Genomic DNA, 57671 nt, shown 5'->3' on the forward strand with positions numbered 1-57671 from the left:
GGGCCCCCATGAACCGGAACTGCTTTGCCTGCGGTGACAGCTCGCGCACAAATGCCTGCTCGATTTCGGCATCTTCCGGACGAATGGGCCGGATGGTCAGCGGCGTGCCGTCATCCAGATGATACTCGCGTATCAATTGTTTTGGATAGGGCTCGATCACCAGATGTTCATAGGGGCCTTCCCCAGCGGGCGGCCGTTTGACAGCAATCCGAACATCAACCGCCAGAACGCCCTCCGGCCCCGCAAAAAGCGGATTGATGTCCAGCTCCTGCACCTCAGGCAACTCGGTCACCAACTCCGACACCCGGCGCAGCACATCGATGACCGCGGCGCGATCAACCTCGGCGCGGTCGCGCACAGCCTCCAGCAAGCGCGATACCCGGGTCCGGTCAATCAACCGGTTTGCCAGCACTTCGTTCAGTGGCGGCAGCGTGACCGAACTGTCACGCAAAACCTCGACCATCGTGCCCCCGGCCCCGAACATGATGCTTGGGCCGAATACCGGATCCCGGCTGGCACCGATCAGCAATTCGCGCGCATCCTCGATCCGGGCCATCTGTTCAACCGTGACGCCCAGCAGCGTTGCATCGGGACGCGCGGCGGCAGCGGCGGCCATGATCTCACGATAGGCCAGTTTAACATCCGCTGCGGTCATGATGTTGGTACGCACGCCATGGACGTCGGACTTATGCGATATCTGTGGCGAGCTGATCTTCATCGCCACCGGAAATCCCACCGTTTCGGCGGCGATCAACGCCGACGCCGCGCTATCTGCCGTCAATGTCGTCGTCGTCGGGATGTGAAAACTGCGCATTAGCGCTTTGGCCTCGACATCCGACAGCATTGATCTGCCATCCGACAGCGTGCCCTGAATGATCATCCGCGCGCCCTCCAGATCGGGGGGATCCATATCGGACAAGGGTCCCGGTATTTCCAGCGCCAACTGGCGGTTCGTATGGTGCCGCGCAAGATAGGAAAACGCCTCGACCGCCCGCTCCGGCGTGGTGAAATCGGGGATGCCATTTTTGCTCAGCAATTCGCGCCCCTCCTGTACCGAGGCTGCACCCATCCAGCAGGCCAGGATCGGCTTTTTCGGCCTTTTGCCAACTGCGTCGATGACCGCCTGAGCGGCGGCAGTGGCATCTGTCATCGCTTGCGGGGTCAGCATCACCAAGAGGCCATCAAACGCATTATCCGCCATTCCCGCCTTGACGGCTGCGCCGAACTGATCCGCCGTCGCATCGCCCAGAATGTCGATCGGATTGCCATGCGACCAATGCGGTGACACGGTCTCGTCCAACACGTTCAGGGTCTTTTCCTTGGGATGTGGCAGATCAATCTGGTAATCCCCCGCCCTGTCAGCGGCCAGCACCCCGGCACCGCCGCCATTGGTGATGATGCCAAGCCTGTCGCCACCTGCCCGCCGCCGCGCCGCAAGCACCTCAGCCGCCGCGAAAAGCTGGCCAAACGTGTCGACGCGCACCGCCCCGACCCGGCCAAGTGCTGCATCAAAGACAGCGTCCGAGCCGATCAGGGCACCGGTATGCGTCGTCGCAGCCTTGGAACTCTGTGTATGGCGCCCGGATTTGAGCACGATAACGGGCTTGACCCGCGCCGCGCCGCGCAGGGCACTCAGGAACGACCGGGCATGGCGCACGCCCTCGACGTAAAGCAAAATGGCGTCCGTATCTGGATCAGCCGCCAGATATTGCACCACATCGCCAAACCCGATATCCGCCGAATTCCCTAGTGACACCAACGCCGAGAATCCCAGGTGGTTGGGCCCGGCCCAATCCGAAATCGCCGAACATAACGCCCCGGATTGCGAGACCAGCGCCAATCGCCCCCTGGGTGTGGCTGACTTCAGGAAGGTTGCGTTCATCCCGATCGTCGGGCGCACCAACCCGACACAGTTGGGCCCCAGCAACCGAACGCCATTGCGCCGCGCCGTATCAAGCAATTCAGCTTCCAGCGCCTTGCCGCTGTCCCCAACCTCGCCAAATCCCGCTGACAACACGATGGCATGCCTGGTCCCCGCCTTGGCACAATCGCGAATGATCCCCGGCACTGCGGGTGCGGGTGTTGCAATCACCGCCAGATCAATATGGTCATCAACATCAAGATGGCTCGCGTGGCAGGCAACGCCTCCGATGTCTTTGTATTTCGGGTTGATGGGGACGACTGGCCCGGAAAACCCGGCCGCCAGCAGGTTGGCATAGAGTTTGGCGCCGACACTGTTCCCCGAGGCGCTTGCCCCGAAAACAGCAACAGAGGTCGGATCAAAAAGCGGTGTCAGCGGGTTAGGCCTCATCGAACAGTCTCCGTTTGGAAAAGCAAAGGGGATAGAACCCTACGGATTTGCCCCTCCTATGCGCCTGCGAACATCCGGGTGCATTGATCGAGATCAGGCCAGAGGCCGCGCCGCCAAAATGTTACGTACCCATCGTGGATACTGCGCAAAACGGCAGTAAATCGCCGGACCATCCTGCGAACCGGCCCTTGGTTTCGATCCCGATCACATCAGCTGCGGTGCAGACGGGCATGACCCACGGGGGTGGCCAAAGACGGCCAGGCAGACATGGCATCCGGCCAAAGTTTCCACCCGGCTTGCGCGAAATCAAATTCGCCTTGCACGCGTTGCGATATGGTTGCGCGACGGAGGACGATCCATGCCAGAAACGGTGTTCAGAACCGAAGGCGTCACAAAGATCTACGCAACAGGTGAACAGAAAGTGCACGCTCTGGCGGGTGTCGATCTTGAACTGTTCGCCGGGGAATTGGTGGTATTGCTGGGCCCGTCCGGCAGCGGCAAATCAACCTTGCTGAACATCCTTGGCGGGTTGGATCATGCCACCGACGGGCGGGTCTGGTTTCGCGACCTGGAACTGACCAGGCTGGGCGACCGCGGCCTGACCAAATACCGACGCGACCATGTCGGCTTTGTCTTTCAGTTCTACAATCTGGTGCCCAGCCTGACCGCACGGGAAAACGTGCAGCTGGTCACCGATGTGGCGGTCAATCCGATGCGCCCCGAAGAGGCGCTGGATCAGGTCGGCCTTGCCAACCGCATGGATCATTTCCCGGCAGAAATGTCCGGTGGCGAGCAGCAGCGCGTTGCAATCGCCCGCGCCATCGCCAAACGGCCCGAGGTGCTGCTTTGCGATGAACCCACCGGCGCATTGGACAGCAAGACCGGCGTGCAGGTGCTTGAGGCGCTTCAGGACATAAACCAGCGCTTGGGCACGACGACCGCCGTGATCACCCACAACGCCTCGATCCGCAAAATGGCGCGGCGGGTGATCTATTTTCAGGACGGGCGCATTGCAAAGATCGAGATGAACGACCACCAGATCGCCCCCTCCGAGATTTCGTGGTGAACCTAGATGCGCGCACTGGACAGGAAACTTCTGCGGGATTTCAGACGGCTCTGGGCACAGGCCCTGGCGATTGCGCTGGTGCTGGCCTGCGGCGTCGCGATCCTGCTGACGACCTACGGCATGTATGGCGCGCTCGAAGATACGCGGACCGCCTATTATCAGCGCAACCGCTTCGCCGATGTCTTCGCCGATGCCAACCGCGCACCCCAATCCTTGTTGCAGGACATTCTGGCGATTGACGGCGTGCGGGCGGCACAGACCCGCGTGGTCGAACATGTAATTCTGGACATCCCCGGACGCGTCGAAACCGTCACCGGGCGCATCCTGTCGCTGCCCGATGACGGCATTGCCCAACTGAACCTGCCACTCTTGCGCCAGGGTCGGATGCCCGACTCCACCCGCCCCGACGAGGTTGCGGTCAATGAACCCTTCGCCACGGCCAACAACCTGCGCCCCGGCGATACGTTTTCCGCCAATCTGGATGGCCGGAAACGAGAACTCACGCTCACGGGCACGCTTCTGTCACCGGAATTCATCTATACGATCGGCCCCGGCGCGCTGATGCCCGACAACAAAAGCTTTGGCATTCTGTGGATGCCGCAAGAGGCCGTTGCCGCCGCCTTCGACATGGAAGGTGCATTCAACAACGTCACGCTCAAACTTGATCCGACCGCCAACGAGGAAGAAGTTATCGACCGGCTGGATGATCTGCTGGATGTCTATGGCGGGCTGGGGGCCTATGGTCGCGACATTCAGACCTCGAACAGCTTCATCGACGCCGAGATCGAACAGCAACGCACCGGCAGCATGATATTGCCACCGATCTTCTACGGCGTTTCGGCCTTCCTGCTCAGCATGGTGATCGGCAGGATCATCGCGCTGGAACGCAGCGAGATCGGGCTTTTGAAAGCCGTCGGCTATTCGGATATCGAAATCTGCCTGCACTACCTTTTGCTAGCCTCGCTGATCGCGGTCGTGGGTATCTTGATCGGCTGGGGTGTCGGCACATGGTTGTCACGGGCAGTCGCACGGATGTACGCGCAGTTTTTCGACTTTCCTTATCTGGTCTACCGCGTCTCCTATGACGCCTACGCAATCTCCGGTCTTCTGGCGATCCTCAGCGCCGCCATCGGTGCCAGCAAAAGCGCGCTGGGCGCGGCGCGCATCGCCCCCGCCGTTGCCATGTCGCCCCCGGCCCCGCCGCGGTTCAACCGCAGCCTTCTGGACAAGGCCCTGACCGCCCTGCACCTCTCGCAACCGACGATGATGATCCTGCGCAGCCTCGTGCGCTGGCCGGTCCGGTCGGCCCTGACAACACTTGGCCTGTCGCTGGCCGCCGCGGTGCTTGTGGCGTCCAGCTTCTTTTCGGACGCGCTTGATGTGTTGATGGACACGACGTTCCAGCAGGCCAACCGGCAGGACGCCATCCTGATCTTTTCGCCCGACATCCCCGAAACCGCGCTTGCTTCGGTCGCCAACCTGCCCGGTGTCCTCAGGGCCGAGGGGCAGCAGATGCATGCCGCTGTCCTGCGCCACGGCCATCTGGAAAAGGACGTGGCAATCGAGGCCCGCCGCCCCGGCGCCGATCTGTCGCGGATCGTTGACGGCACTGGCCAGATCGCCGACGCCCCCGCCGACGGCATCCTTCTGTCCGAGAGGCTGGCGATGCAACTGGCGGCACAACCCGGTGACGTGATCCAGGTCGAACTCAAGGGCGGGCGCAATGAAACCCACGACATTGCGGTGTCAGGCATCGTGACCCAGTATTTCGGGCTTGGTGCCTACATGGATCTGGAAAGCCTGAACCGTCTGCTGCGGCAGGCACCCCGGATTTCGACCGCCAATCTGCTGATCGACGAAACTCAGTTGCCCGCCCTGCACCGGGTGCTGAAGGAAACGCCGGAACTCAGCGGCCTGTCGATGCTTAATCAGGCACTGGACTCGTTCCGCCAGACCATTCGCAAGAACATCACTATCATGACGACGATCTATCTGGTCATCGCCGTGCTGGTCACATTCGGCGTGGCCTATAACGGCGCCCGCATCCAGCTGTCCGAACGCGCACGCGAACTGGCAAGCCTGCGCATCCTCGGCTTCACCCGCGCCGAGGTGTCCTTCATCCTGATGGGCGAAACCATGTTGCTGGCGGTGCTGGCCCAGCCGCTGGGCTGGCTTCTGGGCGCGGGCATCGCATCGGCCCTGTCAAAGGGCTCGTCCAGCGATCTTTATGCGATCCCGCTGATACTGGAATCCTCGGGTTTTGCCCGCGCCAGCCTTGTCGTGCTGGGCGCGGCGCTGATCTCGTCACTGATCGTCCGGCGGCGGCTGGACCGGCTGGATCTCATTCAGGTTATGAAAACACGGGAGTGATCGAATGGCCCTGAAATCCCGAAATATCGTTCTGACCAGCTTTGGCCTGCTTGTCGCCGGAGCGTTGGGATATACCGCGTTCCGCACCGATCCGGTGCCGGTGGATCTGCACACCATCACCCGTGGCCCGATGCAGGTCACAATCAACGCCGACGGCAAAACCCGCATCCGCGAGGTCTACGAGGTGGCGGCGCCGATCTCGGGCACGGCATTGCGGTCCCCGGTGCGGGTGGGTGATCCGGTGATCGCCGATGAAACCGTGGTGGCGGTGCTTGAACCGGCCTCGTCCAACCTGCTCGACGCGCGCACCCGCATTCAGGCCGAGGCCGCCGTGCGCGAGGCCGAGGCCGCATTGCATCAGGCCCGCAGCCGGATGCGCGAGGCCCGCGATGACCTGACCCTTGCGGACCGGGAATATGAACGTGCGCGCGTGCTGGTCGACCGCGGTGTCGCCTCGGTCACGCGGCTTGAGAATGCCGAGCAGCAGCTTGGCACCAAACGCGCCGCACAGGACGCCGCCATTTCCGGGCTCGAGATGGCCAAAAGCGCGCTGGACCGGGCCCGGGCCGCCCTGTTCGAACCGGTGAACGCGGACAGCGATGATTACGAGGCGTGCTGCCTGCAACTTACCGCGCCGACCGATGGCCGCGTGCTGGAAATCGACATGATCAGCGAACGCCCGGTCACAGCGGGCACGCGCCTGCTTTCGGTCGGTCAGGCCGATGACCTTGAGATTGTCGCCGATCTTCTCTCGGTCGATGCGGTCAAGCTGGAGCTTGGCGACCGCGCGAGTGTTGAACGCTGGGGGCGGGCAACGCCACTTGATGCGCGCATTTCCAAAATCGAACCCTCCGCCTACACCAAGGTCTCGGCCCTTGGCATCGAGGAACAGCGCGTCGACGTGGTGTTCGATTTCCTAACCCCCGCCCAGGACCGGCAGGAACTGGGCGATTACTTCTCGGTCTTCCTGCGGATCGTCGAATGGGAAGCAGATGATGTGCTGATGGTCCCCGTCAGCGCCATATTCCGGATCGGCAATGAGTGGGCCGTTTTCCGGGTGGACGCCAATCAGGCACATCTTCAACCGGTCACGATCGGGCGCAGAAACGCGTCAGTCGCGCAGGTGCTGACCGGGCTTGAAGAAGGCGACCGGGTGATCACCCACCCCTCGGATGACACCGAAGACGGCGTAACAATTGCCGAACGTAATCAACCCTGATGCAGACACAGGCACGCCCCTCACCTGCCCCCGCCACCCAAGGCGCAATTTGGCAGCGCCCAGCGATTGGGCTAGACAGGATTTGACATTCAAAAGGTTTCGCCCCGATGATCCACCTGCGCAAAGCCGTCTACAAAAAGCTGGACCCGGACGAAAAGAACGACCGGCTCAGCCGGTGGATTGATCTTGTTCTGATCGCACTGATTGCCATCAACGTTCTGGCCGTCATCTTTGAGACCGTCGCCAGTATCGAGGCGCGGTATCGCACCCCGCTCTGGGTGATCGAGGTGATCTCGGTCGCCGTCTTCAGCGTCGAATACCTGGCGCGGGTCTGGGTCAGCGTCGAAGACCCAAAGTTTCGCGACCGGCCCAACCCCCGGCTCAGCTACATGCTGTCGCCGATGGCGCTGGTTGATCTGCTGGCAATCCTGCCCTTCTATCTGGGATTTTTCCTGCATATGGATCTGCGTTTCCTGCGCGTGCTCCGACTGCTCAGAATCCTCAAACTGACCCGCTATTCCGCCGCCATGTCGATGCTTCTGGATGTCTTTCGCGAAGAATCCAGCGCGTTTTTCGCGGGCTTCTTCATCCTGATCGTGATGCTGGTGCTGGCGGCCTCGGGCGCTTATCTGGCCGAACATCAGGTGCAGCCCGACAAGTTCGGATCCATTCCGCACGCGATGTGGTGGGCGGTCGCCACGCTGACCACCGTGGGCTACGGCGATGTCACGCCGATCACACCGGCGGGTCAGCTTTTCGGCTCATTGGTGGCGGTGGTCGGCATCGGCATGGCCGCCCTGCCCGCCGGTATCCTTGCCAGTGGCATGGCCGACCGGCTGCGCCGCACCCGCGAAGAACTGGCAGCCAAGTTCCGCACCGCGCTCGAAGACGGGGTGATCGACGCCGAAGAAGAGCAGGAGCTTGAGGAGGTTCGTCGTGACCTGGGCCTCAGCAAACGCGTCGCAACCGAAATCCGTGATCAGCTTCTGCGCGACCGCGAGGCTGCCGACGGCGGGTTCTGCCCCCATTGCGGCAAGGCAATCCACCATTAGCCACGCCGCCTGCACTTCGCGATTGTCCCCACGCCCTTCGCCGCGCTATGCAGAGCGCATAACAGCGAGGAGTACATGGACATGACCGATCTGCCCGGAATCGTGGTGACAGGCGCGTCGGGCCGGATGGGCCAGATGCTGATCCGCACCATCACCGAAAGCCCCCGCGTCCGGTTGCACGGCGCGCTGGAACGGTCCGGCCATGACTGGGTGGGCCGGGATGTGGGCGCCGCGATGGGCGGGGCCGATCTGGGCATCACCGTCACAGATGATCCGCTGGAAACCTTCGCCACCGCGCAGGCGGTGGTGGATTTCACCTCGCCCGCCGCCACGGTGGATTTCGCCACGGTCACCGCGCAGGCCCGCTGCGTGCACGTGATCGGCACCACCGGGCTTAGCGATGCAGATATCGCCCGGCTTGACGCCGCCGCGCGCCATGCTGTGATCGTGCGCGCTGGCAACATGAGCCTTGGGGTCAACCTGCTGACCCAGTTGACGAAAAAAGTGGCCGCCGCGCTGGATGAGGATTTCGATATCGAGGTGATCGAGGCGCATCACAACCAGAAGGTCGATGCCCCCTCGGGCACCGCCCTGATGCTGGGCCAGGCTGCCGCCGACGGGCGCGGCGTAATGCTGGACGCGGTGTCGGACCGGGGGCGCGACGGCATCACCGGCAAACGCGAACGTGGCCATATCGGCTTTACCGCCATTCGTGGCGGCGACATCGTGGGCGAACACGACGTTCTGTTCGCCGCACCGGGGGAACGCATCGTACTGCGCCACGTTGCGACCGACCGTGGCATCTTTGCCCGCGGCGCGCTCAAGGCCGCCCTCTGGGGCATCGGTCGCAAACCGGGCGCCTATGACATGCTGGACGTGCTGGGCCTCAGCGAAAACTGATCCATTCGCCCCTCAAAGACGTAACTTTCCTGAACCATTCGGGAGAGAAGAGATGCGCATTGCATTGATTGCAACCCTTTCGGCACTTCTCGCCACGCCGGCGCTTGCCGACGGGTTTTCCAAGATTTCCGACCGATCGGAATTCCTGTCGCTGGTGCAGGGCCACGACCTCAAGCGGTTCGGGATCAAGCTGGTTGTCACCCCAGACGGAAACATCACAGGCCGAGCCTTTGGCCGTGATGTCACCGGTGCGTGGAACTGGGACGCGGGCTATTTCTGCCGCGAACTTTCCTGGGGCGCAAAAAGTGTCGCGCGCAATTGTCAGGTGGTGAAAGTGCAGGAGGACACGGTGCGTTTCATCGCCGACAAGGGCACGGGGGATCACGCCGATTTCGCCCTGCGCTGACATAGCGGCGGCAGCTACCCTGAAACGTCAAGTCCCGTCCGCCCGGCGCTCACTCGTCCCCGGCGCAGCGCCAGACAAAGTGCTGCGAAGGCAAAGCCGCCCGCCACGCCGAAGCTGAGGCGCAGACCGTCGAAAATCGCCCCTACCGGCGCCGCCGCCATGTCCGTCACACCCACTGCCAGGGCAAAGATCGTGCCCATCAGCGATGCGCCGGTGATCAGACCCACGCTTCGCGACAGGTTCAGCAGGCCCGAGGCCACCCCGCGCTGATCATCGCGGGCCTCGTTCATCACCATCGTATTATTCGCCGCCAGGAACAGCTGAAAGCCGGGTGTCAGTACCACCAATGCGGCGACATACCCAGCCACACCCCAAATCCCCGGCAACAGCGCCAGCGCCAGCGCACCGACGCAGGTCTGCGCCAATCCCGCCAACAGCATCGCCCTTGCGCCGAAACGATCCGTCAGGCGGCCCGCAGGCACCCCGCTCAGCGCCGCGACGGCGGGACCGGTCGCCAACACAAGGCCCACCAGCACCTCGGACAGGCCAAGCCCCAGTGACAAAACGAAAGGCCCGACCACCAGCGTGGCCATCATCACCGTCGACACCAGCATGTTCATGATCAGGCTGGCACGCAGGGCCGCGTCGCGCAGCAGGGCGGGTGGCACCAGCGGCGCCGACACCCGCGCCTCGACCCGCAGAAAGACCACCGCGCCGAGAATCGCCAGAAACAGAAGCATCAGCTTGACCTGCCCGAACCCGCCGGTCATCGCAAGCGCATAGGCCAGCAACGTCAGGCCCAGCAGCAGGCTGCCCCACGGGTCAAACCCCGCCGCGCGACCTCGGGGTTCCTGCACCGGCAGGCATTTCAGGGACAGCAGGAATATCAGGCCGCCCATCGGCACCAGCACCAGAAACACGTCCCGCCAGTCGCCCCAGGCTATCAGCGCACCGCCCATGGACGGCCCCAATGCGGTGCCGATCGCCGACATTGTCCCCAGCAGTCCCATGGCGCGGCCGGTCTGCTCTTTGGGTAAGATGTCGCGCACCAGCGATACCGTCAGCGCCATCAGAAAGGCCGCGCCGACGCCCTGCACCACCCGCGCGGCGATCAGCGCCTGCAACCCGGGCGCCAGACCGCAGCCCAGCGATGCCAGGGTAAAGATCGCAAGTCCAATGAGCAGCCCGCGCCGGTGCCCGATCACGTCGCCCAACCGCCCGGCGGCGACGACGGCCACCGTGAGGGCCAGCAGATAGCCCAGCACCACCCATTGCACCTGCTCCATCGGTACGGCGAAGGTCAGCGCCAGGCTGGGCAGCGCGACATTGGCAATGCTGATGCCAAGCGCGCCCAGCAACATCGACAGGGCAAGGCTGGCAATCGCGCCCGGTCGCAGGGCAGGTCTGGTGGGGGTTGATAGGGTGTGCATGGCAGGTCTCCTCTTGCGCAATCTCAGCGGAAACCGCACAGTGCCACTTAAAGTCAACTTGAGGTCAAGCATGAAAATTCTGGATATCGGAGAAGTCACGGCACAAACCGGTCTCACGCCCTCGACCCTGCGCTATTACGAGGAGATCGGCCTGATCTCCTCGATCTCGCGACACGGGTTGCGGCGGCAATTCGGCCCTGAAACCCTGCTGCAACTGGCGCTTGTCGCGATGGGCAAGGCCGCCGGTTTCTCTCTGTCCGAAATCGCGGGCATGTTCGGCCGGGACGGCACGCCCGATCTGCCCCGCGCCGCGCTGCACGCCCGGGCCGACGCGCTGGACCAGCAGATCCGCCAGCTGACCACCTTGCGCAAGGCGCTCCGCCATGTTGCGGAATGCCCGGCCCCGTCGCATCTTGATTGCCCAAAGTTCCAGCGCCTGCTGCGCCGCGCCCTGCGGGCCTGAGGTTTCGCAACCCGGCGCAAGATGACACAGCGCGCCGCAACATGGCGGCGCCCCCCTTCCCCCCCTTGATCTGATCCGCTACTCCTGCGGCGACACCTCCGGACACAAGGCCCCTTCATGCAACCCATCCGCCTGATTTCCAGCGTGCTGACCGTCGGGGTCTGGACCCTGCTCAGCCGCGTGCTGGGGTTTGTGCGCGATGTGATCATCGCCAACCTGCTGGGGCCCGGCGTGCTGATGGATGCCTATGTCGCCGCCTTCCGCCTGCCCAACATGTTCCGCCGGTTCTTTGCCGAAGGCGCATTCAACGCCGCCTTCGTGCCGATGTTTTCCAAACGGCTCGAGGCCGATGAGGACCCGATCGGGTTTGCCCGGCTGGCACTGTCCGGGCTTTGTGCAATCCTGCTGGTACTGACCGCGCTGGCGATGATCTTCATGCCCGCGCTGGTCTGGGCCACGGCCGAAGGCTTCTATGGTGATGAACGTTTCGGCATCACCGTCGAATATGGCCGCATCACCTTTCCCTATATCTTCTTCATCTCGCTGGCGGCGCTGTTTTCGGGCGTGCTGAACGCCGCCAACCGCTTTGCCGCCGCCGCCGCCGCGCCGGTGCTGCTGAACGTGATGCTGGTCACCGCGATGAGCTTGGCGTGGTACAGGGGCGGGGCCGTCGCCGACGCGCTGATCTGGACCATCCCCTTCGCGGGTCTCGCGCAACTGGCGCTGGTCTGGATCGCCGCTGACCGGGCCGGGCTGCGCATTCGTCCCACCCGCCCCCGCTGGACGCCCGAAATGGCACAGCTGGTGCGCATCGCCATCCCCGCCGCGCTGGCGGGCGGCGTGATGCAGGTCAACCTGCTGGTCGGGCAATTGGTGGCGTCGAATTACGACAAGGCGGTCAGCTGGCTTTATGCCGCCGACCGGCTGTACCAGCTACCGCTGGGCGTGGTCGGCATCGCCGTGGGCATCGTGCTGCTGCCGGACCTGTCGCGCCGGCTGAAAGTCGATGATCACTCCGGCGCGCGCGAGGCCCTGTCGCGGGCGGGCGAAATCTCACTCGTGCTGACGATCCCCTCGGCGGTGGCACTGATGGTGATCCCGCTACCGCTGGTCTCGACCCTGTTCGAACGCGGCGCCTTTGGCACCGACGACACCGCCGCCACCGCGCTGGCCGTGGCGATCTATGGTCTGGGCCTCCCGGCTTTCGTGCTGCAGAAAATCCTGCAACCGCTGTTCTTTGCCCGCGAGGATACCAAAAGCCCGTTCCGCTATGCGCTGGTGGCGATGGTCATCAACGCCGCCGTGGCCATCGGCCTGGCCTATGCCATCGGCTGGATCGCCGCCGCGATTGCCACCACCGTGGCGGGCTGGGTCATGGTCTGGCTGCTTTTGCGCGGCGCGCGGCGCTTTGGCGATGTGGCCCGGTTCGATGCCCGGTTCAAACAACGGCTCTGGCGCATTATCCTGGCGTCTTTCCTGATGGGCTGCGTGCTCTGGGCGCTGTGGATGCTGCTGGGGCCGCTCTTTGGTGTGCCGGGCCTGCGCTGGATCGCACTCCTGCTGCTGATCGTGCTGGGCAGCCTCAGCTATTTCGGCTTTGGTCAGCTGATCGGCGCCTTCCGCCTGTCGGAACTGCGCGCCGCCATCAGACGCTAGGCGGCATCACCGCCGCGACAACCGTCAGATGCTTTCGCCACCATCCACGACCAGTGCATGCCCGGTCATGAAGCTGGACATGTCAGAGGCCAGAAACAGGATCGACCCGGCGATCTCGTCCGTGGTGCCCCAGCGCCCCATCGGAATGCTGCCCGCGATATAGCGTTCCAGCCCGGCGCGCCCGCCCATCTGGCTTTCGAACCCGGCGTTGAACGGCGTGTCGACAAAGCCCGGACACAGCGTATTGAAACGAATGTTATCCCCGGCATAATCCGCCGCCATCTGTCGGGTCATCGCGATCACCGCATGTTTGGTCGTGGCATAGGCAATCATTTCGCGGTCAAACTGCACGCCGGAATTCGACGCGGTGATGATGATACTGCCACCCCCCTGCGCCCGCATCTGCCCGACCGTGGCGCGCGCCGCGATGAAATGCGACCGCACATTCAGCCGCCAGGACTGATCCATGCCGTCAACCGGCACCTGCTCAAGATTTCCCTCGACCTGATAGCCCGCATGCGAATGCAGCACATCCAGCCGGCCGAACCGGGCCACGGTATCCGCGACACAGGCCGCAACGGCATCGTCGTCGGTCACATCCAGACCCATCGCCGCGGCGTGCAGCCCCTCCGCCGCCAGATCATCGACCACCTGATCGGCCCGGCCCCCGTCCAGATCAGTCACCACCACCTGCGCGCCGTGGCGCGCCATCGTCATGGCCCCGGCCCGCCCGATGCCCGACCCCGCACCTGTCACCAGCGCAACCTTGCCTTCCAATAATGGCGTCGAAAGCTCTGGCGCGGCCACTGTGCTCATTTCGGTTTCCTCTCGCCACGGCGCAACAGAACCTGTGCCGCCACCAGCAGGATCAGCGACACCCCCAGTACCATCGTGCCAATGGCGTTGATCTCGGGCGTCACACCCCGGCGGATCGACGAGAATACATAGATCGGCAACGTGGTTTCCGACCCGGCGACAAAGAAGGCGATGATGAAATCGTCAAAGCTGAAGGTGAAACTCAGCAGGAACCCTGCCAGCACGGCGGGAAAAATCATCGGCAGCGTGACCTGCCGGAACGTGCCGAAGGGCGTGGCGTATAGGTCCGAGGATGCCTCGGTCAGCGCCCGGTCCATCCCCGCCAGCCGGGCGCGCACGATGATAATGACCAGCGCCATCAGGAACATCGTATGCGCCGCGATCAGCGATCCCAGCCCCATGCTCAGCCTTGGTGCCTGCGCGCCCTCGGGCCAGAGTGCGGCCAGCATCGGGTTAAGCTGATCAAAAAGCGTGACCAGCCCAATCAGCGTGGCGATGCCGATGACGATACCGGGGATCATCACCGCCACATAGATCAGCATGTCGAAGACGGTGCGCACCGGCCCCCGAACGCCCTGCAATGCCAGCGCCGCCATGGTGCCGAAAAGACTTGCCAGCAGGGCCGAGGTAAAGGCGACCAGCAGACTGGTCTGCAACGCGTCCATCACGAAGGGGTTGCCCAGCGCCTTGCCGTACCACTTGGTTGAAAACCCCTGAAGCTGGCTGGCGTGACGCCCGGCGTTGAAACTGAAAAGTGCGATCACCCCGATCGGGATATAGAGGAAGAGATAGACGCAGGTGGCATACATCCGCATCGCGCGCCCTCACATGATCGACACGTCTTCGCGCGATGCGCCAAGACGGTTGATAAGGCGCATGTAGATGGTGACGGTGATCAGCATGACGATCACAAGCGTCACCGCCACGGCGGATCCATAGGCCCAGTTGCGCGATTGCAGGAAAAGATCGACCAGCGCGTTGCCGACAAAGAAGACCTTGCCGCCGCCCAGCAATGCGGGGATCAGAAACTCGCCCATCAGCAGGATGAAGACCAGCATGCAGCCGGTGGCAATGCCCGGAATCGACAGCGGCAGGGTGATCTGCCGGAAAGTGTTCCAGCGCGTCGCCCCAAGGTCCGATGCGGCCTCCAGCAAGCGCTTGTCCAGCCGGTCAAGGCTGACGAAGATCGGAAACACCATCAGCGGCAGGTAGCCGTATATGATGCCCACCAGCACCGCGAAGGGCGTGTTGATCAGGCGCACGCCCTCGATCCCGATCCAATCCAGCAGCGCGGGCAATCCGCGCCCGCCCAGCAGGAAGATCCACGCATAGCTGCGGATCAGGATCGAGGTCCAGAACGGCACGATCACCAGCACCAGCAGGATCGTCTTCCATTTCGGGTCAACCTTCACCGCCAGGAAATAGGCCAGCGGATAGGCGATCAGCAGCGCTGCCAGCGTGCCCACCGGGGCCAGCGTCAGCGTGTTCTTGAACGCCGTCCAGCGCGCCGGCAGATTGGCATATTGTTCAAAGGTGAAAGCGGGCACCACACCCCCGGCGGGTGCCCGCTCTCCAAAGCTGAAGACAAGAACGACGGTCAGCGGCAGCAGCAGCATCACCAGAAACCAGGTTCCGGCGGGCATCAGCAAAAGCCAGGTGCGGGTGCGGCGCGTCACGATGTCCTCGCTCGGTGTCTTAGGCCGACTTGAAGCGCGCCATCAGCTCGGCACGGTTCGGGTCGGTCAAGGTCACGGCGGCGCCGAATTCCAGCGCGTTCAGCAGATCCGCCGCCGGGTAGAGGATCGGATCGTTCAGCAAATCCTCGGGCAGCAGCTTGTTGGTATGCGCATCCGCCGATGGATAACCATGCGCCAGCACCTCCTTGGCGTTCACCTCCGGGTCCAGCAGGAAGTTGATCAACGCATAGGCGGCATCCATATGCGGCGCCCCCTTGGGAATGGCGTAATAGTCCGACCACAGCTCGCCGCCCTCGACCCCCAGCACATAGGCGATCTCGGGCATGTCGGTGTTCAGCTGCTTGCCATCCCCGGTCCAGCACATCGTCATCCAGGCATCGCCATTGCGCATCGACGGCTGGTAATCCGACGAGATGGCAAAGAGATGCGGCTTGGCGTCGATCAGCAGTTTTTCCGCATCCGCCAGCTCGTTCTCGGCCACCGAATTGAACGAATAGCCGAAATATTTCAACGCGTTGCCGATGGTGGTCAGCTGATAGTCATGCACCATGGTCCGGCCCGAAAAACTGTCCATCGTCATGTCGAAGAAATCTTTCCACGAAGTCATCGCCTTGCCGTCGGTATGGCTGGTATTGACCGCGTAGCCGGTGGTGCCCCAGTTCTTGGGCACCGCGTAAAGCGTGCCATCAACACTGCCCGCCTCGGCATAACGCGGGTCAAAGGCGGACGGGTCGTAATTCGGCAGCCGCGCGGTATCCAACGGCTCGATCAGGTCTTCGCTGACATAGGTGGTGATGGTGTAGTTGGTGGGCACATAGACGTCCCAGCCGCTGCCACCGGCCTGCAACTTCGCCAGCATCTCCTCGTTCGAACCAAAGACATTGACCTGCACATGCGCGCCGGTCGCCTCGGTGAAGGCATCGAAATTCGCCGGATCGTGATAGTTGGGCCAGGTTGCCAGAATGACCCGGTCGCCAATCTCCCCCGCCGCAAAGGCCGGGCTGGGACGAAGGCCCGGCACGGCACTGCCCAGAACGGCGCTCGCCGCCCCCAGACCGGTAACATTCAGGAAATGCCGCCGCGTGACCGAGCCTTTCTGGTAGCGCCGGAATTCCTCCATGAATTTCTTTTTCGAGATGTTGTCAGGTGTCTTGGTCATAACTTTCCTCCCAGTTGGTTTGGTCCTTCATTGTCAATTCCGCTCAAGAACAAGGGCGGCGCTGGCATCCCAGGACGCCAGCAGGATGTCACCCGTCTCAAACGGGCCATCGGCTAATTCACTTTGTCGCGGGGATAACGCCAGAAACTCGCCAAGCTCCTGATGTTTCACCAGATATTCGGTGTGCTCGCCCAGGAAAATCCGGTTCTGCACGGTCACCGGCAGCCCCTCGCCCTCGCGGGCCAGCGCCACCTGTTCCGGGCGCACGCTGATGCAGACCCCATGCCCCACGGGCAGGTCGGTGGCCATGCTACCCTCCAGTACATCGCCATTCGCCAGCCGGACCGAGGCCGACACGCCATTGGCCGTCACCACCGTGCCATCAAAGAAATTCGACGACCCGACAAAGCCCGCCACGTAGCGGCTTTGCGGATGGTCATAAAGTTCGCGCGGGCTGCCGATTTGAACGATCCGGCCATCACGCATGATGCAGATGCGGTCGCTCATCGACAGGGCTTCTTCCTGATCGTGGGTCACCAACACAAAGGTAATGCCCAACTGCCGCTGAAGGTTCTGCAACTCGATCTGCATTTCCTTGCGCAGCTTGCGGTCCAGCGCCGCCATCGGCTCGTCCAGCAACAAAAGCTTGGGCTCGTTGACGATCGCGCGGGCCAACGCCACACGCTGTTGCTGCCCGCCCGACATCTCCCAGATGCGGCGGTCGGCAAACCCGTCCAGCCGCACGATGTCCAGCGCCTTGCCGACCTTCTGCGCGATCTCCGCCTTGGGCAACCGGGGCCGGCGCTGCCGCAGCCCGTAGCCGATATTCTGCGCCACCGTCATATGCGGGAAAAGCGCGTAATGCTGGAACACCATGTTGACCGGGCGCTGATGCGCCTCGATGCCGTTGACCACCTCGCCGTCCAGCAGAACCTCCCCGTCCGAGGGTGCTTCAAACCCCGCCAGCATGCGCAGTGCGGTGGTCTTGCCACAGCCCGACGGCCCCAGGAATGACAGGAATTCCCCTTCGGCAATGGCAAGGTTCAGGTCACTGGCCGCAACCACATCGCCAAACCGTTTGGACACGGCTCTGAATTCTGCAATTGGCGTCTGGCCTGTCTTGGACAATGCCCCGCCATATCCCACTTTATCCATTTATGGCTATCTTTTTCCCATCGGGTTAGTACTATCCAATTTGCAAAAACTGTAAGAAAATCTGTTTTCGCTGTATATACCACGAATTTAGTAGATCAATTTGGGTAACGGGGGCTGAACGGCATGGAAAACTGGATCGACGCGACCGCCCCGGTGATCGAAACCATCGGCACCGACCGGTTTCCCAAATCCCTGTCACAGTTGCTCAAGGAAATCGCGCCCTATGATTACACCGTCATCTTCGGCTATCACGGCGCCGCCCGGCCGATGGATCTCTTTGACGATTTTCCGAAACAGAAACGCAAGGTCTTTGTCGAGGATTACCAGGAAGGCCCCTACCTGCTGGACCCGTTCTACCTGGCCTGCGAACATCAGGTTGCCTCGGGCCTTTATCGCATCCGCGACCTGGCCCCGGACCGGTTTTTCCAGGGCGAATATTTTCGCAGCTACTACGTGCGCACCGGGCTGGCCGAGGAAATCGGCTTTTTCATCGCCATGCCCGACAGCGCCATCGTCGTCGTTTCCCTCATGCGCGAGAAAAAGGCCTTTTCCGCCAAGGAAATGCGCCAGTTCCACCGGATCTGGCCCATCGTGCAAGCCGCCTGCCAACGGCATTGGCACGGTCTGGCCGCGCGCTTCGGTGACGGGACAACGGCCACAACAGAGACCGGGCTGAACCAAAGCGTCGAACGCGCGTTCCAGAATCTGGGCGAAGGCATCCTGACCCCGCGGGAACGCCAGGTGGTCGAATTTACCCTCAAGGGACATTCCGCCGATGCGGTCGGGCGCTTGCTGGAAATCTCTCCCGGCACGGTGCGCATTCACCGGCGCAACGTCTATGCCAAGCTGCGGATCAATTCGCAGGGCGAACTCTTTTCGAAATTCATCGACACGCTGGTCGCCGAAAGCGACGGATGATCGCGCGGCAATCGTTAATACCGGCATTGGAATTCGCTGCCAGCGCTGACCCAGCGTCACTCAGCCGCATCAAACCGCTGTTATCCCTGCGCCGAATGCACAATTTCTTCTTGCTATGACGGTCAAGTAGTCTATCCGGGATGCCAAGAACCATAACCGTACAGGCACATGACAGAATATTCCGAGATCTCGCCCGCGCACCCGGTAGAAAAATCATCACGCGATTGGGTCAAGATCCTCGCCAACTATCGCGAACCGAACCATCTTCGAAGCGTGTTCGAAACCGGTGTCAGTCTTGTGCCGTTCCTGCTGCTCTGGGCAGCGGCCTGGTATTCGCTCTCGATCAGCTACTGGCTGACCTTCGGCATCTCGGTCTTCAACGCGGCCTTCCTGCTGCGGCTTTTCACCATTCAGCATGATTGTGGCCACGGCGCGTTTTTCGCCAACCGCAAGGTCAGCGATTGGGTCGGGCGTGTTATCGGCGTGCTGACACTGACACCCTATGATGTCTGGCGGCGCACCCATTCGGCGCATCACAGCGGCTCGGGCAACCTGGCACGGCGCGGCATGGGCGATATCCACACCTATACCGTGGAGGAGTTTCGCGCACTGACACCGTTCCAGCGCTTTCAATACCGTGTCTACCGCCATCCGCTGACGCTGTTCGGTCTGGCGCCGGGCTACCTCTTTTTGTTGCAGAACCGCATTCCACTGGGGTTGATGGACAATGTCCGCTACTGGGTCAGCGCGCTTGGCACCAACATTGCGATCTTCGTTGCCCTGGCGGTGATCTGGTATTTCGGCGGTTTCGCCCCGATCCTTCTGATCTTCCTGCCCACCACCCTGCTGGCGGCGACCGCGGGCATGTGGCTCTTTTATGTGCAGCACCAGTTCGAACACACCCATTGGGATCAGGATCAGGACTGGCAATTGCACGACGCCGCCCTGCACGGCAGCTCGCATTACGTGATGCCAAAGGTGCTGCAATGGTTCAGCGCCAATATCGGCATCCACCACGTGCATCATCTCTACAGCCGCATCCCGTTCTATCGCCTGACCGAAGTGCTGCGCGATCACACCGAGCTTGAGAACTGCAATCGCATGACCATCCGCGAAAGCCTTAGCTGCGCCCGGCTGCACCTTTGGGATGAAAACAGCAAACGTCTGCTGTCGTTTTCGCAAGCCCGCGCGCTCTACGGCTGATCGGCAAAAAACACCTGCATTTGGCGCTTGGCATAAAACGTACGTAACGCGCGTACGTTGTGTACGTAGTTTACACAATTGCGGTGCTAGGGCTTGCGCCACGAAGGCCCGATCACGCCGGGCTCAGTGCCCGTTCGCGCACCGGTAAATGGACGATTGCGCTAAACGCGCCAACCCCCACCCCGATCCACCAGACCACCGTATAATTGCCATAAATATCATACATTTGACCGCCCAGCCAAACCCCCAGAAAACTGCCCAGCTGATGGCTGAAAAAGACGATCCCATAAAGCGTGCCCATGTAGCGAAGCCCATATATATGGGCGATCAGCCCGCTGGTCAGAGGCACCGTCGCCAGCCAAGTCGCCCCCATACAAACCGAGAAAATCAGCACCGTTGCGGGCGTCATCGGCACCAGAATGAACACTGCCGCAAAGATTGTTCGCAACGTGTAGATACCTGCCAGCAGGTATTTCTTGGAATAGCGTTTCCCCAACCAGCCTGCCAACAGCGTGCCTCCAATATTTGCCAGTCCGATCAATGAGATAGCCATCGCGCCCAGCGCCGATGTCGAGGTAATGCCAAGGCCATGCAGCAGGCCTCCGGGCGCAATTGGACCGCAAACTTCGGTCACGAAAGCCGGGAAATGTGCAGTCACAAAAGCCAGTTGATACCCACAGCTGAAGAAACCCAGAAAGATCAGCGTGTATGACGGATCACGAAACGCCTTCTTCAGGATTTCGCCCATGCTCTCTTCAAGCTCTTCGCGGCTTGCTGGTGCAGGGACACGCATCATCGGCAGCACCATCAGCGCCGCCAGAATCGCACCGGCAAAGACAAGAAAGACTGTCTGCCAGCCCATAAAGCCCAACAAGAATTCCGCCACCGGCGGGCCAACCACCTGCCCGCCCGATCCCGCTGCCGCCGCAATCGCAAGGCTCATAGACCGATTTTCATCGCTGCTGGCCCGTCCTACGACCGCAAGGATCACCCCGAAGCCGGAACCTGCAATGCCAAATCCAACAAATATTTCAAGTAGTTGATGCGCTTCCGGGGTGACCGAAAATGACGACAGGACCAGGCCCAGCGCATATAGGATCGCGCCCAGAATGATCGCTTTTCTGTCACCGACTTTCTCGGCAATCGCGCCAAAGATCGGCTGCCCGATCCCCCAGGCCAGGTTTTGGATTGCAATGGCCAGGCTGAATTCACTGCGTAGCCAGCCGAACTCCTCGGCAATCGGAATCTGAAAAACCCCAAAGGACGAGCGGATAGCGAATGAAATCAACATGATAATGCACCCGGCAATCAGAAGCGGTGTGAAAATCGGGGTGGGCTTTGCCATTGGGTCACTCCATCGCGCGAAAATGCAGTCTATGGTCCTTCGCAAGATGGTCAATTCAGCACTTGTGATATTCGCCATCAAGAATTGTTCGCACTTTTCATAAAGCTCTTGCCGCGATATTCCGGGTGGATGGAAACGCTGCCCGAAAAATACGCGCGCCTTGTCGCCGCTGGTGATCTGACGCCTGATCCCGCCCAGGAGGCGGTCATGCCAGAGTTTGAACGCATCCGCGCCGGTCTGGCTGAAACGCCGAAAAAAGGCTGGTTCCGCAAAGCCGCTGAGCCGCCCAAGGGTCTATACCTCTGGGGCGGCGTGGGGCGCGGCAAGTCGATGTTGATGGACATGTTCGTCGACACGCTCGACCTGCCCAACCGGCGCGTCCATTTTCACGCGTTCATGCAGGAAATCCACCGCGGCATGCACGCCGCCCGCGGACGCGGCGAACAGGATGCGCTGGCGCCGGTCGCCAAAGAGGTTGCGCAATCCGTGCGCCTGCTGGCCTTTGACGAAATGCAGATCACCGACATCACCGATGCGATGATTGTTGGGCGGCTTTTTGAGGCGTTATTCGCGGCGGGCGTGGTGATAGTGACAACGTCGAACCGGATACCCGATGCCCTCTACAAAGATGGGCTGAATCGTCAACTTTTCCTGCCTTTCATTGATCTGGTGAAGGAAAAAATGGTGGTGCACGAAATGGTCAGTCCGACCGATTACCGTCAGGATAAACTGGCAGGAAACCCCACCTATTTCACCCCCGTCAATGAAGAAAACCGCGCGCAAATCCGCGCTGTCTGGGATGACCTTACAGACGGCGAAAGCGCACCTCTGACGCTGCATGTCAACAAGCGCGAAGTGGAATTGCCCGGTTTCCATAATGGCGTCGCCCGCGCCTCTTTCTATGATCTCTGCGGCAAGATGCTGGGCCCGGCGGATTACCTGGCTCTGGCTGAAGCTGCCCGCGTACTGGTGCTCGAAAACATTCCCCAACTCAGCCGCTCGAACTTCAACGAAGCCAAGCGGTTCGTCACACTGATCGACGCGCTCTACGAAGCCAAGGTACGGCTAATCTGCACCGCTGCTGCCGCCCCCGAATATCTTTATGTCGAGGGCGAAGGCACCTTCGAATTCGAACGCACTGCCAGCCGCCTGCGCGAGATGCAGTCTGAAAACTGGGGGCGCGAATAGCCCGGATATATCGGCACGCGCCAAGCCCGAGGAGAAGGCCGGAGGCCCGCGACGAGAGATCAGGCGTGCGCGCCAGCGCACTCAATCTGACAGCCTATAATTTCCGATAACACCATCAGGTCAGTGTCTTAGCCACCTCCGGTCCCAGATTAGGGTCCGCATTTTCCAAGGGTGGGCGCAGGTTAAGCCAGCGCGCGTCACCTGTCTGATACGCCTTCAGCGCTTTCAAGGCCGGGATCAACCCGCCTTGCTGAATAGCCAGTCGGTGTTGCTTGATCCTTGGCAGCATCGCTTCAGCCGCATCCCATTGGGCCAAGGCTGCCTGGTCAAACATTGCGCGAATCGCGGCAACATTGGAATTGCAACTCGCCGAGATACAGCCGCCGCCGCCAATCTTCATACCGTCAATCAGAAAACTCTCGGATCCCGGGAAGACCGAAATGCCCGGCGCGGTCTCGATCACCGCCTTGGTGTTTTCCCAATCACCCGAACTGTCCTTGTAGGCAACAACAATTTCGGGAAAGGCCTGATTGAGGCGGGCGGCCAGCGTGGGCGAAATGCCAATACCCGTATTCTGCGGGATATGGTACAGGCAGATTTTCAGCGCGTCCGAGGCTATCGCCTCAATCAACTGACTGAAGTACCGATAGAGACCTTCATCACTGGCTGTAACATAGAAAAACGGCGGCAAGGTCATCACGCCGGCACAGCCCATCTCAACTGCATGGCGCGACAAGATCAGGGTTTCCTCCAATGAATTCATACCTGTACCCGGCATCAACTGATCCGCACGCACCGTACCGGATGACACCAAAAGCTCCAACATCTCCATGCGTTCGCGCGGCGCATTGCTCAGCGCCTCAGACGTCGTACCAAAAGGCGACAGGTAATGCGCCCCAGCCGTCAGGCATCCACCTGCGTGCTCGAGGTAAAGGTCAATAGCGATACCCAGATCATCGTTATAGGGGGTCAGGACCGGAGTGATCACCCCGCGCAACCGGTCTTTCATTTTGATACCTTTTCTCTTCAATAACCCCTTTCGGGGTTCACAATATTGATCAGGGCTTCTCCGGCTTTCCAGCGGCCCAGGTTGGTCAGGAAAAGCTCAAAAGATTGCATTGCCCATTCCTCGTAAACGGCGGAACAATGCGGTGAAACGATCACGTTTTCTAATCCCCATATATGATTATCAAACGGCAGCGGTTCAGTCTCGAAAACATCCAGCGCGGCACCTGCAATTGTTTCAGTGCGCATCGCATTGATCAGCGCCGCATCATCCAACACGCCACCGCGTGACACGTTGACCAGGATGGCCGAGGGCTTCATTGCCGAAAAGGATCGTGCATTGACCAGATGCCGGGTCGTGGGTAGTAGCGGCAGCGACAAAACGATGAAATCTGCCTTGTGCCAAAGGTTTTGCAGGTCACCACTGGCATGCACTTCATCCACATTCTCCATCGGTTCCGGCCGCGCACGCGTTCCGACGACATGCAGGCCAAAGGCCTTTGCCCTCGCAGCAACTGCCTGACCAGTATGACCCAAGCCCACAATCAGCATAGTCTTTCCCTGAAGCGGTGACATCAGGCGCGACGCACGCCATTCACTTTCCTCCTGATCCGCCCGCAAACCCGGAATATCGAGCGTGAAGTGCAGGATCGTACCAAAGACATATTCAGCCATCATCGGCGCCGCCACACCAGCAGAGTTTGTGACAGTCACGACATCGGGATCCCAACTGGCCAGATGATCCACGCCGGAGCCACCGACTGATACCCATTTTGGCCCGTCGACCCCCAGCAGCGCATCCCGGGGAAATCCGGCGCGTCCTTTGAAGCAGATAGAATAGGCAACGTCGGGTTTGAAGTCGCGCATCAGCGCGGGCAGGTCCTGGTAGTTGTTGCAAGTGGCAATTTCGGCCTCTGGTACGGCATCGGCCAGACGTGCGGCCATCTCTTCGGTTGCACTGTTATGGATCAAAATACGGGTCATGGGGCCTCAAGGAGCAGCTGTGACGAGTTTTGCAAGGTCGGCGAATTTGCTGTCGGGATCAAGCAGGGTATCGCGCATGGCCCAGATCGCATTAATCCGATCAACAGGCAGCACATCGCCTGCCATATGGTGCAGTTTTTCCAAAATCTCAGCATCAGCCATCGGGGCCTCGGGGCCTCCGCGGGCATTGGCATCACCGGAATGCAGGACGCGCCCACTGGTCAGGGTCACGGCGATATCCGACCAACGCCCCTGCGGAAAACGGGCGCTGTGACGCGGATCTTCCTGCGCCGTGATCCTTTGGACAAGCGCCGACACCTGCGCATCGTTCAGCCCATCAGCCGAGATATGTTCCGGCCCGATGCGGCCATGAACCAATAAAGTTGCCAGTGAAAAGCCCAAAGAATATTGCGCCTGGCTTGTGGTTTCGGGCATCTCGGCAAACAATCGGGCGGATTCTGCAAAAGTGCGCACATGAATTGCCTGCACCTGATCGGCAGTCACGTTTTCTTCGATCATCAATTTACGCAGGGCATCAAGCGCACCGTGGGCCCAGCGACAGACCGGATAAGGTTTGATGTAGTTCAGCGCCACAGTCCATGTCTGGCCAAGGTCGGCCCAGAACGGGGCCACGTCGCAGGTTTCGATCGTGACCGCCGGAGCACCCTGAAATCCGCGCTGCGCCATGAAGGTGGCTGAGCAACCCACAAGTGCGCCCATTCCCGACCCGTCATGCAGCATTGTAGGGTTGTCAATTTCACGCATCATCTGACTGCGAGGGCCGTGGTACTCAGCAATACCAAGCGCTTGCCTGAGCACGCCCGCATCCAGCCCTTCGAGTCGGCACCCAAGCGCGGCCACGCCCAAAGCATTCCACGCGCCAGAGGTGTGATAATCGCTGACAGTCGCGTGCAACGATTGCCCTGCCCGCGCTGCGACTTCGTAGGACATTGCCAAGGCGGTCAACGCCTCGCGCCCGGTCAGATCGGGATGACGTTCGGCAAAACACAACAATGCAGGCACGACTGCCACACCGATATGGCCCTTAGTTGGGTTATAGCCGTCATGCCCATCAAGATTGTCAATCTGGGTTGCCGCCGCCCACGCTGCACCGGGCAGACTGACACGGCGGCCATCGAACAGCATCGGTGCGGCATATTCCGGTGCTCTGGCGGCGTGGAAATCCGTGGCAAATTCCCGCGCAATCTTTGCAACCTCCAACCGTACCGCTCCGGCGGCGACACCAAGAGTGTCAATCAGCAATGTCGAGGCGAATTTCAACGCCGCTTCGGGCACCACCAGATCAGGGTTCAGGACGAAATCGGCAATCGCGTCAAACTGGTTCAGATTTGATCGGGTAGTGGTCATGGCGCGACCTTGTCAAAAAGCTGACCAAACCCCGATGGCACATCGCTGATCCCGAGCATTCGGAGCGTTTGAAACATCATTGCCTGATTGGAGGTCACGACCGGTTTCCCCAAGGACTGCTCCAGCTGGTCGATCACCTCGACACTACGCATATCCGTGCAGGACAGCACGATTGCTTGCGCGTCGGGGCTATTCGCACGACGGCCCAGTTCAAAGACCGCATCGGGTGCCAGTGCACCCTGCTCATCATTGCCCAATGCCTCGCCAATTGCAGCGCGGGACACGGTTTCAAATCCTTCGTCCGCCAGAAACCCAATCGCACGATCGTTGAGAGCGGCCACATAAGGAGAAGCGAAACCGATGCGACTAACTTGAAGTGACCTAAGCGCAGCCACCAGGCCCCCTGCCGCGGTGACAGTTTGGACACCGCTATGAGATTTGATTTTCGTGGCAAGTTCGCGATCAAAGGACGGACCATGTGCCAAGGTGGCCGAGGTGCAACCATAGAGGATAACATCCGGGCGAGCGCCCTGAAGCAGGTGCAGAGGTTCCTCTATATTGGCCGCGCCAAGACCCTCCATTTGATCTTCATCGGGGATCTCATCTTCGTCATATCCACCAATCCGGGTAAAATGCAGTGACGCGCCGGCGGGAGCCAGCATCATCATGTCTTGCTCCAGATTGGTATTGGTAAAGGGGACCAATATGCCGATGCGGGCCGTGCCACGATTTGTCATGCTAATCCCTCGCTTTTCATCCAATTCTTCAAAAGCCGGACAGTAAGCGCCATTTCATCCGCAACACCGATGGTCGCGCGCAGGCAATCCGGAAGTCCGGCCCCACCCTGAGGGCGCAGAAATACACCTTCTGCCCGAAGGAACCGGTCGGCGCTTTGCGCCGCATGTAAAGATCCAAATCTGATCAACGCAAAATTGGTGAAACTGTGCGCGACTTCCAATCCAAGCGCGCCAATTTGGGTAGATAGTGTTTCACGAAGGGTAGCTGTCATCGCGCAGGTTTCCCGCAGATAGGCCTGATCCCCAAGAGCAGCCAAGGCCGAAACCTGTGACACAGCGCTGACGTTGTTGGGGTTCAAAAGTTTTCGCACCTCACCAGCTATGGCAGGAGGAAATAATCCCCATCCGACGCGCGCGCCAGCCAGACCATACGCTTTGGAAAACGTGCGTAAAACGACCGTGTTGCCGCGATTTACCAAATCAAAATAAGGTTCATTCAGATGATCGGCAAATTCACCATATGCCTCATCGATCACCAGCATCACATCGTCGGCAAGGGTATTTCGTAGCCGCACAAGATCTGCGCGCGGTATCCGAGTGCCCGTGGGATTACCCGGATTGGCGACGAACACCATCCGCGTCTTTGAGGTGACAGCGCCGATCAATGCATCGACATCGACAGTCAAATCACGTTCGGGCGCGATGTCGAACCGCGCACCAGTGGCAAGCGTGGCCGTGCGGAAAAACGGGTAGGCATGAGCGGGAGCAACGGCCGCATCCCCTGTTTTCAGATATGCGCGAGCGAGACAGCCGATCAAGTCCAACGACCCGTTCCCGCAAAGAATCGAGCTTGCATCAATGTCATGTACCGAAGCAACTTCCTCGCGCAGCGCGGTCCAGTTTGGGTCTGGATAAAGCTGTTGATCTCGAATGGCCTTCGCCGCGGCGTCGGCAACATTCGGACTTGCCGGTCTGAGGCTTTCATTCTGGCAGAGCGCGATCAGAGGTTTTCCCGGTGGCGCTGACAAATCTGCCAGGGCATAAGCATCCATTGCCGCGACATGAGGATTTGGCAGGATCATGGCATCTCCCCTTTCTGGACCCCATAATCTTTCTTTGCAGCGTCACGACTGATCAAACCATCGTTCAGGTCGCGTTCAACCGCTGTTGGGTCCCGCGCCTCGGGCGGCCCAAGACCACCACCACCGGGTGTTTCCATGATTAGAGTTTTGCCTGCGGGGATGCGGAATTCGCCTTTGCTGGGCAAGTCAGGCCCTTTTTCACCAATACGCAGTCTGCCAAGCCGACCAGCCCCACCGCCTTGCCGGCCGGCCGCTGCAAACCGAACGCGTTCGACCGAAAGGAACGCCAGGAAATCCTCATTCGTAGCAGATTGCATAGCGATATATTGGCCCAATCCTCCACGATAGGTGCCTGCCCCACCGCTATCGGGCAAAAGTTCTCGCCGGGTAATCAGGATGGGGGCGGTTGCTTCGGTCGGCTCAACCTGACTACCCCAGACACCGCTCGGAAAAGCCGTCGCAGACAGCCCATCACGCGTTGGCCGGGCGCCGGTTCCACCATTATAAACCAGTTCCAGCGCGAATAGCGTTCCCCCGTCACGGGCTGCTTCGGGCGTATGTCTGAGGGGCACGTCATAAAGGCAGGATGCCCCTTCGGCAGGCACTTGATCGGGAAGGGCTTGCGTTAGACAGCCATAGACCAAATCGGGCGTCATTTGCCCAAGCGAATGGCGCATGGCGACAGGAACCGGGTGCTGTGCGTTCAGGATACAACCCGGTGGGCCGATGACCCGGAAAGGTTCCAATGATCCCGCGTTGTTCGGAATATCCGGGCCGATGATACAACGAAGAGCAAAGACGGAATAGGCCGTAGCATAGTTCAGGGGCACGTTGATGCCTTTGTCGGAACAGCCCGATGTGCCATCAAAATCAAGCACAATATGATCGTCTGCCACCGTCAACGTCGCTGCCAGCTTGATCGGTTTGTCATATCCATCAACCATCAATGTGTTGCGGTAGGTCCCATTGGGCACCTCTGCGATCGCCTGTACGGTACCGCTGTACGATGTTTCGATGATGTAGTCGGACAGTTGATCCAGATCGTCGATAGCGAATTCTTCCATCATCTCGGCCAGCCGCTTTGCGCCGGTTTCACAACACGCGATCAGCGCATAGATGTCGCCTTCGTTGGCAATGGGTTCGCGGGAATTGACCCGAACGATCTCCATCAGAAAGGCGTTTACCTCGCCCGCATCAACCAGTTTGCAGGGTGGGACCATCAAACCTTCATCAAAGACATCCGAGCCTTCAGGCCCCATTCCCTTGCCACCCAGATCGGCCAAATGCGATGTGCAGGAGGTGAAACCGACCACGCGATCCTTGAAAAAAACAGGCTGCATCAGCAAAAAATCGTTCAGATGCCCCGACGCTAGCCAGGGATCATTGGTCATATAGATGTCACCTTGTTTCATGTCCTGTACCGGAAACCGGTCACGCAGGTGTTTCACCGCTTCCGCCATCGTATTGATGTGGCCCGGCGTACCTGTGACAGCTTGCGCCAACATACGACCACGTATGTCGAAAATACCCGCAGAGATGTCACCGCTTTCACGTACAATCGGGCTGAAGGCAGCACGGATCAGCGCCTGACCCTGTTCTTCGACAACGGCCAGAAGACGGTTCCACATCACTTGCAGGCGGGTTTTGGAGATTGTTGTCATGGTGTGCCCTCTGATCGTGTCAGGATGATATTTTCGTCGCCATCGACCATGGCGGTGAAATCAGCGCTGACATAGGTGGTGGTCTGAGGTTCGACGATCAGCGCGGGACCAATCAAGTAATTGCCTGACATCAACGAGGGGCGGTCATAAACATCCGCGATACGGCGTTTTCCCGTCACTTCGCATAGAATTCGTTGCTGTCGCTGGAATGTGGCTAGGGTTGCCTGATCGGGCGCGGGCGCAGCACTCGGCGTATTCACCTGCGTCCCCACACGGATCGACCAGTTGAGGATTTCGATCACCATTCCTGGCACTGACCGGGTGAATTGTCGTGAATACTCCTCCTCGAACGCGATACGCAGAGTATGTATATCATCAGACGTTAGCAGACGATCTGGCAGGGGTATTTCGATTTCATGCCCCTGACCGTGATAGCGCATATAGGCAATTCTTGTGCATTTCAGCTTGATGTCAAGGCTACCAGCGCGAACAACCTCGGTCGCCTCCAAGATCATTTTGGTAATGAAATCGTTCAGTTCCTCCACATCAAGCGTTTCCAGTGTGGCATAGCGGCTGCGCACGATCTCGAACGAGACGGCGGCATGCAGGAACCCGACTGCCGAGCCGACACCCGGATCTCGCGGCACGAGGATACGGCTGACACCAGCACGCCGGGCTACCCGGGTAGCGTGCAGGGGACCATTGCCACCGAAGGCAATCATCGTGCGTGCGCCAAGATCCTTGCCTGACTCCACCGCATGCATGCGCCCCGCGCCTGCCATGCTCTCATCAACAATTTCCGAGATACCCGCGGCGGCTGCATCGGTGTCAAGCTCCAACGCATTGCCGACGGTTTCTTGTATCGCGTTCAGTGCCGCATCCATGTCGATGGCCAATCGACCCTCGGCAAAGCTGGCGGGCTCGATCAACCCCTGAGCAATATCCGCATCGGTTACGGTAGCCTGACTACCCCCTTTGCCGAAAGCTGCCGGGCCAGGTTCACTGCCAGCGCTTTGCGGGCCAACCTGTAAGCGGCCCAAACGGTCAACACTGGCAATGGATCCGCCTCCGGCACCAATCTCAATCATCTCCAATACCGGGATACGTACCGGCATTCCGGATCCCTTGATAAACCGTTCGGCCCGGGCAATTTCGAACCTGCGGGCACTTTGAGGGCGGAATTCGTCAATCAGGCAAAGCTTGGCCGTGGTGCCACCCATATCAAAAGAAAGAACCTGACCCAGCCCTGCCGTCTCGGCAATCCTTGCGGCCAGAATAGCTCCACCAGCCGGACCGGATTCGACCAGACGGATTGGCAACTGCGCTGCGGTTGCAAGCGTCGTCATCCCCCCTCCGGCTGTCATCATCAGCACCGGACAGGTCAGGCCGTGAGCGCTGAACTCCTCCGCAAAATCCACCAGATATCGCGCCATAAGAGGTTGAATGTAAGCATTGGCAATGGTGGTGCAGAGACGGTCGAATTCGCGCGCCTCTGGACTAACCTGTGATGAGATCGAGATCGCGACACCCGGCAGTGCGGCAATAAGCTTTTCGCGCAGGGCTTCTTCATGCGCCGTGTTAGCATAGGAATGCATCAGGCAGATTGCGACAGCCTCGGCTTTACAGGCACGCAGTTCTTCCACCAGCTTCGGGATAGCGTCATAGTCCAAAGGCGTGAGTTCTTTGCCATTGGCATCCATACGGCCCCGGATGGTAAAGGCTCGGGCGCGTGGCACAATCAGGTCGGGCTTCTCGATATTGATATCATACTGGCTGTAGCGCCGCTCATATGCGATTTCGAGAATGTCGCGGAAGCCCTCGTTGGTGATTGTTGCAACTCGTGCGCCCTGACGTTCGATCAAGGCGTTGGTGGCCAAAGTAGTCCCGTGAATGAAACCTACAATTTGGTCGAACTTTGCGCCCGCATCGCTCAACGCACGCTTAACCCCTTCCAACGCACCAAGTGTCGGATTTTCGGGGGTGGTAGGTGTCTTGCAAGTGGCTACGACCTCACCCGATTGGGTCATCAGAACCGTATCTGTAAAGGTGCCGCCGATATCGACCGCAGCGCGCAATTGGAGCTTTTGTGCCATTCAGAAGTTCCGGGTAAATTGGAAAGGATCAAGTCGGGCGCGCCATGTCGGCGCAATCTCTATGCCACGGATCTAGATGACCAGTGCAAACCCTTGTGCGCGACGACCGTCGCGGTGATCTTGGACCTTTGGGGCCATTTTGCGATCTTTCGTTTCCATTCGTTAGCGACGCTGCGCTGCGATCATGATTCTGTCAAGCGTCACTTATCGGTCTGCTGCAAGCTTGGCGTGATAGCCTCTTGTCCCACCGTGCCGATGCAATCCCTGATTTTTTCGGTCAGTACGCGCTGTGCAAGCGATGCTATTTCAGCGGGTAGAGATCCAAGTTCATTTTCTCGCGCAAGTACGGTAATCGTTCGTGTCATCCCGGCCACGGGCATCGGCCGTACATCCAACGGCATTTGTTCGGCTACGCCATCAATCAGCAAGCTTGGTGTCAGAAAAGTTACCCCCATGCCGCTGGCCACGCACGCCGTGACCATGCTGGACCTATCTGCCTGGATAACGCGTGGCGCACGCAATTTCAGTCGGCGCATATGCTGTTCTATTTGTCGGCCGACACTGGTTGAATCGGCAAAGCGCACCAGGGGCATACGCTCCAGTATGGTGGGCAAATCGTTACGGGGGCCATCGTAATCAACCGGAAACACTAGCAAGTAGCGCTCTTGCAGGACCGGGTGACGCTCCAACCCATCCATATCGTAAAACGGATCCGAAGTTATCACGATATCGGCGCGTTTTGTGCGCAACAACGCTTCGTGGTCGCCGCTGAGACCCGCCCAAAGCGATACGTCCTGAACTCGGTATTCACTTTGAGCCAGCGCGACCAAGGTAGGTGTCAAAGTTGTTGCGATCGACGCCAGTACACCAATGCGTAAAACGCTAATCGGATTGGGGCCGCTATGACGCATATTTGTCGACAGATCTTCGACCGCGTTCAGAATTTCGACGGCATGCCGATGGAGCAATCCACCTGCTTGCGTCAACTGAACGGGGCGCACAGTTCGATCCAGCAGCTTTGCCTCAAAAAGCCGCTCTAACGTGGCGATTTGCTGCGAGGCGGCGGATTGCGTGATGCCCAGCAATTGCGCCGCAGCCGTCAACTGCCCGGTTTCCACGACTGCCACAAACACTTCGATGGCTTTAACCAGATTGCTGTCAGTGGGAGGGCGCAGCGACATGGGCGTATCCTTGAAGGTAATACTATTAGATTTTCTAATGCTGTCGCAGGAAAATTGATTGCACAAGGGGCTTGTGGCTAGGTGGTTGTGGACGGAGGGGGCACAATTTGGCCAGACCAGGATCAAAGCGGCAGCGCAAAGGTGTGCGGACTCCGGAACCGCGCGCACCATTCATTGATCGAAAGCTCGGCACCTTCAACATTCTGGGCGAAGAGGGTCTGTGCCTGATCGAGCAAAATGCCGATCAGATCCTGCGTGAAACAGGTATGGAATTTCGCGACGATCCGGAAATCCTTGAAATTTTCCGCGATGCCGGTTGCGATGTACAGGGGGAACGCATCAGGTTTGATTCTGGTTTTTGCCGTCAAATCATAAAAGCAAGCGCCCCGTCTGTTTTCCGACAACATGCGCGCAATCAAAAAAACACGGTCCAGATCGGTGGCGCTGCTTCCGTGCTTTGCCCCTCATGGGGGCCGCCGTTTATCCACGATCTGGATCAGGGGCGGCGCTATGCGACCCTTAAAGATTTCATCCGTTTGGTAAAGCTGCACCAGACAATCCCGTGGTTGCACCATTCAGGCGGTATTGTCTGCGAACCTGTCGACCTACCCGCGAACAAAAGGCACCTGGATATGCTCTACGCCCATATCCGCTGGTCTGATCGTTGTTTCATGGGAGCTTTCATTGGTGAAGAACGCGCCACCCATGCGCTAGAAATGGCGCGCATCGTTTTTGGCAATAACTACGTCGCTGAAAACCCCGTACTTTATTGTGTTTCCAACACCAATGCACCGCTGGTGATGGATGCGCATATGTCAGGTTCCCTCAAAGCAAACGCTCGTGCCGGACAACCCGTCGCCTGTACTCCCTGGGTTCTGACCGGTGCGATGAGCCCCTGCACCGTCGCAGGTACATTGGCGCAAGTTCTGGCCGAGACGATGGCGACGATGGCGTTGACGCAATTGATCAATCCCGGTGCGCCATGCCTGATGGGGTCCTTTGCCTCGACCATGTCGATGCAATCTGGCGCGCCGACCTTTGGCACACCCGAGGCCGGTCAGATGGTGCTGGCAGCAGGGCAATTGGCGCGGCGGTTGGGCGTGCCACTGCACACGGTGGGCACACTGTCGGCGTCGAAACTACCCGACGCACAAAGTCAGCAAGAGGGCACATGGGGCCTAATGATGGCGCTTTTTGCTGGGGCCAATGTAATCAACCATGCAACTGGCTGGCTCGAAGGTGGCTTGGTGACAGGGTTTGAAAAAACCATCATTGACGCCGATCTCTGCGGTAAGCTCTGCCGGTTCTTCGAGGGCATCGACCTAAGTGAAAATGCGCAGGCCATGACCGCAATTGCCAGCACCGGGCCTGGGGCACACTTTCTTGGGTCCGATCATACCCAAACCAATTTTCTGTCGGCGCTCTTCCGGCCAGAAACACCGGATAACGACTCATTCGAGCAATGGGCGGCGGGGGGAAAACTGGATACCACGCAACGCGCCAATGGGATTTGGAAAGAGCGGCTGGCACAGTATGAGGATCCGGGCCTCGACCCTGCTATCGACGAAGAACTCAAGGCCTACATTGCGCGGCGCAAAGCCGAAACGCCCGATCAGGAGTATTTCTGATGGCGCGGACAATCATCATCGGCGGCGGCGCAATCGGGTTGAGCCTTGCTTACCATCTGGCAAAGCGGGGCGCAAAAGATGTGCTCCTGTTGGAGCGCAATCAGTTGACGAGCGGGACAAGCTGGCATGCTGCGGGCATTGTTGGTCCACTCAGAGCCACGCCCAACATGACACGCCTGGCGATATACGCGACCGAGCTTTTCCCACAGCTCGAGGCCGAAACGGGCATGAGCACCGGCTTTCGCCAAACCGGCGGCTACTGGTTGGCGCGACGATCCGAAAGGATGGACGAACTGCACCGCATCGCCGCCCTTGGTCGGTTCCTGGGGCTGTCGCCGACGATCATGGCGCCGAACCAGGTTGACCTACCGCTGCTGGATCTCTCCAACCACACCGGCGCCATGCATGTGGCAGAAGATGCAAATGTAAATCCCGTTGATTTGTGCATGGCCTATGCACGTGCCGCCAAAACAGCGGGCATCGAAATTCGTGAAGGTGCCGAAGTTGCAGAAATTCTGTTGCAGGAAAGCAGACCGATTGGTGTGCGGCTGACAGATGGATCAGAGATCAAAGCCGATCAGGTCGCGATTTGCGCAGGGGCTTGGTCGAAACCTCTGGCAGATGCGCTTGGCATAGCGCTGCCGTTACAAGCGATCGAGCATATGTATGTGGTGACCGATCCGATCCCCGGCCTGCCAGACCCGATGCCAGTCATTCGCGATATGGACACAGGCATCTATATCAAAGGCGATACTGGTAAGCTGGTGATTGGCGGGTTCGAACCGGATGCCAAATACTGGGATGCTTTCGGCCCCGAGGGTGACCGCCCCTTCCTTGTACTCACTGAAGACTGGGACCAGTTCACGCCGTTCATGCAGGCTGCTTTGGCACTCTGCCCCGTTTTGCAAACCGCTGGCATCCAACATTTCATGAATGGACCTGAAAGCTTCACTAATGACACCCGCCCATTCATTGGCGAAGCACCGGGTGTCGACGACGTCTTTGTAGCCGCTGGAATGAATTCCGTTGGTATCATGTCATCTGCCGGGGTCGGGCGTGTGCTGGCGGACTGGATGGTTGATCGGATGCCCCCATCGGATTTGTGGGAGGTTGATATCGCTCGTGCCGACCCAACTGCGGCAACTACCCAACATATGCACGCCCGGATGAAAGAATCCGTGTCCGATTTGATGGCAATGCACTGGCCGTTCAAACAACCCAAAGCTGGTCGCGGACTTAGATACTCGGTCTTGCACGATAAATGGGCGGCACAAGGTGCGGTATTTGGTCTGACTGCAGGTTGGGAACGGGGCTTATGGTACGCGAAAGACAACGTTGAATGCGAATTACCCTATTCTGTCGGTGCGCAACCTTGGTATAAGATTATCCAGCGTGAAGCAGCGCAGATGCAAGAAGGCGCCGTCCTTTTAGATTTGTCACCATTCGGAAAGTTCGACATTTCCGGGCCGGGCTGTCTTGATTTCCTTAACCATATCGCTTGCGCACAGATGGACGTATCTGTCGGGAAATCGGTTTATACACAAATCCTCAACGTCCGCGGCGGGATCGAAGCAGATGTAACCGTGACCCGGTTGGAAAAAGAACAGTTTCGCCTGATCTCTGGCGCGGCGACAAGATGGCGCGATGGTGCCTTGCTTCGCCGGTCTTCAAAAGGATTTAGAGTAAGCGTCCAAGACGTGACGGAATCCGAGGCCGTCATTGGTGTGATGGGGGCAAGCTCCCGTCGCATTCTGGCCAATCTCACCGAGGGCGACTGGAACAGTTTCGAGTTTTCAACCTGTCGCGATATCCAAATTGCGAAAACGCCCTGCCGTGCCAACCGGATCAGCTTTGTGGGGGAATTGGGTTGGGAAATTTCAGTGCCCACCTTTAATGCCGAGACGGTGTTTGATGCGTTAATCGACGCGGGGGCACGGCCAATGGGTCACTACGCGGTCGATGCATGCCGGATCGAAAAGGGCTTTTGTCACTGGGGCCATGACCTTGGACCCGAGATCTCGCCACTGGAAGCAGGACTTGGATTTACAATCGACTGGTTCAAGGAGTTCTACGGCAAAGCCGCGCTTAAGGCACAACGTGCACAAGGTCAGACGCGCCGCCTTGTGCTTCTGGATGTCGAAGGGCATCCGTTGATCCTGCATGACGAACTTGTGCTGGAAGATGGTAATGTGGTTGGCCTCACAACCTCGGGCGGGAAGGGTGCAAGAACCGGACTGACCCTTGCATTGGCATTGATCGACATCGGCCCTGGGGAAACATTATCTCTGACCTGCGAACGCACTTTTTCAGTGAATGTCGCCGGCGCATTCTATCCAGCGAAGGTCCTGCACCGCCCACCGTTTGACCCGGGTGGAGAAAGAATGCGCGCATGATCCAGGCTCAGGCTGTCATCATCGGGGGCGGTGCGATGGGCGTGTCGCTGCTATATCACTTGACCAAGGCAGGTTGGGCTGACGTTATTTTGGTCGAAAAGAATGATCTTACACACGGATCAACCTGGCATGCGGCAGGTTTATGCACGCATTTCGCGCATAATGCGACAATACAGGAATTGCGGGCCACCTCGGTTCGGCTCTATCGTGACATTCTGCCCGAGGAAACCGGGCAGAGCTGCGGGTTTCACCCATCAGGCGCAATGCGGATCACGCGCAATCCCGACCGAATGGATGAATTTCGCCACATCGCAGGATTGTCGGATTTCACCGGTTATCCACTTGAAGTTATTACCCCGGACCGCATCGCGGCACTGCACCCGCTGACAGAGCTTGAAGGCCTGCTGGGCGGCATCTATGAGCCGGATGACGGCCATGTAGACCCATCTCTTGCCACCAATGCGATGGCGCAAATGGCTCAACATCGCGGGGCTAAGATCCAACGTTTCAATCCGGTTCGAGCGATCCGGCGCACGAACGGAAGCTGGGTTGTCGAAACCGAAAAGGACACCATCACCACCAAGCACATTGTCAATGCGGCTGGCACCTGGGGGTGGGAGATCGGACATATGATGGGGCTCAATATTCCGTCAGTCCCTGTATTGCACCAATATCTTGTTACCGACACGGTGCCCGAAGTCGCCGAACGGCAGGCCAATGCTCTGCCTGAGTTACCGATCATCCGCGATCCGGAAGAAAGCTGGTATGTCCGGCAAGAACGCGACGGGTTGATCCTGGGTCCCTACGAAAAGCAGGCACAGGTATGGTCAGTCGCCGGCGTACCGAGCGGTTTTGGTGCCGAATTGATGCCGCCCGACCTGGACAGGGTAGAACATATCATCAAGGTCGCAATGTCCCGGATTCCGGCATTGGGCAATGGCGGTGTCAAAGCGGTCATTAACGGCCCGATCACATTCACTCCCGACGCTAACCCGCTGATTGGGCCTGCGCACGGGTTGGAAAATGCGTGGCTGCTGACCGGTTCAAGCATGGGAGTGATGGAAGGCGGCGGTGCAGGATGGTTTCTTTCCCATTGGATGACTCATGGCGCGCCACCAATGGACGCGCTGGCTGTCGACAGCCGTCGCTTTGGTACCTGGGCGGATCGCGATTACCGGGTCGGAAAGGCCATCGAGTGCTTTGGCCTGCAATTTGGTGTGCATTACCCTTACGAAGAACGTCCAGCGGCTCGCGGAAAACGACTGTCACCGTTGCATGATCTGATGCTGGAGAGAGGCGCTGTCATGGGGGCCGTACATGGCTGGGAGCGCCCTAACTGGTTCTCGGCCATACCCGGAGATATTGCCACCCACAGTTTCCGACGCACCCACTGGTTCGATGCAGTGGCACGCGAAACCCAAACCGTGACAAACGATGTTGCGCTTGCTGATCTCTCGGTCTTCTCCAAATTCGACGTAACGGGTCCGGATACGTGCATTTTTTTAGAAACTCTTGGCACCAACATTGCGCCGCGCACAGGTCGGATCGGGTTGACCCATACGCTCACTCGAGCCGGCGGTGTTATATCTGAATTCACTGTTGCTATGCTCTCTGAAACACACACCTATCTGACCTCGGCCGCCGCTGCGGAAGAGGTTGATTGGGATGTGCTGTCAGACCATGCCACTGACTTTGATGTGACCTTGACCAACCAGACCGAAACGATGGCAGTCATCGGTATCATGGGACCAAAATCTCGCGATGTCCTCACAAAAGTTGCGGATTTAGGCGGTCAATTTCCTTGGCTAACAACGCGAAATATCTGCGTAGCAGGTCACAAAACCAGGGCTTTACGCATCTCATATTTGGGAGAACTCGGATGGGAATTGCATATCCCTGCCAAAGTTGCGCGCGATGTTTTTCTGGCTTTGGAAACCGCCGGAAAACCACTTGGCATCGGCCAGTATGGCGCTTTTGCTGCCAACAGCATGCGGCTTGAAAAGGGGTATCGCGCCTGGGGATCGGATCTGACGACTGAACGGACACCTGCGCAGTGCGGTGTTGGGTTTCTGTGTAAACTGGACGGTCGCCAATTTACCGGGCGCGAGGCAATGCTGGAACGCAATCAGCATGAGACATGGTGCTCAGTCTTGCTGGAAATTGATGCTGCGGATGTTGATCCATTCTATGCTCACCCGGTTTACGATGGCGATACACTGATCGGTGTCGTCACCTCGGGCGGATTTGGACATAGGACACAGAAACATCTGGCGCTTGCGCTATTACGCCGCCCGATATCCACTCATCATTTCAGCATCGAAATTCTCGGACGGCGATATCCAGCAACACTGCTAACTCAAGCACCGTTCGATCCAACAAATACCCGCCTCAAGGCGTGATCTGACGAGGAGCCACAAACATGACCCAACACCCAGCTCTGACAACCAGTTGGCAAATCGACGAAATCGCGCAGATGCGAGATACTTATTATGCCGCCAGCCAGCGCAAGTTTGTACCATTTGCCGAGCCAATGGTCTTCAAGAAAGGTTCGATGCAGTACTTATGGGATGCCGAGGGTCGAAAATATATTGATCTTCTGGGTATGAACGTTTGCATTTCGGTTGGTCATTCCCACCCTGCGGTTGTCGCCGCCGCGACCGCGCAGGCGCAGGAACTGACCCATTGCACGACGATGTTTTACCATCCTACCCCGGCCCATCTGGCGCAAGAACTGGCCGCGACGATGCCCAAGGGGCACGATTGGGTTGTGCACTTCACCAATTCCGGGTCGGAGGCTGTCGATCTGGCACTGACCATGGCACGTACTTACACTGGCAATCTTGATATGCTTGCTTTGCGCTCTGCCTATCATGGGCCTACAGCTGCAGCGCAATCGGTGACCGGTATCAGCGGTTGGCGTCATCCGGGGATGCCGGGCAACGTGACCTTTGTGCCCGAACCCAATCAGTATCGCGGCATTTTCGGAGAAGACGCCGGAGCTGCACCTTATCTGGACGAGATTGATCGGGCCCTCACTTTTGAAACCTCGGGACGGGTCGCCGGCATCATTGTCGAAAGCGTTCAGGGCTATGGAGGCATCATTGAGATGCCACCAGGTTACATGTCCGGTGCAGCTAGCCGCGTGCGGGCGGCTGGTGGTCTGTATATTGCAGACGAAGTTCAATCCGGCTTTGGCCGCACAGGTGATCATATGTGGGGTTTCGAGGCCGACGGCGTGCTACCTGATATCGTTGTCATGGCCAAGGGCATTGGGAACGGCTTTCCCCTCGGTGCTGTGGTCACCCGCAAGGAAATCGCAGCACCTATGGCAGACAAGTTCATGTTTCATACCTATGGTGCCAACCCCACCAGTTGCGCTGCAGGACGCGCCGTGTTGCAGGTGATCCGAGAAGATAATGTGATGCAACATGCGAAAAGGGTCGGGGCAGCTTTGTTGGAGCGTTTGAAAGATCTTCAATCGCGCCATGAGGTGATTGGTGATGTACGTGGGCGCGGCCTGATGTTGGCGATCGAAATGGTAAAGGATCGCAAAACCAAGGAACCCGATGCCGAAACGACCGCCGCCATATTTGAAGCAACCCGTGAAAGTGGGTTGATTCTCTCGAAATCAGGTGCATGCCGGTCCTGTCTGCGGATGGTCCCGCCGATGTGTCTGTCATTGTCCGATGTTGATCAGGTGGCGGACGGTTTGGATCGTGCGTTTACCGAAACTTCACGATAAATCCAGACAAGTTGAGTTGTTAAGTCCGCCGTAACACCTGCTCTGATAGGTCTTGTCTTGGGTGAGTAAAAAAGGTGGTGGATATGAGCGCGCAAAGCAATGCGGCGCCAGTCATCATTAAGAAGAAAAAGGTCGTCAGTGGCGGTGGGCATCATGGTGGTGCCTGGAAAGTTGCTTATGCTGACTTCGTTACGGCGATGATGGCTTTTTTCCTATTGATGTGGCTGCTGAACGCAACGACTGAGAAACAACGTAAGGGCATAGCTGATTACTTCAGCCCTACGATACCGATTACTCGTGTCTCGGGTGGCGGCAGCGGTCAATTTGGTGGTGAAAGCGTATTTTCTGAAAACACCTTGCAACAGGATGGCACCGGCGCAAGCAGGCAGAATCCAACCGAGGCACGGCAAGCCCGCGGTGAAATGGGTGTTGCCGAAGAAGGTACTGATGGTTCTGACGGCAAACAGCAAGAAGACGCCGCGTTCAAGGACATAGAAGATACCCTGATGGGACGGGCGGGCGAAAGCTCGATATCACAGGCAATGCGCCGTCATATCACAACCCGCGTCACCGATGAGGGTCTGGTTATCGAACTCTTCGATCTTGAAAATGCGCAGCTTTTTGAAAAAGGCAAGGAAACGCCAACACCGCTTATGACTGAGCTTGCGGTATTGATCGGCTCCGTTGGGCAGTTGGTCCAGAATGGGATCGCCGTGGAAGGTCATACGCGTTCAGAACCCATTACTTTGGTAACGAATCCAGTTTGGGATTTGTCGACGGCGCGCGCCAATCAGGTACGCCTTATGCTTCAAAGCACAGGTATATTGCCGCAACAGATGCGCCGCGTTACCGGTCATGCAGATCGGGAACCAGCGGTTAGCAATCCAATGGCAATTCGCAACAATCGCCTCGAGGTAATTTTCCTTAGGTCGGACCAGTGAAGGGAAATAGAACGCATTTTATCTGTTAGCGCGCTGTTAAACGGACGGCCTTACAACTGCACCCAGATATCAGTTGGTGCAGCAGAAAGGCGTAACCATGACAATTTCCTCTTCGTTGAATGCCGGTGTGGCCGGGCTCAGCTCTAACGCGACCCGACTAGCAACAATTTCGGACAACATCGCGAATTCATCGACCTATGGTTACAAACGGGTAGAGGCTGACTTTCAATCTCTGGTCATTTCGTCAAGCGGTGGCAGTTATTCTGCTGGCGGTGTTCGTTCGACCACCCAACGGTTGGTCAATGAGCGTGGAACGCTCGTCTCAACATCCAATGCGACAGATTTGGCCGTCCGTGGACGAGGTATGCTTCCAGTAGCTCTGGCCAATCAGGTTGAAGCCGGAAATCCTCAGATGCTGCTGACAACTACTGGATCTTTCCGCACGGATTCGGAGGGGCGTTTGGTTACAAATTCTGGTTTGGTTCTGATGGGTTGGCCTGCTGCTTCCGATGGAACAATTCCAACGTTCCCCCGTGACAGCCCAGATGGTCTGGAACCGGTTCAGATCAATATGAACCAGCTGACTGGCACACCGACCACTGAGATAAGCTTTGGCGTTAACCTGCCGGCGACGGAAACCGAAGCCGGCGCCGCGGGTACTCCGATCCCGATGTCGGTGGAATATTTCGACAACCTAGGTAAATCGGAAAGTATCTCGGTCGAATTCACACCAACGGTGCCAGGTGCTGGGACATCAAACGAATGGACGATGGTCATGACCGATTCAGCCCAAGGAGGCGCCGTCATCGGTGAATATACGCTTACATTTGATGATTCACGCACCTCCGGCGGCACGTTGCTGAGTGTGGCAACCGTATCTGGTGGAGCATATGATCCCGTAACCGGAAGTGTGATTGTGGGCGTGGACGGGGGCCCGATGGAAGTCAATATCGGCCTGCTGGGTGCTTCTGATGGAATGAGCCAGCTGGGCGACAGTTTTGCTCCTTTATTGATTTCCAAAGACGGATCACCTGTGGGCAGCATGGTCTCCGTCGATGTTGATGGTAACGGATATGTTCGCGCGACATTTGACACCGGTGTCACCCGCACCATCTACCAAGTGCCCTTGGTTGACGTACCCAATCCCAATGGAATGGTGGCCATGGATCAGCAGACATATCTGCCCTCTCCTGACAGCGGCTCCTTTTTCCTTTGGAACGCCGGAGAAGGACCCACCGGAGAAGTGGTTTCTTATGCGCGCGAAGAATCCGCAACCGACGTTGCAGGTGAATTGACCGATATGATCCAGACACAACGCGCTTACTCTTCCAACGCAAAGGTCATTCAAACTGTCGATGAAATGCTCCAAGAAACCACGAATATCAAACGTTGATATTCATGGTTTCCGTCAAGGCATTTTCCGTCCGTAAGTAAGAGGTTCGATCATGAGTATTTCAGGCGCCCTATCCAACGCAGTAAGCGGTCTAAATGCCAGCGCTCTTGCGGCCGGTGTCGTATCTTCCAACCTGGCAAATGTGCTTACACCAGGCTATGGGCCTCGCGCCCTGGAACTTGCGTCCCAGTCAACAGGTGCTCAGGGTGGCGTTTCAATTGTTGGGATTTCTCGCCATGTCGACCAGGGAATACTAAGCGACAGGCGTTCGGCCGATAGCGAATTGGCCTATGCCGGAACCCGAGCCACATTCATCGAACAGTTGGAGCGGATCGTCGGCACACCAGATGAGACTTCATCACTATCCGCGCGCGTTGCAGCGTTTGATGCCAGTCTGATTTCCGCCGCAAGCCGTCCAGAAGCAACAGAGTGGCTGCAAGCCGCCGTTCAGCGTGCCAGCGAGCTGGCGGATACGCTGAACGCAATTTCATCCGAAATTCAAACACGCCGAACTGCTGCTGACAGCGACATCGCTCAGGCAGTCGAAACGGTTAACACGACGCTTGAGCGGATACGCACACTCAACGTTCAGATCGCTCGAACCGCTGATGGCGGGAATACGATGGCGGCGCTGCAAGACCAACGGCAATTGGCAATTGATCAATTGTCAGAATTTGTTCCGGTTCAACAAATTCCACGCGACAACGGCGCGGTGGCCCTTTTCACTCCTGGTGGTGCAATTCTGCTGGATAGTACAGCCGCAGAGCTTGACTTCACATCGTCAAATGTTGTGGCTCCGCATATGACACTTGGATCGGGGCTTGTATCTGGTCTGACGATCAACGGCATCAATGTCACCCCGTCCGGTAACAATAGCCCGATTTCAGGGGGTAAACTCTCTGCGCTATTCGAAATTCGTGATGATCTTGGCGTTGACGCAAACACCCAGGTTGATGCCTTAGCCCGTGACCTGATTGAACGTTTCCAGGCGGCCGGGCTTGATGCTACCCGCGCTCCCGGCGATCCTGGCCTATTTACCGATGCCGGTGTCGTTTTTGATCCCCTGAATGAAGTCGGAATAGCTGGTCGAATTGCGGTAAATACAGCGGTTGATCCTGATAATGGCGGTGAACTTTGGCGTCTGCGTGACGGATTAGGCGCAGTTGCCCCTGGGCCTGCTGGTAACAGTGCGCTGTTGCAGCAATTACAGCAAACGCTCAACCAAAACGGAACACTCAATTCGGGAAATCTGGGCGCAGCAGCGCGTTCTTTGTCTGGTCACGCGGCGAGCTTCGCCTCGCGTATTGGACAAGACCGATTGACCCTGGATCAAGACATTAGTTTTGCTGCGACAAGGCAGAATGAACTCTTATCCCTGGAACTGGCAGGCGGCGTAGACTCGGACGCTGAAATGCAACGCCTGCTTTTGATAGAGCAAAGCTACAGCGCGAATGCCCGCATGATCCAGACAATTGACGAAATGATGCAAGCTTTGTTGAGGATTTGACACATGAATATACAATCACTCGGCGACCTGGCGCAAACATTCAAAATGCGCCAGCAAAATGCTCAGCTAAAACAGCAAATGGCACGGCTAACCGAAGAACTGACCAGCGGACAGGCAGCTGATGTGACGCGTCAACTGTCCGGAAATTTTGGCCATTTGTCTGATATCGAGCACGACCTGAAAGCGCTGGAAAGTTATCGCACGTCCGCGATCGAAATCGGTGTTGTAACAACCGCCATGCAAGACGCATTGGAGTACGTTCAAACACTCGCCGGTGATTTGGGAGCCAATGCCGTCATTTCAGGTACAACATCTGGCGGTTTGCCACTCAGCGCTGTTTCGGAACAGGGTCGAGGGGCGCTCGACTCCATCATTTCTGCTATGAACACCGAAGTTTCGGGCAGATATCTCTTCAGTGGTACCGATATAGAAGCGAGACCTTTGGAATCTGCGGATACGTTGCTGACCGAAATTCGCACCGCTATTGCAGGCGCGGCAACAGCGGCAGACGTGGTTACGGCACTGGACACTTTTTTCGATACGCCTGGAGGCTCATTTGAAACGTTGATTTACCAGGGCGGTACAACGTTCTTGTCGCCTTACCAATTGGGAGAGGGTGAATCCGTCCGGCTAGATATTCGCGCTGATAATACAGCAATAAGGAATGTCTTAAAAAACACAGCGATGGCAGCTTTGGCCGACGATCCGCTGATCACTTTGTCGAATGCTGAAAGAGTAGAACTTGCTCAGCAATCGGGTGAGCGCCTTGTCACATCTCAAGAAACAGTGATCGGCATTAGGTCGAATCTTGGATTTGCCCAGTCTCGGGTAGAACAATCGGCGACACGTATCTCTGCAGAAACAAGTAGCCTTGAATTCGCAAGGAATGAACTGCTCTCCGTTGACAAATTTCGGACCGCGACAGAGTTGGAAAATGTTCAGGTCCAGCTTGAAACGCTCTACACGCTAACCGCACGCGCTTCGCGCTTCAGCCTGGTGAATTTCCTATCATGATAAAACTTCTTAAAAACATACTAATCTCCTTGGCAGTTTTCACCCTGGCGATTCCAGCTTCCGCAGGCTCAATACGTATCAAGGATTTGGTCGAGTTTGATGGCGTCAGAGGTAACGACCTTGTTGGGTACGGACTGGTGGTCGGCTTGAATGGAACGGGTGATGGAATTCGAAATGCGCCGTTTACCGAAGAGATTATGTCAAACATACTAGAACGCCTCGGTGTCAACGTTACCGGAGAACAGTTTCGTCCCAAGAACGTAGCAGCAGTATTTGTCACCGCAAGCCTGCCACCATTTTCACGCGCTGGCGGGCAAATTGATGTCACTGTTTCAGCGATCGGAGACGCCAAAAGCCTGCTTGGCGGTACTTTGGTCATGACACCTTTAAATGCCGCAGATGGTCAAATTTATGCTGTTGCCCAAGGTACAATCATTGCGGGTGGAGCCGCTGCTGAGGGAGATGCCGGAGGTGTAGTACAAGGCGTGCCGACATCGGGTGTAATTCCTGCCGGAGCCCGTGTAGAACGTGAGATCGAATTTGAATTCGCATCTCTGGAAACGATGCGACTAGCACTTCGAGAACCCGATTTCACAACAGCGGCAAGAATTGAAGCCGCCATAAACGATTCCTTCGGGCGTTCTGTGGCCATCATGCTAGATTCGGGAACTGTCCGCTTGGACATCAACAGAACACAGGCTAGGTCACCAGCACATGCGCTGGGGCGGATTGAGAATATTCTTGTTGAACCGGAACGCAAAGCAAGAGTTGTCGTTGATCAACGCTCTGGTACAATTGTCATGGGAGAGGACGTGCGCATATCACGGGTTGCTGTATCACAGGGCAATCTCACACTTCGGGTCGAGGAAGCTCCGTTGGTTGTTCAACCAAACCCTTTCGCAAATGGGCAGACCGTTGTAATCCCGCGCACCAATGCCGAGATTGAAGAAGAACCTGGAATAGGGCTCGCCGAAGTTCCGCCGGGCACGTCATTGTCCGAAGTGATTGCGGGGCTCAATGCTCTTGGCGTCTCGCCTCGCGATATGATTGATATCTTAAAAAGTATCAAAGCGGCCGGTGCGCTTCATGCAGAGTTTGTTGTCCGATAGGTGCGTAAATCAATCTAGCCCATCGCTATTTGACTTGTTCCACTTGAAGTCGAATGCATGATCAGACACGATCACTTCGGCAAAAAACCTAGGGGACCGTGATAGGTAGCGCCGCGATTACTCAGATCTGGCAGACTTCTCGATGATGACTTAGGTTAACGCCGATAGTTGTCCAAGTTCGCATTTCCTAGAAACCACATATAGTTCTACCTTTTTATAAATCTCTTGTTTCTTAAATTCACCCGATCAGTCAAAACCAATATTTTCTGGAAAATGAACAAGAAAAAGCTGACCATTCCGTTAACGATTTTCGGCTATGGCTTTCGTTGTTTTTCGGCATAGCTATGCCTTTGGGGCCAAGTTCTAATTTAAACTCTCTCGGTCTAACCGATCTCAATGCCGTTCAAGGCAATCTTGAAATCGCTTTCTTTCGAATTCTCAACCTTAGCTGTTGACGGGGTCTCTGGTTGGAAGTTCGGCACTTTCGCCGGACGCTGCCCCAGACAATGTTTGCTCACGTGAAGAATCCATCAACCCAAGGGACACTAGCCAACACGATTTTATGAAGAGTGCTATTTTGTAATGAATTAAGTATTTCAGTGAATGATGCCTGACCTTCATTTGGTTGCACGGGAACAGCATGGGAACGCTGAGCCGCACTATTAAGCAAACCCTATTCGCTTTTCTAATCATAACTAGGTTGGGTACCATTTTAATGAAGCAGGCGTCAGTTGACGATAAATTCAGCCGAGTTCGCGCCACAGATATCGTAAATTTACCTGGTCGTTTAGTAGCAATCAAAAATATCCGCGAACCAAACTATCCGCGATCAGCGTCCAACCATCCGCAATTACAAAAAAGGCAAGCTTGAAGGGAAGTGAAACAATAGCCGGCGGAACCATCATCATACCCATCGACATCAGGACGGCGGCGACGACGAGATCAATGATTAGGAATGGAAGAAATACCAAAAACCCGATCTGAAACGCCCGTGAAATTTCTGAAAGTAAAAAGCTGGGAACCAAAACAGAAAGTGGCCCATCCGGTCCAGACTGAATAGTTGCTGCATCCGGCCTAAGCGCTGCCAGTGCTGAAAACGTCTCGGCGTCCATGCGGTTTGCCATAAAAATTCGGAATGGCACAAGGGCGCGTTCCACAGCTGTTTCGACCGGTATGGTTTCATTTAAAAGAGGTGCGATCCCGTCTTTCCAAGCGTCGATAAAGACCGGTTCCATTACAAAATAGGTGAGAAAAATTGCTAGGCTTACGATCAGCATATTTGGTGGCGATTGCTGCAATCCAATTCCCTGACGCAAGATCGACAGAACGGTCACAATAAATGGAAAACACGTGATCATGATCGCCAGTCCTGGTGCCAAGCTCAGGACCGTGATCAATGCAATTAGCTGAAGGGTTCGTGCTGATAGCGACCCGTCGTCTCCTAATGAGATCGAAACCTGCTGGGCCACCGCCGATTCTGAAAACAGAAAAACAGCGGTCACACAAAATGCGATAAACCGGAAAGTACGGGCTGTCATCCCAACCCATCTTGTAGATCGGCAACTTCAGTTAATCGCACAGCCAACTGACCCTGCTGCTCACCCTCAAGTTCCTCTAACTCACCACGTGCAATCAATCGCTCACCAACATAGAGCTCAACTGCATCATCCACTCGCTTGTCGAGTGGCAAAACGGCATCTTTACCCAATTTCAAAAGGTCACGAATTAACGGGCGGGCTTTACCCACAGAAATCGTGATCTCAATTGGTACCGCAGAAAACGGATTGTTCAGATCTCCGGTAGATTTTGGTTGCGAGGCGGCATCTTCCATCATGCAGTGTCCTTTTGATTTTCTTCAAAAAATCCAGTTACCGAACGATCTATTTCCGCCAGCACCTCTGACAGGTCGATTTCGCGTTCGGTTTCACCAATCCGGATAAAAACCTGACCGTCTGACAGTGAGGCCTCCTCTTTGACCGTGATGGCCAAGGGTAGATCCGAGGTGATCATCTGTTCAACTGCCGCGACATTTGCCGTCGCAGAGACGATTTCAACCGGTTGTTTCGCGTGCTTAGAGGCCAGTTCGCCGATCATCTCAGTCAGCCTTGCGCCGAGTGTTTGATGAGCCGCTCGTGGCAAAACAGTTTCAACCATCTGCTGCAGCAAAGGCGTCAGCGATTTCAAGATCGCGGAATACGCCTCCTGGTAAGTAAAAGAAAGTTCGTGCAGATTTTGCGCAAGGTCCGTGGACACTCTTTTCACATCGTCCGACTGCGCTTTAACTGAGTCATCCCAGCCCGCTTGATATCCTTTTTCAAAGGCCTCCAAACGTTGCTCTTCCAATGAGACATCTGTCATTGACACTGGCTCGGCGGTCGCGAATGCACCATAGTCCTCAAGTAAATGAGAGATAGTCATCAGGCATTCTCCTCCTCGCCTTCCAGCCAGTTGCGCAATATTTCAACTGTTTCTTCCTGACGCTCACCGATCAGACCGCGCAAGCGCTCCACGGGATCTTCATGGCCAGAAGCCGCTAGTGCTGGCAAAAACTGATCGTCGGCCATGTTATCGACTGACGGGTCAGAGATGACCGGCATATTCGCACCATCGAAATTGTCATCTGCAATTTCTCCCGAAATTGCTGCTACATCACCGACCGAGTCGGCTGCGGCTGCTTCAGTACCCGGCGCGGCGAGCTGCGGCGCTTCGGATGATTGAGGTTTGGACAAAAGCGGACGCACGACAAACAAACCCAAGACGATTGCAACAATTCCGAGCACTGCTGCCTGAATCAAAGACATAAGATCCAAGCCCAGACTGGCCAGCATTGATGGTTCAGCCAGTGTTCCCGCTGGTGAAATTGCCTCAAACTCCATTGTCTTGAGGGTAATCACATCCCCACGACTTTCATCATAACCGACGGCAGAAGATACTAGCTCCCGCAATGCGCCCAATTCTTCGTCTGACCGGGGTTGAAACATCTCAGCACCGGCTTCATCAACACTTGTTGATCCATTTACCAAGACGGCGACGGTTAGGCGTTTAATCGCGCCGGGAACATGCGTGATTTCACGCTCCGTCTCAGAAATCTCGTAGTTGACTCGTTCGCGGCTTTCGCTGGTTTGGCTGGATGACGAATCCCCACCAGCGGCATCACCATCGGGCAAGTTAGACGCCACAGTGACATCGCCACCACCCTGATCCGACGCGGAATTTGAACGCTCTTCTGTATCGACACTGATCGCAACACGGCTTTCGGGGTCGATCTGACGCTGCCGAATTGATTCGGTCTTCGTGACCGTATCTACACTGACTTCTACAACTGCATTACCTGGTCCGACCCGCGCCTCAAGTAGTCTTTGTACACGCTGACGCAGAGCATCAGCACGATCTTCCGACGTATTTTCGGGCGCTTCTTCTGCTGCACCGATCAACCCACCTGATGCATCAATGACAGATACATCCTCAGGCGTGAGCCCCGACACGGCCGCCGCAACAAGAAACTTCAACGCCCGTGCATGTTTCGGCGTGATACCGCCACCAGTCGTTGTTATCGAGATAGACGCAGATGGGCGCGTATCACGCTGAAATGGATTGGCCCCTGTGCTTGCAATGTGGACGCGCGCAACACTAATCGCAGGATGTGAAATGATGGTGCGCGCCAATTCGCCCTCTTTTGCACGCCAATAAGCGGCATCGAACATCTGTGATGTCGTCCCAAATCCCGACAGGCCGTCCAACAATTCATAGCCTTTGCTGGAATTGGTCGGCAGCCCTTCGCTTGCCAGGGTCATGCGCAACTCATCGCGTCGGGCAGCTTCTACAAAAATGGACCCTCCACGGACATCGTATACGACACCGCGTTGTTCAAGCGCGCTCACAACTTCTCCAGCCGCGCCATTTTCCAAACCGGAATATAGGAGCGTCAAGCTGGGTTCCGATGCCATGCGGGTCAACGATAAGACCGACCCAAACATCACGAGTGTTGCGACAACAACAATTACGCGCCGCCGGATGTCCATAGCTGACCAGATATTCACGATCTGCTGCAATTTCTTCGCCTCCTGATCCACGACATTCTGCCGTTCGGTGTCGTCATCTTTCGCTGATCAGGCTTAACAATCGGTTAGTTCCTGCCGGTCTATATTACCCAAGACGTAACTTGCAGGGACGCATTATGGCCGAAGTGGAAGAAAACGGGGACGAACCCCCGAAGAAGAAATCGAAGTTGCCTCTTGTTCTAGGATTGGTTTTGGCAATCGCAGGCGGTGGCGGCGGTTTTTACGCAGTCCAATCCGGGATGTTGTTCGGCAGTGATTCGCAGGACGAGGCTACCAAACACGACGTGCCGGAAATGGCCGTGGATATGCCCGATGTGGCATTTGTTCCGATTGATCCACTGGTTGTATCGCTTGGTAAGGGTAGCGATAGCGGGCACCTAAGATTTCGTGCCCAACTTGAAGTTGGCCCCATTTACAAAGAGGAAGTGGAGAAACTGATGCCAAGGGTCGTTGACGTGCTCAATAGCTATCTCCGTGCACTGAAGCCAGGCGATCTGGAAAGTAGTTCGGTCCTCGTACGATTGCGTGCCCAAATGTTGCGCCGGATCCAAATCGTGACCGGCAGCGGGCGAGTCAATGACTTGCTGATTATGGAATTTGTACTGAACTGAGGTCCCAGAATGGAAATGATTGCAGATATTCTTCTTGTTGCTGGCGCACTTGGCGCAGGTTTCTACTGCTATATCCTCGCGCGGCGGCTGAGCCGTTTCAATGATCTGGAAAACGGCGTGGGCGGAGCGGTGGCAGTACTGTCAGCGCAGGTTGATGATCTGACTAAAACACTGATCGCCGCGCAGAGTACCGCAAGTGCATCTACTGATTCGCTGGGCGAATTAACTGACCGCGCCGAAGGTGTCGCCAAGCGCTTGGAATTACTCGTGGCTTCCATGCATGATTTGCCAGAGAGTCAGGCCGTAACACCCAAATCGGCGGAGGCAAAACCGGTTGAAACAATAGCTGAACCCGAAGCGCCCGACGGCCCGGTGTTCAAGCGCCACATTGATGCAGCCTAGGAGCCAGTGACATGACGACACGCAGCACCCGCAAAAAACGCCGGCGCAAGGCCCCGGGTCGTGGCACATTGATGACCATTTCTGCACTGCTCATCGGGTCCGCCGTCATTCGCATTGGCGGCGATGCCAATCAGGCATTTGCAAAAGTACCCAACGCTACTGAGGTCGAAAAACCAACACATACAAATGCTGAGTGCAAAACTCCTGATGACTTTCAACCGATGCTGGATGCTTTTCGTCAGCGCGAAGCGCGGCTTAGCAGTCAGGAACTAGCGCTTGAAGACAGAATGCAGGCCTTAAAGGTGGCGAACCGCGAAATCGAACGAAAACTTGCCGAATTGACCAAGGCAGAAGAAGCTCTGCGAGAAACAATTGCCCTGGCAGATACTGCGGCAGAAAGTGATTTGGATCGCCTCACGCGGGTGTACGAGAACATGAAACCAAAACAAGCGGCGGCATTGTTCGAAGAGATGGACCCGAATTTTGCAGCTGGGTTCATCGGGCGAATGCGCCCAGAAGCCGCAGCTGCTGTTATGGCCGGGCTCAGCCCCGAAGCGGCACATGCGTTCAGCGTCGTTCTTGCAGGCAGAAATACCAACGTACCCACCGAATAAACTTTGAAAACTCAATGTTTCTTAACCCAGCGATGGCAGATTGAAACGAACAATTTCGGCTGGAGAAGACGATGATCGGTATTATCGGTATCCTGGTTATTTTCGCCATGGTATTTGGCGGCTATATCGCGGCAGGTGGCAAACTTGGGATTATTCTCAAGGCGCTGCCTTTTGAATTGATGATGATCGGCGGAGCCGCGGTTGGCGCTTTCCTGATCAGCAACGACATGGCTGCTGTAAAGCATACATGCAAGGATATCGGTAAGGTTTTCAAAGGCCCAAAGTGGAAACACGACGACTATCGTGATTTGCTTTGCCTACTGTTCGAACTCATTCGCTTGGCTCGGCAAAATCCCGTTGGGATTGAGGAGCATGTAGAAGAACCTGAAAACTCGTCGATTTTCTCAAAATATCCAAAAATTCTGGCGGATAGAGAAGCGATAGAACTTATTGGTGACACTTTGCGCTCAGCCTCAATGAACTATGACGACCCGCATCAAGTGGAAGAGATTCTCGAAAAACGTATGGACGCCACTATGCACCATGCTCTTCACTCGAGCCATGCCTTGCAAACCATGGCAGACGGATTGCCCGCCTTGGGCATCGTTGCTGCCGTCTTGGGTGTCATCAAAACAATGGCTTCGATTGATCAGCCACCGGAAGTTCTTGGTAAAATGATCGGCGGCGCGCTTGTGGGTACCTTTCTTGGCGTTTTTCTTTCATATGGTCTCGTTGGACCATTTGCAGGGAAGGTCAAAACCGTAGTCGAAGAAGATGGTCATTTCTACCAATTGATACGCGAAGTGCTTGTCGCGAACCTGCATAATCATGCGACTAATATCTGTATTGAGGTGGGTCGGCAAAACACACCAACTCATTGTCGCCCTACCTACAACGAACTTGAAGAAGCTCTGAAAAGCGTAAAACAGAGTGCTGCATGATGCGAATTCTGCTTGTGTCTCTGAGCTGTGTTTTCCTTGCATCCTCGGCCATTGCCCAGTCTATCCAGGTTCGATCAGGTCAACATGATGATTTCACACGGCTGATTGTTGATCTTCCAGAGCGCTTTGAAATCCAGATCGAGCAGGACACCGATACAGCAAAAATCACCTTCCCCGGTCAAAGCCTGAAGTTCGATACCTCAAGGATTTTTCGACGAATTGCTCGAGAGCGAATTCTTGATGTTACAACAAATTTAGATACGTCATCTTTCTCCATCAAATTTGGATGTCGCTGTGAAGTATCCTCTTTTTGGCATGACGCCTCGTTACTTGTTTTAGATGTGCGCGACAGCACCGATGACCCTTCATTCGAAAATGATGCAGAGAAACCAGTCGACGAAAGCACAGTAACTGCTGTGAGATCTCGCCTCACATTGCCAAAGAACGCGAATTCATTTGCTGCGTCGCTGGCAAATTCCCAATTTTCGATTGAATCGCCGAACAGTCCTCCGCAAATCGATCCTGTTGAAGAAGCAACGCCTGAACAAGTTGAGTTCAGTGAAGAGATCATCTCGGAAGCTCGCGAGCGTTTGGTCAAACAAATTGGTCGGGCTGCATCGCAAGGTTTGCTTGAACCCCGAACAGCCTTGAAACTGGAAACCAAGGCAGACGAATCAAATACAATTGTTTCGGATGTGCCAACAGAAGTTCAACCACGAAACAAGCCTAACGAACATGTGAACCTTAGAGCGCAAAGCAGTGTAGATCGCGACTTTTTAGCAGCACTTAATAGAGGCACGAACGCCAGCCTAGGTATGACCTGTATTAGTGATCACAAGGTCAATGTCGGTAACTGGGGTACAGATCTACCCTTCGCAAAGCAGGTTGGAAATTTGCGGATGGAGTTGATGGGTGAATTTGATCAGTTGAACCAAGATATCGCAATCCAGCTGGCAAAGCTTTATTTGCACTACGGTTTTGGTGTAGAAGCTATTTTGACCTTGGCGTTGGTTGAAGAAACCTCCGAGGATACAGTCATTTTACGATCGCTAGCCGCGATCATGGAAGATGGCTATGCCGCCGCGAATTCTATTCTGGCTAATCAACTAAGTTGCGAAAATTCCGCCGTTCTCTGGTCGATCCTTTCATATGAAACACTTCCGATCGATACGCCTGTCGAATTCGATAGTGCGCTGCGGACATTTGATGCGCTCCCTAGCCATCTACGCAGCCATCTCGGCCCCACGCTTTCACGTCGTTTTTTGGAGGCCGGCCATCAAGAGGCCGCAGACAAAGTATTGCGCATCTTGAATCGCAACCAGAGCGCCGTGAACTCTGATGCGCAATTGGTAGAGGCCGAGATCAACCTTTCGGATGGAGAACAGTCAAAAGCAAAAGCAATGATGCAAGAAGTTGTTGAAACGAATTCGGAGCCTTCGGCGGAGGCATTGATCAGCCTGATTGACACGATCATTCAAGCGGAACAAGGGGTTTCCTTTGATCTTGCCGTTCTTGCAGGCGCATATGCGCAGCAAGATCGAGGCGGTGCACTCGAAAAGGACTTGACCCGGGTTTATTTGACTGGGCTCTCCGCATCAGGTGCTTTCGAACAATCTTATGATGAATATTCGCGTCTATCGGCCAATTTGCCACCAAACATCCGCAAGGATGTGCGTTCAGAAATGCTGCACCAATTAGTACAACGCGCAAGCGACGTTACTTTTTTAAAATACGCTATGGTCAACCATTCAACAGATCATGCGCTCTATGCACCCAAAGTAGCAAACGACGCTGCAGAGAGGTTATTGTCTCTAGGTTTTGCGCCGCAGGCATTGCCGTTCCTTAAAGATAGAATAACCGGTGCATTAGGACGCGAGCGGCAATTATTGAGGTCACGCATTGCACTTGCGGAAAATCGCCCTCGTCAGGCGGAAGCAGAGTTGGAAAATTTGACTGATGATGCAGCTGACGTCTTGCGAGCCCAAGCGCGCAGTCAGGTTGGCGACCATAGTGCCGCAGCGACCTTCTTTTCATCAGGTGGCAAACCTGAGCAATCGTTGCGCCAATCCTGGTTTGCGGAAGATTGGGCGCGACTAATGGATACGCAGGCTGGTGCGACAGCAGACATAGCGGCGTTGGCAGCCCTGAGTGCTTCGGCATCGGGCACGAAAGAAGATGCCAAGCCAGAATCAAAAGACGAACGGGTGCTTGCGCAGAACCGAGAACTTATCCAACAGAGCTTGGCAGCGCGCGACACAATTAAGACCCTTTTGCAGGAAAAACCTTCTCCCTAGGCCGTAGATTACTAAAGCTCAAAAACACAGCCAAACGACAAGCCGAGTTACCAAATCTAAATAATCCGGAAATAGAATTTACCTATTGGTATCAGAATGTACCGACAGGAGAACAGATGACCGTGCGCGCCATATCAACCTTGGCTTCAAAAATGCAGGCTTTCAGAAAATCTAAATTCTGGCTGCCTTCATTTGACTCCATAAAAGTTTGCCGCCTCGTCGTGTGCTTTACAATATTAGGTTCGGTATTTGTGGCAAACGCCTCTTTTGCGCGTTCAGAAACGGGCAACATCTGCGATCAGGTTGCACGAAAAGCCTCGGCCGAATCTGGCGTGCCGTTTTCTGTCTTGTGGTCAATAACACGAACTGAAACAGGGCGTTCTCGGAACGGCAAGCTCAGGCCTTGGCCATGGACGGTCAATATGGAAGGAGCTGGACATTGGTTCGATACACAGGACGCGGCACGTGCTTTTGTATTCAAGCATTTCAAACGCGGCGCGCGAAGCTTTGATATCGGGTGTTTCCAGATTAACTACAAATGGCATGGTGCATCATTCCGATCAATTGAGCATATGTTCGACCCATTGGAAAATGCGCGTTATGCTGCGGCTTTTCTTCAACGTCTATATCGCGAATCCGGTGACTGGTCTGTAGCAGTTGGTGCATATCATTCACGCACACCTGAGTATGCAAAACGCTACGTTGCGCGCTTTGACCGGATAAGAAAACAACACAAACACGCTGCAGATATTGCCGCCAGTTCACCTTCGCAGCCCCGCGAATTTGCGACAGCGGCAAGAGAACCGCGTGAAAACAACTATCCTTTGTTGATGCATTCTGGGTCAGCCAAATCAAATGGTTCACTTGTCCCCCTTCCACAGGGCCAGGCAAAAGCCCTGTTTTCGATTTCTGGCATCTTGGAAGGCTCTTGAGCTATGAAAAATTTCACCATCAGCGATCTCTTTCAACCGACGGTTTTGCTGGCTCTTGCTTTGATGGCAATCATTGTGATGATGATCCTGCCCGTACCGGCATGGGTATTGGATGTCGGATTAGCCGCGTCATTTGCACTTGCAATTTTGATTTTCACCGTGACGCTGTTCATCGAACGCCCGTTGGATTTTTCGGCTTTCCCAACCATACTTCTCGCCTCGTTGATGCTTCGGCTCTCGCTAAATGTGTCCTCTACCAAACTCATCATCGGGCAAGGGCATACCGGAACGGACGCCGCGGGCGACGTGATCGAGGGCTTTGCGAGTTTTGTAATGGGTGGCAGCGTCTTTCTGGGCCTTGTCGTGTTTGGAGTTCTTCTGATTGTCAACTTCATGGTGATCACAAAGGGTGCCGCACGCATGGCAGAAGTTGGTGCACGTTTTGCGCTGGACGGAATGCCCGGCAAACAATTAGCAATCGACAGCGATATGTCGGCAGGCGCCATCAATCATCAGGAAGCCAAAGAACGTCGCGAGCGAGAACAACAAGAAACGACTTTCTTTGGATCCCTTGATGGTGCATCCAAATTTGTCAAAGGTGACGCGATTGCGGGCCTGCTCATAACGCTGTTGAACTTAATTATGGGGCTGATCATGGGATTGGTTGTCCATGATATGCCACTGGCAACTGCTTTCGAAACCTACACCATCCTGACGGTCGGCGACGGGCTCGTGACGCAAATTCCGGCTGTGGTAATTTCGATTGCGTCAGCGTTGCTTTTGGCGCGTGGTGGTGCCCAGGGCGCAACGGACAAAGCGTTGATGAGCCAGTTGACGCGCCATCCGACAGCGATGGCGACCGTGGCCGCGTTGATGGCGCTTTTCGCACTCGTACCTGGCCTGCCCTTCCTTCCCTTCATGCTTGGTGCGCTTGGCCTGGGCGTGACCGCATTTGTGATGTATCGGGCTCAAAAGCGAGACTTGCTGTCCGAAGGTGAATCTGATCAACCAACTGAAATTTCAGCAGACAAATCACTCGGCGATATCCTCGAACTTGATGATATTCACGTCGAATTTGCACCTGATCTCGTTAACATGATACTCGATCCCGGCGTCGGGTTGGATGCACGCATTTCTAACATGAGAACGCATGTCGCGACTTTCTATGGTTTGATCCTGCCAGAAATCCGTCTCACAGATGATCCCGGCCTGCCCTCTGGCACCTATATGATTCGCGTACAAGGCGTTGAGCAGGCGCGCGCCGTATTACGGGCCGATCAGATTTTGGCGCTGGATCCCGACAGTAACGAAGCCCTGCCATCCGGAGAAAACGTGACCGAACCGGTCTATGGTGCGCCCGCGCGTTGGATCGCGGATGACGCCCGCGATGATGCGGCGCTCAACGGTACCACGCTGGTTGCCCCAACCGAGGTTCTTGCAACTCATTTGTTGGAAGTGATCAAGAAAAATCTCAGCCGCCTTCTGACAATGAAGGCGATGCGTCGGCTGCTGGATGAAATGGTCAACCTGTCAAATCAAGCCCGAGCTGACGCAAATCGGAAGCTGCTGGATGAAATGATACCTGATCGTGTACCCTCAGACCTGCTCCATTCGGTGCTTCGCT

The 57671-nt window shown here is 56.8% G+C and carries 47 protein-coding genes (2 of these 47 only partly in view); 27 read left to right on the forward strand and 20 right to left on the reverse strand.

The window, feature by feature from the left end:
- Positions 1–2311: the 5' portion of a bifunctional acetate--CoA ligase family protein/GNAT family N-acetyltransferase gene (locus tag Q1B27_RS10935; RefSeq protein WP_299847381.1), read on the reverse strand. The gene continues 371 nt to the left of window position 1, outside the view; the window shows 2311 of its 2682 coding nt (coding positions 1–2311); the start codon lies at positions 2309–2311; its stop codon lies off the left edge, out of view.
- A gap of 358 nt (positions 2312–2669) precedes the next feature.
- On the opposite strand from Q1B27_RS10935, the gene Q1B27_RS10940 reads away from it, so the two are divergent.
- The 6 genes from Q1B27_RS10940 (at position 2670) to Q1B27_RS10965 (ending at position 9324) form a co-directional block, all read left to right on the forward strand.
- A complete protein-coding gene (locus tag Q1B27_RS10940) occupies positions 2670–3377 on the forward strand; it encodes an ABC transporter ATP-binding protein (RefSeq protein WP_299847383.1) in 708 nt (235 codons plus the stop codon).
- Between the two features lie 6 nt (positions 3378–3383).
- Positions 3384–5747, forward strand: coding sequence for an ABC transporter permease (locus tag Q1B27_RS10945; protein WP_299847385.1), 2364 nt, complete (start codon positions 3384–3386; stop codon positions 5745–5747).
- A gap of 4 nt (positions 5748–5751) precedes the next feature.
- On the forward strand, positions 5752–6966 hold the full coding sequence (locus tag Q1B27_RS10950; protein WP_299847387.1) for an HlyD family efflux transporter periplasmic adaptor subunit: 1215 nt from the start codon (positions 5752–5754) through the stop codon (positions 6964–6966).
- A gap of 107 nt (positions 6967–7073) precedes the next feature.
- On the forward strand, positions 7074–8018 hold the full coding sequence (locus Q1B27_RS10955) for an ion transporter (protein WP_299847389.1): 945 nt from the start codon (positions 7074–7076) through the stop codon (positions 8016–8018).
- A gap of 81 nt (positions 8019–8099) precedes the next feature.
- The gene (gene dapB, locus Q1B27_RS10960) at positions 8100–8918 is read left to right on the forward strand and encodes a 4-hydroxy-tetrahydrodipicolinate reductase (RefSeq protein ID WP_299847391.1); all 819 of its coding nucleotides are present in this window, start codon (positions 8100–8102) and stop codon (positions 8916–8918) included.
- A 52-nt stretch (positions 8919–8970) separates the two neighbouring features.
- Entirely contained in the window at positions 8971–9324 is a 354-nt protein-coding gene (locus Q1B27_RS10965) for a dihydrodipicolinate reductase (RefSeq protein ID WP_299847393.1), read from the forward strand.
- A 14-nt stretch (positions 9325–9338) separates the two neighbouring features.
- Here Q1B27_RS10965 and Q1B27_RS10970 read toward each other — a convergent pair whose 3' ends face one another.
- Positions 9339–10754 carry an MFS transporter gene (locus Q1B27_RS10970; protein ID WP_299847395.1) on the reverse strand — a complete coding sequence of 472 codons (1416 nt, stop codon included), beginning with the start codon at positions 10752–10754 and terminating at the stop codon, positions 9339–9341.
- A gap of 70 nt (positions 10755–10824) precedes the next feature.
- Here Q1B27_RS10970 and Q1B27_RS10975 point away from each other — a divergent pair, with 70 nt between their 5' ends.
- A complete protein-coding gene (locus Q1B27_RS10975) occupies positions 10825–11217 on the forward strand; it encodes a helix-turn-helix domain-containing protein (protein WP_299847397.1) in 393 nt (130 codons plus the stop codon).
- A gap of 117 nt (positions 11218–11334) precedes the next feature.
- Positions 11335–12873 (forward strand): murein biosynthesis integral membrane protein MurJ, encoded by a 1539-nt coding sequence (gene murJ / locus Q1B27_RS10980; protein WP_299847399.1) that lies wholly within the window; start codon positions 11335–11337, stop codon positions 12871–12873.
- 24 nt (positions 12874–12897) lie between these two features.
- Here the strand turns inward: murJ and Q1B27_RS10985 are convergent, their stop codons facing one another.
- From Q1B27_RS10985 to Q1B27_RS11005, 5 genes are read right to left on the reverse strand one after another with little or no spacing between them, the layout of a single operon-like run.
- On the reverse strand, positions 12898–13689 hold the full coding sequence (locus Q1B27_RS10985) for an SDR family NAD(P)-dependent oxidoreductase (protein WP_299847401.1): 792 nt from the start codon (positions 13687–13689) through the stop codon (positions 12898–12900).
- Positions 13686–14504, reverse strand: a complete 819-nt coding sequence (locus tag Q1B27_RS10990; RefSeq protein WP_299847403.1) for an ABC transporter permease — start codon at positions 14502–14504, stop codon at positions 13686–13688. The genes Q1B27_RS10985 and Q1B27_RS10990 overlap by 4 nt, the downstream gene beginning before the upstream one ends.
- Positions 14505–14513: 9 nt before the next feature.
- Positions 14514–15332: an ABC transporter permease gene (locus tag Q1B27_RS10995; RefSeq protein ID WP_085800774.1), complete on the reverse strand. Its 819-nt coding sequence runs from the start codon at positions 15330–15332 to the stop codon at positions 14514–14516.
- Between the two features lie 52 nt (positions 15333–15384).
- On the reverse strand, positions 15385–16545 hold the full coding sequence (locus tag Q1B27_RS11000; protein ID WP_299847406.1) for a spermidine/putrescine ABC transporter substrate-binding protein: 1161 nt from the start codon (positions 16543–16545) through the stop codon (positions 15385–15387).
- 33 nt (positions 16546–16578) lie between these two features.
- Positions 16579–17700, reverse strand: a complete 1122-nt coding sequence (locus tag Q1B27_RS11005; protein ID WP_299847408.1) for an ABC transporter ATP-binding protein — start codon at positions 17698–17700, stop codon at positions 16579–16581.
- Positions 17701–17823: 123 nt separating this feature from the next.
- On the opposite strand from Q1B27_RS11005, the gene Q1B27_RS11010 reads away from it, so the two are divergent.
- Positions 17824–18618 carry a helix-turn-helix transcriptional regulator gene (locus tag Q1B27_RS11010; RefSeq protein WP_299847410.1) on the forward strand — a complete coding sequence of 265 codons (795 nt, stop codon included), beginning with the start codon at positions 17824–17826 and terminating at the stop codon, positions 18616–18618.
- 168 nt (positions 18619–18786) lie between these two features.
- The gene (locus Q1B27_RS11015) at positions 18787–19821 is read left to right on the forward strand and encodes a fatty acid desaturase (protein WP_299847412.1); all 1035 of its coding nucleotides are present in this window, start codon (positions 18787–18789) and stop codon (positions 19819–19821) included.
- A gap of 112 nt (positions 19822–19933) precedes the next feature.
- On the opposite strand, the gene Q1B27_RS11020 is transcribed toward Q1B27_RS11015, so the two are convergent.
- A complete protein-coding gene (locus tag Q1B27_RS11020) occupies positions 19934–21166 on the reverse strand; it encodes an MFS transporter (protein ID WP_299847414.1) in 1233 nt (410 codons plus the stop codon).
- 129 nt (positions 21167–21295) lie between these two features.
- Between Q1B27_RS11020 and zapE the strand changes: the two genes are divergently transcribed.
- On the forward strand, positions 21296–22354 hold the full coding sequence (gene zapE / locus Q1B27_RS11025; protein WP_299847416.1) for a cell division protein ZapE: 1059 nt from the start codon (positions 21296–21298) through the stop codon (positions 22352–22354).
- A gap of 115 nt (positions 22355–22469) precedes the next feature.
- Here zapE and Q1B27_RS11030 read toward each other — a convergent pair whose 3' ends face one another.
- The 8 genes from Q1B27_RS11030 to Q1B27_RS11065 form a co-directional block, all read right to left on the reverse strand.
- Positions 22470–23363, reverse strand: coding sequence for a dihydrodipicolinate synthase family protein (locus tag Q1B27_RS11030; protein ID WP_299847418.1), 894 nt, complete (start codon positions 23361–23363; stop codon positions 22470–22472).
- A 17-nt stretch (positions 23364–23380) separates the two neighbouring features.
- Complete coding sequence (locus tag Q1B27_RS11035; RefSeq protein ID WP_299847420.1) at positions 23381–24343, reverse strand: D-2-hydroxyacid dehydrogenase; 963 nt, start codon at positions 24341–24343, stop codon at positions 23381–23383.
- A 6-nt stretch (positions 24344–24349) separates the two neighbouring features.
- Complete coding sequence (locus Q1B27_RS11040) at positions 24350–25711, reverse strand: MmgE/PrpD family protein (RefSeq protein WP_299847422.1); 1362 nt, start codon at positions 25709–25711, stop codon at positions 24350–24352.
- On the reverse strand, positions 25708–26448 hold the full coding sequence (locus Q1B27_RS11045) for an Asp/Glu racemase (protein WP_299847424.1): 741 nt from the start codon (positions 26446–26448) through the stop codon (positions 25708–25710). Before Q1B27_RS11045 ends, Q1B27_RS11040 begins: the two co-directional genes overlap by 4 nt.
- Positions 26445–27530 (reverse strand): histidinol-phosphate transaminase, encoded by a 1086-nt coding sequence (locus Q1B27_RS11050; protein ID WP_299847426.1) that lies wholly within the window; start codon positions 27528–27530, stop codon positions 26445–26447. The genes Q1B27_RS11045 and Q1B27_RS11050 overlap by 4 nt, the downstream gene beginning before the upstream one ends.
- Positions 27527–29191, reverse strand: coding sequence for a hydantoinase B/oxoprolinase family protein (locus Q1B27_RS11055; RefSeq protein WP_299847428.1), 1665 nt, complete (start codon positions 29189–29191; stop codon positions 27527–27529). Before Q1B27_RS11055 ends, Q1B27_RS11050 begins: the two co-directional genes overlap by 4 nt.
- Positions 29188–31284 (reverse strand): hydantoinase/oxoprolinase family protein, encoded by a 2097-nt coding sequence (locus Q1B27_RS11060; RefSeq protein ID WP_299847430.1) that lies wholly within the window; start codon positions 31282–31284, stop codon positions 29188–29190. The genes Q1B27_RS11055 and Q1B27_RS11060 overlap by 4 nt, the downstream gene beginning before the upstream one ends.
- Before the next feature lie 200 nt (positions 31285–31484).
- Entirely contained in the window at positions 31485–32465 is a 981-nt protein-coding gene (locus Q1B27_RS11065) for a LysR family transcriptional regulator (protein ID WP_299847432.1), read from the reverse strand.
- A 107-nt stretch (positions 32466–32572) separates the two neighbouring features.
- On the opposite strand from Q1B27_RS11065, the gene Q1B27_RS11070 reads away from it, so the two are divergent.
- The 9 genes from Q1B27_RS11070 (at position 32573) to Q1B27_RS11110 (ending at position 46192) form a co-directional block, all read left to right on the forward strand.
- Positions 32573–34093 carry a trimethylamine methyltransferase family protein gene (locus Q1B27_RS11070; RefSeq protein ID WP_299847434.1) on the forward strand — a complete coding sequence of 507 codons (1521 nt, stop codon included), beginning with the start codon at positions 32573–32575 and terminating at the stop codon, positions 34091–34093.
- The gene (locus tag Q1B27_RS11075) at positions 34093–36486 is read left to right on the forward strand and encodes an FAD-dependent oxidoreductase (protein ID WP_299847436.1); all 2394 of its coding nucleotides are present in this window, start codon (positions 34093–34095) and stop codon (positions 36484–36486) included. The genes Q1B27_RS11070 and Q1B27_RS11075 overlap by 1 nt, the downstream gene beginning before the upstream one ends.
- Positions 36483–38885, forward strand: coding sequence for an FAD-dependent oxidoreductase (locus Q1B27_RS11080; RefSeq protein WP_299847438.1), 2403 nt, complete (start codon positions 36483–36485; stop codon positions 38883–38885). Before Q1B27_RS11075 ends, Q1B27_RS11080 begins: the two co-directional genes overlap by 4 nt.
- A 20-nt stretch (positions 38886–38905) precedes the next feature.
- The gene (locus Q1B27_RS11085) at positions 38906–40228 is read left to right on the forward strand and encodes an aspartate aminotransferase family protein (RefSeq protein ID WP_299847440.1); all 1323 of its coding nucleotides are present in this window, start codon (positions 38906–38908) and stop codon (positions 40226–40228) included.
- Positions 40229–40311: 83 nt separating this feature from the next.
- Positions 40312–41169 (forward strand): flagellar motor protein MotB, encoded by an 858-nt coding sequence (locus tag Q1B27_RS11090; protein WP_299847442.1) that lies wholly within the window; start codon positions 40312–40314, stop codon positions 41167–41169.
- 97 nt (positions 41170–41266) lie between these two features.
- The gene (locus Q1B27_RS11095; RefSeq protein ID WP_299847444.1) at positions 41267–42562 is read left to right on the forward strand and encodes a flagellar hook protein FlgE; all 1296 of its coding nucleotides are present in this window, start codon (positions 41267–41269) and stop codon (positions 42560–42562) included.
- A 52-nt stretch (positions 42563–42614) separates the two neighbouring features.
- The gene (gene flgK, locus Q1B27_RS11100; protein WP_299847446.1) at positions 42615–44069 is read left to right on the forward strand and encodes a flagellar hook-associated protein FlgK; all 1455 of its coding nucleotides are present in this window, start codon (positions 42615–42617) and stop codon (positions 44067–44069) included.
- Positions 44070–44072: 3 nt separating this feature from the next.
- Complete coding sequence (locus tag Q1B27_RS11105) at positions 44073–45083, forward strand: flagellin (RefSeq protein ID WP_299847448.1); 1011 nt, start codon at positions 44073–44075, stop codon at positions 45081–45083.
- Complete coding sequence (locus Q1B27_RS11110; RefSeq protein ID WP_299847450.1) at positions 45080–46192, forward strand: flagellar basal body P-ring protein FlgI; 1113 nt, start codon at positions 45080–45082, stop codon at positions 46190–46192. The genes Q1B27_RS11105 and Q1B27_RS11110 overlap by 4 nt, the downstream gene beginning before the upstream one ends.
- A gap of 797 nt (positions 46193–46989) precedes the next feature.
- Here the strand turns inward: Q1B27_RS11110 and fliP are convergent.
- The 4 genes from fliP to fliF are packed head-to-tail and all read right to left on the reverse strand — an operon-like array spanning position 46990 to position 50244.
- On the reverse strand, positions 46990–47730 hold the full coding sequence (gene fliP, locus Q1B27_RS11115; RefSeq protein ID WP_299847452.1) for a flagellar type III secretion system pore protein FliP: 741 nt from the start codon (positions 47728–47730) through the stop codon (positions 46990–46992).
- A complete protein-coding gene (locus tag Q1B27_RS11120; protein WP_299847454.1) occupies positions 47727–48023 on the reverse strand; it encodes a FliM/FliN family flagellar motor switch protein in 297 nt (98 codons plus the stop codon). The genes fliP and Q1B27_RS11120 overlap by 4 nt, the downstream gene beginning before the upstream one ends.
- Positions 48023–48610: a flagellar biosynthesis protein gene (locus Q1B27_RS11125; protein WP_299847456.1), complete on the reverse strand. Its 588-nt coding sequence runs from the start codon at positions 48608–48610 to the stop codon at positions 48023–48025. The genes Q1B27_RS11120 and Q1B27_RS11125 overlap by 1 nt, the downstream gene beginning before the upstream one ends.
- A complete protein-coding gene (fliF, locus tag Q1B27_RS11130; protein WP_299847458.1) occupies positions 48610–50244 on the reverse strand; it encodes a flagellar basal-body MS-ring/collar protein FliF in 1635 nt (544 codons plus the stop codon). The genes Q1B27_RS11125 and fliF overlap by 1 nt, the downstream gene beginning before the upstream one ends.
- A 125-nt stretch (positions 50245–50369) precedes the next feature.
- Between fliF and fliL the strand changes: the two genes are divergently transcribed.
- From fliL to flhA, 7 genes are all read left to right on the forward strand, one after another.
- A complete protein-coding gene (gene fliL / locus Q1B27_RS11135) occupies positions 50370–50864 on the forward strand; it encodes a flagellar basal body-associated FliL family protein (protein ID WP_299847460.1) in 495 nt (164 codons plus the stop codon).
- A 9-nt stretch (positions 50865–50873) separates the two neighbouring features.
- The gene (locus Q1B27_RS11140) at positions 50874–51266 is read left to right on the forward strand and encodes a hypothetical protein (protein ID WP_299847462.1); all 393 of its coding nucleotides are present in this window, start codon (positions 50874–50876) and stop codon (positions 51264–51266) included.
- A 71-nt stretch (positions 51267–51337) separates the two neighbouring features.
- Positions 51338–51880, forward strand: coding sequence for a hypothetical protein (locus Q1B27_RS11145; protein WP_299847684.1), 543 nt, complete (start codon positions 51338–51340; stop codon positions 51878–51880).
- Positions 51881–51951: 71 nt separating this feature from the next.
- Positions 51952–52821: a flagellar motor stator protein MotA gene (gene motA, locus Q1B27_RS11150; protein WP_299847464.1), complete on the forward strand. Its 870-nt coding sequence runs from the start codon at positions 51952–51954 to the stop codon at positions 52819–52821.
- Positions 52818–55115: a hypothetical protein gene (locus Q1B27_RS11155; protein WP_299847466.1), complete on the forward strand. Its 2298-nt coding sequence runs from the start codon at positions 52818–52820 to the stop codon at positions 55113–55115. The genes motA and Q1B27_RS11155 overlap by 4 nt, the downstream gene beginning before the upstream one ends.
- 116 nt (positions 55116–55231) lie before the next feature.
- Positions 55232–56047 (forward strand): transglycosylase SLT domain-containing protein, encoded by an 816-nt coding sequence (locus tag Q1B27_RS11160; protein ID WP_299847468.1) that lies wholly within the window; start codon positions 55232–55234, stop codon positions 56045–56047.
- Positions 56048–56050: 3 nt separating this feature from the next.
- A protein-coding gene (flhA, locus tag Q1B27_RS11165; RefSeq protein WP_299847470.1) for a flagellar biosynthesis protein FlhA crosses the window boundary here: on the forward strand, positions 56051–57671 show its 5' portion. Its footprint extends 467 nt past the window's final position; only the first 1621 of its 2088 coding nucleotides appear in the window; its start codon is at positions 56051–56053; the stop codon falls past the right edge of the window.

Origin of the sequence: uncultured Roseovarius sp., from assembly GCF_947489715.1 — a bacterium.
Taxonomy (GTDB): Bacteria; Pseudomonadota; Alphaproteobacteria; order Rhodobacterales; family Rhodobacteraceae; genus Roseovarius.

Coding starts and splice junctions, on each gene's coding strand:
- Q1B27_RS11035 (WP_299847420.1), bottom strand. CDS start 24,343: ATGACCCGTATTTTGATCCATAACAGTGCAACCGAAGAGATGGCCGCA.
- Q1B27_RS11055 (WP_299847428.1), bottom strand. CDS start 29,191: ATGACAACAATCTCCAAAACCCGCCTGCAAGTGATGTGGAACCGTCTT.
- Q1B27_RS11090 (WP_299847442.1), top strand. CDS start 40,312: ATGAGCGCGCAAAGCAATGCGGCGCCAGTCATCATTAAGAAGAAAAAG.
- Q1B27_RS11125 (WP_299847456.1), bottom strand. CDS start 48,610: ATGACTATCTCTCATTTACTTGAGGACTATGGTGCATTCGCGACCGCC.
- motA (WP_299847464.1), top strand. CDS start 51,952: ATGATCGGTATTATCGGTATCCTGGTTATTTTCGCCATGGTATTTGGC.
- Q1B27_RS11060 (WP_299847430.1), bottom strand. CDS start 31,284: ATGGCACAAAAGCTCCAATTGCGCGCTGCGGTCGATATCGGCGGCACC.
- Q1B27_RS11000 (WP_299847406.1), bottom strand. CDS start 16,545: ATGACCAAGACACCTGACAACATCTCGAAAAAGAAATTCATGGAGGAA.
- Q1B27_RS10955 (WP_299847389.1), top strand. CDS start 7,074: ATGATCCACCTGCGCAAAGCCGTCTACAAAAAGCTGGACCCGGACGAA.
- Q1B27_RS11140 (WP_299847462.1), top strand. CDS start 50,874: ATGGAAATGATTGCAGATATTCTTCTTGTTGCTGGCGCACTTGGCGCA.
- Q1B27_RS11010 (WP_299847410.1), top strand. CDS start 17,824: ATGGAAAACTGGATCGACGCGACCGCCCCGGTGATCGAAACCATCGGC.
- Q1B27_RS11020 (WP_299847414.1), bottom strand. CDS start 21,166: ATGGCAAAGCCCACCCCGATTTTCACACCGCTTCTGATTGCCGGGTGC.
- Q1B27_RS11040 (WP_299847422.1), bottom strand. CDS start 25,711: ATGACCACTACCCGATCAAATCTGAACCAGTTTGACGCGATTGCCGAT.
- Q1B27_RS10945 (WP_299847385.1), top strand. CDS start 3,384: ATGCGCGCACTGGACAGGAAACTTCTGCGGGATTTCAGACGGCTCTGG.
- Q1B27_RS11160 (WP_299847468.1), top strand. CDS start 55,232: ATGACCGTGCGCGCCATATCAACCTTGGCTTCAAAAATGCAGGCTTTC.
- Q1B27_RS11050 (WP_299847426.1), bottom strand. CDS start 27,530: ATGATCCTGCCAAATCCTCATGTCGCGGCAATGGATGCTTATGCCCTG.
- Q1B27_RS11085 (WP_299847440.1), top strand. CDS start 38,906: ATGACCCAACACCCAGCTCTGACAACCAGTTGGCAAATCGACGAAATC.
- Q1B27_RS10995 (WP_085800774.1), bottom strand. CDS start 15,332: ATGCCCGCCGGAACCTGGTTTCTGGTGATGCTGCTGCTGCCGCTGACC.
- Q1B27_RS10965 (WP_299847393.1), top strand. CDS start 8,971: ATGCGCATTGCATTGATTGCAACCCTTTCGGCACTTCTCGCCACGCCG.
- dapB (WP_299847391.1), top strand. CDS start 8,100: ATGACCGATCTGCCCGGAATCGTGGTGACAGGCGCGTCGGGCCGGATG.
- Q1B27_RS11065 (WP_299847432.1), bottom strand. CDS start 32,465: ATGTCGCTGCGCCCTCCCACTGACAGCAATCTGGTTAAAGCCATCGAA.
- Q1B27_RS11120 (WP_299847454.1), bottom strand. CDS start 48,023: ATGGAAGATGCCGCCTCGCAACCAAAATCTACCGGAGATCTGAACAAT.
- Q1B27_RS11080 (WP_299847438.1), top strand. CDS start 36,483: ATGATCCAGGCTCAGGCTGTCATCATCGGGGGCGGTGCGATGGGCGTG.
- Q1B27_RS11045 (WP_299847424.1), bottom strand. CDS start 26,448: ATGACAAATCGTGGCACGGCCCGCATCGGCATATTGGTCCCCTTTACC.
- Q1B27_RS11030 (WP_299847418.1), bottom strand. CDS start 23,363: ATGAAAGACCGGTTGCGCGGGGTGATCACTCCGGTCCTGACCCCCTAT.
- Q1B27_RS11105 (WP_299847448.1), top strand. CDS start 44,073: ATGAATATACAATCACTCGGCGACCTGGCGCAAACATTCAAAATGCGC.
- Q1B27_RS10950 (WP_299847387.1), top strand. CDS start 5,752: ATGGCCCTGAAATCCCGAAATATCGTTCTGACCAGCTTTGGCCTGCTT.
- fliP (WP_299847452.1), bottom strand. CDS start 47,730: ATGACAGCCCGTACTTTCCGGTTTATCGCATTTTGTGTGACCGCTGTT.
- Q1B27_RS10985 (WP_299847401.1), bottom strand. CDS start 13,689: ATGAGCACAGTGGCCGCGCCAGAGCTTTCGACGCCATTATTGGAAGGC.
- Q1B27_RS11015 (WP_299847412.1), top strand. CDS start 18,787: ATGACAGAATATTCCGAGATCTCGCCCGCGCACCCGGTAGAAAAATCA.
- Q1B27_RS10975 (WP_299847397.1), top strand. CDS start 10,825: ATGAAAATTCTGGATATCGGAGAAGTCACGGCACAAACCGGTCTCACG.
- Q1B27_RS11155 (WP_299847466.1), top strand. CDS start 52,818: ATGATGCGAATTCTGCTTGTGTCTCTGAGCTGTGTTTTCCTTGCATCC.
- Q1B27_RS11110 (WP_299847450.1), top strand. CDS start 45,080: ATGATAAAACTTCTTAAAAACATACTAATCTCCTTGGCAGTTTTCACC.
- murJ (WP_299847399.1), top strand. CDS start 11,335: ATGCAACCCATCCGCCTGATTTCCAGCGTGCTGACCGTCGGGGTCTGG.
- Q1B27_RS10990 (WP_299847403.1), bottom strand. CDS start 14,504: ATGCGGATGTATGCCACCTGCGTCTATCTCTTCCTCTATATCCCGATC.
- Q1B27_RS11075 (WP_299847436.1), top strand. CDS start 34,093: ATGGCGCGGACAATCATCATCGGCGGCGGCGCAATCGGGTTGAGCCTT.
- zapE (WP_299847416.1), top strand. CDS start 21,296: ATGGAAACGCTGCCCGAAAAATACGCGCGCCTTGTCGCCGCTGGTGAT.
- Q1B27_RS11145 (WP_299847684.1), top strand. CDS start 51,338: ATGACCATTTCTGCACTGCTCATCGGGTCCGCCGTCATTCGCATTGGC.
- Q1B27_RS10970 (WP_299847395.1), bottom strand. CDS start 10,754: ATGCACACCCTATCAACCCCCACCAGACCTGCCCTGCGACCGGGCGCG.
- fliL (WP_299847460.1), top strand. CDS start 50,370: ATGGCCGAAGTGGAAGAAAACGGGGACGAACCCCCGAAGAAGAAATCG.
- Q1B27_RS11005 (WP_299847408.1), bottom strand. CDS start 17,700: ATGGATAAAGTGGGATATGGCGGGGCATTGTCCAAGACAGGCCAGACG.
- Q1B27_RS11095 (WP_299847444.1), top strand. CDS start 41,267: ATGACAATTTCCTCTTCGTTGAATGCCGGTGTGGCCGGGCTCAGCTCT.
- flgK (WP_299847446.1), top strand. CDS start 42,615: ATGAGTATTTCAGGCGCCCTATCCAACGCAGTAAGCGGTCTAAATGCC.
- Q1B27_RS10940 (WP_299847383.1), top strand. CDS start 2,670: ATGCCAGAAACGGTGTTCAGAACCGAAGGCGTCACAAAGATCTACGCA.